The following is a 53,629-nucleotide window of genomic DNA, read 5'->3' as shown; positions in this document are numbered from 1 at the left end:
AGGATCCATTATATATCGACTATCACGATCACGAATGGGGAGTACCGGTATTTGACGACCGACTCCTGTTCGAGTACCTCAATCTTGAGGGGGCGCAGGCAGGGCTGAGCTGGTATACCATCCTGAAAAAACGAGATAACTACCGAATAGCATTTGATAACTTCGAGCCCGAGAAAATCATTCAGTACGATGAAAGCAAAATCGAGGAACTCCTGAACAACGAAGGAATCGTCCGCAACAGATTGAAGGTCAGAGCAGTCGTTACCAATGCGAAGGCATATTTCCGAGTCGTCGAGGAATTTGGCTCATTCCGCGACTATATTTGGTCATTCGTCGGTGGCCAACCGATCCAAAACCGCTTCACAGCGATGTCAGAAGTACCTGCCACCACAGAAGTGAGTGACAAGCTGAGCAAGGATTTGAAGAAACGCGGTTTCACTTTTGTGGGCTCTACGATCTGCTATGCGTTTATGCAGGCAGTAGGAATGGTCAATGATCATATCACGACTTGCGGATGCTATGCCAAGAAATAAAAAGTGACAAGTAACAGACAAGGAAAGGTTACAAAGCGTTTATAATGATTACCTTTCGATCGTTTTGCCCCTTTTGGCAGAGGAAATGAAGCTCTCCGTGATTCAAGTACTGAGTGGCTGACAGATATTAGTGCCACACGTGGACAAAACGGGATGGATGATGGTTTGGACAAGGCTACGCAGTATAGCAGGACAGAAAAGAAACAGCCACATCTTCTGAGAAATAACAGAGGATGTGGCTCTTTTGTTTTAGATCCGATGATACTAATTGGTCTTTTTGCATGTCACTTGCTTCGATCAAGGAGAGGTTTTTCGTCTAGCTAGCAATCCTTTTGCTCACAAGGACCATACATATCGCCAACAGAAGAAAATACATAGGCATCGTTACTAGTGAATCATTGTGAAGATAGCTCATCCCACTGGTAATAAGGCTGACAACAACATAGTAGCCTAGCCCAAAAAAGGCACCTGCTGTACCCAGTACATCGCTGTAATGGATGAGCGCCAAACTCAGGCAGTTAGGTATAGCCATTCCAATTCCTAGCAGGAGGATAAAGATGGAAGCTACCATAAAAAGCAACGATTGTACGGAAGGGCTCATCCCATACAGAGCAAGGCCAGTGAGAAATACTGCTCCCAAAGTCGTTACGGCGGAGCCTATAAAAATAATTCGTTCTGCTGGGAATCTAGCTAGCAGTCTTTTCGATAGCATGGCACCGAAAATGGAAGACAACGCCACGAGTATCCCCAAAAAACCATACATACCAGGTCCCATTTGGAAAAATTCGATGAAAATAAATGGAGCTTCGGCGTAGTAACTAAACAATATCCCATTTGTCGTTCCGATGAGAAAACCAAACGCCCATACTCTACTGTCAGTAGCCAGTCGCCTAGCAACAGAAAGCGTGTTGATCTTTGTGGGCGTGGCCACTCTTGTCTCTGGGAGAGAAACGAGCGTGTAAATAAAAATAGCAATGCTCATCACAATCAGAGTGAAGAAAACAGCCCGAAAACCAAGAGATTGATCTACCCATCCTCCAAGTAGTGGACCAATAGCCGGAGTAAAGGCCAGAGCTGCAGAAATCTGAGCAAATACAGCATGACGTTTGTTTCCAGCGATACTCTCGCGCAGAATGGTTTGCGTCACCACAGAACCGGTACTAGCGCCAAAAGCCTGAATGAATCGGCTCACCAATAACCATTCCGCTGAATCAGAGAGGTAGCATCCCAAGCTTCCTAGTCCATAAATCAAAATCCCCCAAAGTAATGCGGGACGCCGTCCTATAGAATCAGAAAGCCTTCCCCAGCAAAAAACACCAAAGGCAAAACCCAGAAAGTAAATGCTAAGTGTCAATTGAATCGCATTACTGCTTGCATGCAGATGATCGGCAATATCAGGTAAGGAAGGTGTATAGATCGTTTCGCTAATTTGTGGGAAACCCACAAGAATGACTAACAGCAACAAGGATGGTGTTGAGATTTTTCTTTCCACAGCTAATTCCCCCTATATTCAAAAATCTCAATTAGGTGGAAAGAAATTACGGAATTGGGGGTTTACACTTGGTCAATCTAGCAAATGAGAGCATCGTTAATCACCTTTATTCATATAGGGGGAGGAATATATAGACGACTATATCACGATCGTTGGAGTCGTACCATGTATATTGAAAAAGGCTGACCTGTTGATATTATCCCTCAAAGTAAACTGCAGTGCGCTTTTTACACACTGTCTACTAAAAGGGGATAATATCAATAATCCGGCAGCCTTTGCTACACGAAACGGGCAGGATCGTTAAGAAACAAAGTTATTTTATATTTTCAACCCTATATAGCTTAGATCTCTTTCACAAAAACAACCCGATCATTTCCTCTACCATCGTAGTTGGATGAAACAGAAATCCCATCCACCATTTTATCGCCCTGTTCAATAGCAAATCCTAGTTTGGTGTGGAACGAAATGGAGGTTCTATTGACTGGAGAGGTGATACAGCGAATGGTATGGCAACCCTGTTGTTTCACTGTTTCAAAAAAATGCTGATACAATTGGCGCCCAACTCCATCCTTTCGTTTGTCAGGATGTACCCCAACGAAATGAATATAGGCTTCACCGGGAAAAGTTTGGGACAAGAAGCCTACAAGAAAAGCAGTCATTTCTCCATTCTCTTCGGCGATAAAACTAGTAGGCTGGAAATGGATAAAAAACAGTTTTGGCAGCATATCAGCCATTGGCCGTCCACCCCACCAATCATTGATGACAGCAATAATGCTAGTGTAGTCGTGCTCTTGGACATTCCGGATTTGAAGCATTGTATACCTCCCGTAAAAGAGCAAAGTTAAGTGCTATTCATCCAAATTATACCTTCTGGTAATGATTCACAAAACATTATGTGTATGGTGAACTCTGTGCCGGCTACTTTGGACGCTGTTCCGCTTTTGGAAAGGAGCTGTCAGTGAATCCCCCAAGCAGTCCCTATAGTCGCAGCGCTTTCTCCTTTTTCCGTCCCGACCACTATGCCCAATCAAGCGCTTAAAAGGAAAAACAAAGAATAATAAAAAAATACAGAATTAATCATATGCAAACAAAAACCAAAGCTGTATAATCAAACATATAAAAACAAACAGGTGCAAACAAAAAGACCAAAGGTACGTTTCCAACTGGAATAGGAGGACGTTCATGTCAGATTACGTTCTTGAATTGAGAGGAATTACGAAAACGTTTCCAGGAGTAAAAGCGTTGGATCAAGTGCACTTTCAGCTAAAGCCCGGAGAAATCCACGCGCTCATGGGAGAAAACGGAGCGGGCAAATCCACCTTTATCAAAATCATTACGGGTGTCCATCTCCCAGACGAAGGCGAAATCTTTATAAACGGGCAGAAAACGGAAATCAAAAATCCAAAGGACGCCCAAAAGTTGGGGATCGCCGCCATTTATCAGCATGTGACTTGCTTTCCCGACCTGAGTGTCACGGAAAATATCTTTATGGGGCATGAGAAAATTACGAAACGAACAAAGCGCATCTTGTGGGGGGACATGCACGCCGAAGCAAAGCGGCTGTTGGAAGAGCTAGGGGCCACTTTTGATCCGAGAACGAAAATGGGGGCGTTGAGCGTCGCCCAGCAACAAATCGTCGAAATTGCGAAAGCGCTTTCAATGGAAGCACGTATCATCATCATGGATGAGCCCACGGCAGCACTCACGGCGAGAGAAAGTGAAGAGCTCTACAGGATCGCGGAAAAGCTGCGCGATACCGGGGCGTCGATCATCTTCATTTCCCACCGCTTTGAAGACATGTACCGTCTTGCGAGCAAGGTCACGGTATTCCGGGATGCCAAATACATCGGCTCATGGGGCATCTCTGACATATCTAACGACGACTTGATCGTCGCTATGGTCGGACGGGAGATCACCCAGCTGTTTCCGAAAAAGGAAGCCAAGCAGGGGGAAGAGCTGCTGCGCGTAGAGGGTCTCGGTAAAACCGGATTTTTTGCGGATGTGTCTTTTTCCGTTCGCAGGGGCGAGATTGTCAGCCTGACCGGCTTGGTCGGAGCGGGAAGGACCGAAGTGTGCCAAGCTATCTTTGGCATCACCTCTTACGATACGGGGCAGGTGTTCCTAAAGGGCCAATCCATCAAAGTCAAAAATCCGTTGCAGGCAATGGATCTTGGTATCGGGTATTTGCCCGAAGACAGGCAAAAGCAAGGTCTCGTCCTAGAGTGGGGAATCGAGTGGAATATCACACTATCTGCGCTCGGGAAGCTGTCACGCAAAGGCTGGATTCAGGAGAAAAAGGAAGCGGAGCTGGCACTGGCTCTGGCGGAAAAAGTCCAAGTGAAAGCGCGCAGTATCTTTGACCTCGCGAGCTCCTTATCCGGCGGAAATCAGCAAAAGGTCGTCGTCGCCAAACTTCTGACGGCAGATCTAGATGTCATCATTCTGGATGAGCCTACGAAAGGCGTAGACGTCGGAGCCAAATCGGCAATTTACGAGATTATCAGTGACCTCGCTTCCCAAGGCTATGGTGTCATCATGATTTCGTCTGAGATGCCCGAGGTGATCGGGATGAGCGATCGTGTCGTCGTCATGCGGGAAGGTAGAGTAACGGCCAAGCTAGATGGCTCGACTGTGACACAAGAGGAGATTCTGGAGGCTGCCATGGCGAGCGGCGTACCAGAAACAGTGTCGTTACCAAATAGCGCGACAGAGACGTTTAGCTCGTAAAGGACAAGGAAAAAGGTGGTGAGAGAAGTGCCAGAATATTCGCTGCAAAGGACTTCTGCAGGAGCCAGCATCGCCAAGTTTCGTGAGCTGGGCCTGCTCGTATTCATTCTGCTTTTATGCGTTGGGGTGCAGCTGCGCAACCCTAGCTTTTTGACGCTGGAAAATATCAATGACATGGTCACGAATACGGCCATTCTGAGCATTTTGGCTGTCGGCATGATGCTGGTTATCGTGACGAGAGGGATTGACCTGTCGATCGGTGCGACGCTCGCATTGTCGGGAATGATCTCGGCCATGACAGTAAGCGCCTATCCAGACACACACCCGCTACTCGCGCTGCTTCTGGGAACAGTCGTTGGCGTCGTCAGCGGAATGATCATCGGCCTGCTCGTATCCAAAGCAGGTATTCTTCCCATCATCGCCACACTTGGGATGATGAATGCCTTTCGCGGGATGACTTTCATGGTCAGCGGAGGCAAATGGGTCAGTGCGCATCAGATGCCGGATTCATTCAAGGCGATTGCCACCAGCTCCGTTTTTGGACTCAATACCTTGATTGCAATCGCGATTGTGATCTACCTCGTCTTTTACTATTTCATTACATATACCAGAACGGGCAGACAGATCTACGCAGTCGGCAGCAACCCGGATTCCGCGAAAATCAGCGGGATCAACAACGACAAGATCTTGTGGCTGGTCTATACGATAATGGGTGGACTGTCCGGACTGGCAGGCGTCCTGTGGGTCTCCAAATTCGCATCAGCGCAAGGCGACACGGCTTCGGGCTATGAGCTCAGCGTCATTGCTGCGTGTGTACTGGGAGGCGTCAGCATCGCGGGAGGTTCCGGTAAAATTTCCGGCATTATTTTGGGCTCGATCCTGCTGGGGATTTTAAACAACGCCTTGCCGCTGATCAACGTCTCTCCGTTTTGGCAAATGGGCATCCAAGGCTCCATTATCCTCATCGCTGTCGTCATCAATGCGTTGGTCAAACGAGGCGTCGATCGCAACAATCTGGTGAGGAGGAGAATTTAGGGATGGAAAAAAGAGTGATCATTGGGAGAAAGGAATTTTCGTGGAAAACCTTTTTTCTGCAGTGGGAATGGATGCTCGTCCTCATTTTCATTCTGGTCAATGTGATCAATGCCAATCTTTCACCGTACTATTTGAACGCTGACAACCTACGGGATGCGACGATGACCTTCCTCGACAAGGCGTTTATCGTTCTGCCGATGGTCTTCGTCATCATTCTCGGAGACATCGATATTTCCGTCGCTTCCATCGTAGCTCTATCCTCGGTAGTGATGGCAGACCTCTACACAATGGGTGTCCCCATGGGGCTCGCCGTGGTGATCTGCTTGGCAGTCGGGACGCTGTGCGGGTACATCAATGGTATGTTGATCACCCGGTTCAAGGAGCTGTCAGCGGTCATTGTGACATTGGCGACCATGATCATTTACCGTGGGATCGCGTACATTCTTCTGGAAGATCAGGCTGCAGGTAAATTCCCCGAATGGTTCAAGTTTCTCGGGTGGGGTTATGTGGGAACGGTTCCGTTTATCTTGATTGTTTTTGCGGTTTTTGCTTTGAATTTTGGCCTGTTGCTACACAAAACCACATTTGGCAGACGCGTGTACGCAATGGGGAGCAACCTGACGGCCAGTCAGTTCTCCGGGATTCAGGTCGACAGAATCAAAATCCTCGTGTTCACGCTCGCGGGACTCATGTCTTCAGTTACCGCGCTGTTTCTCACTTCGCGGATGGGTAGTACCCGACCCAATATCGCGACGGGCTACGAGCTTGATGTGATCGCGATGGTCGTGTTGGGCGGGATCAGCACGTCAGGTGGCAAAGGAAGAATGATCGGTGCGATTCTCGCCATCTTCCTGATTGGTTTCTTGCGTTACGGATTGGGTCTCGTCAACGTACCGGCGCAGATGCTATTGATCATCATCGGACTTTTGCTGATCGTAGCGGTCATGGTCCCCAATCTCAAAGGGTATTTGCGAAAATGGGTCAAAATTTGACCTTCCAATAGGACAGTCCATCAATCAGAAAAACGTGGAGGTACGACATGATACAGAGCTTATGGAATCGTGAACAGGCTGCACAATGTCAAAACGGACTGGATGAGCTGGTCTATCGTTCCAACCTGATCGGTACGGACCGGCGGGTATGCAACTGGGGCGGAGGGAACACCTCTACGAAGACAAAGACAACCGATTTTCGCGGCAGAGAAATAGATATCATGTGGGTAAAGGGCAGTGGATCTGATCTGGCGACGATGAAAGCGGGGAATTTCACAGGGCTAAAGCTCGAAGACATCCAGCCTTTGCTGGAACGAGAGGAAATGTCCGACGAGGAAATGGTCGCTTACCTGGCTCACTGCATGGTGGATAGCAAGCACCCGCGCGCTTCTATCGAGACGCTCTTGCACGCATTCCTACCGTTCCCTCATGTGGATCATACCCATCCTGATGCGATCATCAGTATTTGCTGCGCGGACAACGGAAAAGAAGTGGCACGTGAGATCTTCGGCGATCGATTCGTCTGGGTTCCCTATGTACGTCCGGGCTTTACCTTGTCCACAATGATTGCAAAAGGTGTACAGGAAAACCCGCATGCTGAGCTGGTGCTGATGGAAAAACACGGACTCGTAACGTGGGGAGATACGTCCGAGGCGTGCTACGCGAAAACAATCGCGATCATACAGGAGGCTGCTACTTACATCGAGGCAAAGGTGAGGGAAGAGTCTTTGTTTGGCGGATCGCGCTACGAAAGCATTCCAGAGGATGAACGCAAGCAGATCCTCGCGCAAGTCATGCCTGTCATTCGAGGTGCAGTCAGTGATACCAGGCGGATGCTTTTGACCTACGACGACGGAGAAAATGTGCTCCAATTCGTCAACAGCAAGGATGCTCGTGAGCTGTCACAGGTAGGAGCGGCATGCCCGGATCATCTGGTGCATACGAAAATGGTTCCGCTGTACGTGGAGTGGGATCCAGCCACGAGAGATATAGAAGGCTTAAAACAAAGCTTGCTCGCAGGCATCGCACGATTCAAGGAAGAATACACGCTCTATTTTGACCGGAATAAAAACGACGGAGACCAGATGTCGGAAGCAGCGCCACGTGTCATCCTGATTCCTGGCGTAGGGATGGTCAATACCGGGAAGAGCTGGTCGAATGCACAAGTCAGTGGCGCTCTCTACCATAGGGCGATTGCAGTCATGCGCGGAGCGACGGCATTAGGCAGCTTTGTCTCCTTGAGCGAAAACGAATCGTTCAATGTGGAATATTGGCCGTTGGAGCTCTATAAACTGTCTTTGGCTCCAGTAGAAGCGGAGTTTTCCCGAAAAGTGGTGTTCGTAACCGGTGGAGCTGGCGGGATCGGCAGTGAGACATGCCGTCGCTTTGTCGTAGAAGGTGCCCATGTCGTGCTAGCAGACTTGAATCTCGAAGGCGCAGAGAAGGTCGCTCAGGAGATCAATGATCGTTTCGGAGAAGGCCGCGCGATCGCGGTAAAGATGGACGTCACTCGCGAAGAGGATGTGCAAGCTGCCCTGGCGCAAGCAGCGCTCGCATACGGTGGAGTCGACACCGTCGTGAACAATGCGGGATTAGCGACCTCCAGTCCATTTGACGAGACGACCTTGAAGGAATGGAATCTGAATATAGCCGTACTGGGGACCGGGTATTTCCTCGTCGCTCGCGAAGCATTCAAGCAGATGAAGGCACAGGGAATCGGAGGGAACATGGTGTTCGTCGGCTCGAAGAACTCCGTCTATGCCGGGAAAAACGTGACGGCGTACAGCTCGGCAAAAGCGCTGGAGGTTCATCTCGCCCGTTGCATCGCCGCAGAGGGGGGAGAGCACGGCATTCGTGTGAATACGATTTTGCCTGATGCCATCCTGCAAGGCTCGGCGATCTGGAATTCCAACTGGCGCAATGAACGTGCCGCTGCGTACGGCATTGCTCCTGATCAATTAGAAGACTACTACCGCAAACGCACGACCTTGCTTGTCAACATTTACCCCAGAGATATTGCAGAAGGCATTCTCTTTTTCGCCTCTTCCAAATCAGAAAAGACGACTGGCTGTATGCTGACGATCGACGGCGGAGTGCCTGCTGCATTTACGAGATAAGCAGTCAAAGGAGGAATGAGGATGATACGCAAAGCATTTGTCATGAATGTGTTCGGAGATTGTCACGAGGAGTACCAGAGGCGCCATGACGAAATCTGGCCGGAAATGATAGAGATGCTGAAATCGTACGGAGCGCATGATTATTCGATCTTTCTGGATCCGACGACTAATCGCCTGTTTGCCTATCTGGTTATCGAAGACGAGGAGCGCTGGAGCAAGACAGCAGAGACGGAAATCTGCCAAAAATGGTGGGCGTACATGAAGGACGTCATGGAGACCAACGAAGATCATAGCCCTGTGTCTGTCGAACTGAAAGAAGTCTTTCATCTGAAATAAATCGTCAAGGAATAGACGCTGTGAGAAAGAGGTGTATGGCGTGGGAAACCATATCGCCGTAGATATTGGGGCTTCGAGCGGTCGTCTGGTCTGGGGTATCATCCAGGACGGGCAGATCTCACTGCAAGAGATTCATCGTTTCAAGAACGGCTTTGAAGAAAAGGATGGTCATTGCTACTGGGATATTGATTACTTGTTTCAGGAAGTGATCACGGGCTTGCAAAAGGCAAAGCAACTGGGGATTGCGGATTGTACCTTGGGCATCGACACGTGGGCGGTCGACTACGTACTGATCGATAGCGAAGGGCAGAGATTGCATGAGGTGTACGCGTACCGCGACGAACGGACGAAAGATGCCGTCGAGAAAGTAACCCGACAGCTACCCGCTCATGAAATCTATGAAAAGACGGGTATCCAGTTTCAGCCTTTCAACACCTTGTTTCAGCTAGCCGTGCACGATCCGGAGCAGTTGAAGAGGGCGGAGCAAATCCTGCTGGTGCCTGATTATTTCTACTACCTGCTGACAGGAAAACGAATCAACGAGGTGACGAACGCCTCGACGACACAGCTGCTTCACTTGCAGACGTGCGATTACGATACCGATTTGCTAGAGCTCCTGAGTCTGGGCCGCTCCCAATTTGCGGAGCTGGTTCAGCCAGGTGTCTCGCTCGGACCAATCAGACAGGAATTGCGTGAACAGCATGATTTGCCGGACTGCGAAGTGATTTGCGTCGCTACTCATGATACAGCATCGGCAGTGCTTGGTGTCCCTGCTGACCCTCAGCAATCGTATGCCTATTTGAGCAGCGGAACATGGTCGTTGATGGGAGTGGAGCTGGTTCGTCCCATCCACGATGAACAGGCGCGGAAGCGTAATTTTACAAACGAATGGGGCGCCTATCAGACCTATCGATTTTTGAAAAATATTATGGGGATGTGGCTTATCCAAGAGGTGCATCGCCATTACGAGGGAGCCATCTCGTTCGCAGACTTTGCTACGCTGGCCAAAGAGGAGCCAGCCTTTACGACCTTCATCGATTTTACGGACGTCAGGTTTTTACATCCGAAAAGCATGGTAGGTGAAATCCAAAGCTACTGCAAGGAGACCGGACAACTCGTTCCGCAGACGCCAGGAGAAATCGCGCGCTGTATCTATGACAATCTGGCGATCCTGTATACCCTGTGCGTAGAAGAAATGGAAGCGATTACGGGCCGTGCTATCGAAGTAGTCCACATTGTTGGCGGGGGCTCCAACAACGAGCTTCTGTGTCAGCTGACGGCTACGGTATCGGGGAAAAAGGTAACGGCAGGACCAATCGAGTCGACGGCACTCGGAAATCTCGCCGTACAGATGATCGCAAAAGGCGAAGTGAGCGATATACACGAGGCGAGAAGCCTCATTCGACACACGTTTGCGAGTGTCGCCTATGTACCCGAAGACTTTGGGGATCGGATGGAATGGATCAGGGAGTTCAAGCAAGTGACAACGGGCAAAAAGAAAGGAGTGGATGCGGTGAGTGCAAACGTAGAAGCGAGCTATCAAGAGGCGAAAAAGCTGTACGAAAAGCATGGGATCGACGTGGAAGCCGTCCTGGAAAAGCTGGAAAAGATCAAGGTATCGATGCATTGCTGGCAAGGAGATGACGTACGCGGATTCCTCAACCGTGATCAGGAGCTGACAGGGGGAATCGCTGTTACGGGGAATTACCCGGGAGCGGCACGCACACCTGGCGAGCTGCGGCAGGATCTGGAGAAGGCGTTTTCGCTCATTCCAGGCAAGCACAAAGTCAATTTGCATGCCATTTACGCCGATACGGACGAGCAGGTGGAGATCGACAAGCTGGCGCCCAAGCATTTTGAAAAGTGGGTCAGCTGGGCACAAGAGCAAGGCTTGGGGCTGGACTTCAATCCGACCTGCTTCTCCCACGAAAAATCTGCAGATGGCTTTACGCTGAGTCACCCTGACCCGGACATTCGCCAGTTTTGGATTGATCACTGCAAAGCATCCCGCAAGATCGGAGCCTACTTTGGCGAGCAGCTTGGTCAGACATGCGTCACGAACGTGTGGATTCCGGATGGCTACAAGGACATTCCGGTTGATCGGATGGCTCCACGCCAGCGGCTGAAGGACTCGTTGAACGAAATATTCCGAGAAGAACTGAATCCCGCCTATAATCTGGACGCGGTGGAGAGCAAAGTATTCGGGATCGGTTCAGAGAGCTATGTCGTAGGTTCTCATGAATTTTACATGGGCTATGGCGTTCAGAATGGGAAAATCATCTGTCTGGATGCGGGACATTTCCATCCGACCGAGACAATTTCAAACAAGCTCTCGTCACTTGCTCTCTTTTCCAAAGGCATTCTGCTGCACGTTAGCCGTCCGGTGCGGTGGGACAGCGATCACGTCGTCATTATGGACGATGAATTGCTGGACATCGCCCGTGAGCTGGTTCGTCACGACTTACTCGGCATGACTCACATCGGTCTGGACTTTTTTGATGGCAGTATCAATCGCATCGCGGCTTGGGTAATCGGGATGCGCAATACGCTCAAGGCTTTGCTGCGGGCGATGCTGGAGCCGACGGACTACTTGCGTCAGGCAGAGCTGCAGGGAGATTACACTACGCGGCTCGCGCTCATGGAAGAGTTCAAATCCTATCCGTTTGGTGCTGTCTGGGATATGTTTTGCGCTCGCCACAACGTTCCCGTGCGTGAAGAATGGTTGGCTGAGGTCAAGCAGTACGAACAGGATGTACTCACCTTGCGGGGGCAGCAAGCTGCGGTCATCCCTTCCTAAACTTTTTCCCGCAAACAGCACGGTCTTTCGGGATCGTGCTGTTATTGTTGCGGAAGAGATAGGGAATCATGCTTTGAGAGGATTACTCATTCGGTGGAATGGAGTAATCCTTTTTTTGATGGAACGAACGAATCAAGATTCAGTAGAGGGAGTGAGACGTAATGAACCCTGGACATACCTCATAGCCTCGATATATTCGCTTTGCCCTGCGCGTTTTGCCATTTCCTCAGGAGTGAGATCCTCGATCCGTGTTTGAATCCACCAGATGTTTCCCAAAGGATCACGCACACGTCCGACCCGATCACCAAAGAACAGAGTCGTCATCTCAGTAACGGGAGTTGCTCCAGCCTGTAATGCTTGCTGATAAACTGCATCGCCATCTTCGAAGTAGAGACGCAGAAAGCTCGGTGTGTCTGGCCATTCCTCTTTTGCATCGAACATCATGACCACCGAATCACCGATCCGTACCTCGGCATGTCCGATCGTACCATCTTCGTTATATACGCGATTGTCATCATACGCGTGAAATGCTTCTTTCACGAACGCAATGAGCCGAGTAGTGTCTCGTGAAATGATCCATGGCGTAACGGTGCGATAGCCCTCAGGAATGTCTTTCATGTAGAAAGTTGTCCACAGACTATTCACAGGCATACGTAAATTACAAACAGGTTATGCACAGAGAGAATTTATAGATTGTGGATAAGTGGTGTGAGTCGTAGGTTATCACGGCCTCATAAAAAAATGTCGTGTTTTTTTGTTGTTTTTCCAGTTGGGAAATCTTGAACATTTTAGGATAGTATGAGATACTTGTACATAAATAAGAACAAACGTTCCTGTTTTATCGAACGAAAAAGATCTATATTCACATAGAACCGATTAGGAGGAATTAGAATGGCTACCCGGACATGTATCAGTAAAGATGAGCTGCGTGAACAAGTTTGCGAAGGATGCCCGGCGACTGGGTGGGGGAAAAAGGCTCATTGTCAGGTGCACGACAGACATGTGGGGAAAATCGAGTCTTGCCCGGAATGGGACAAGTTCTTGGAGGAGCAGCAGTCTCCAGGGCAAATGAATCGACAAATGGCAGTTTCCTTGGCAGAGATGGAGCCTGCGTTAGAACTGGTGCAGCGAACAGAAGAAGAGATCCGCGACTACAATTACATGCAGCTGGAATTGATTCGCATCCAGCGCTTTTTGCGGGACCTGGGAGAAGGCATGGTGGGGCAGTATGGTCTGGAAGCTGGCTTGCCAAAGGCTCTCGGTGGTCATGGAGACAAGACGCATGCTGAAGTGGCGCGTCGGGAGCGCAAGTGGAAGAGGTTGCAGAATTTGCAAGACAAGATTATGCGAATTGACGAAGCCGTGGAGACCATTCCTGACGAACAGGAAAGGCTCATTCTGGAGGCGCTGCTGGATGGCGACAAAAACAACCAGATCGCAAAAGAAATCGGTGTTTCGCGGCAGAGGTATTACGAGATCAAACGCAGCGCGGTGATGAAGATGGCGTGGGCGATGTATGGAAAGCAGATTCAATCGACGGGGTGATGGGAGGTAATGAAGTGACTGCTATTCAAGGGTGGTCCATGAACAAAATAATCGGTCTAAGGTCCAATGAAACATCCGACAAAGGTCTCGAAAATAATCCGACGCTCGTTCGTTTTGGGATAGATGGTGATGTTTGATAATAAGGACATGGAGATTATCCAAAAATGATGCGGGTGAATGAAATGGTTGACAAGGAGAATCATATTTATATAGTCTTGTCAGATACGGGTACATGGTTTACAAAGATAATACAGCTTTATACGAAGGCTCCACTTAATCACGCTTCGATCGCATTTGATCCGGAACTGAATGAGGTATACAGCTTCGGCAGAAAAAATCCCATGAATCCGTTTGTCGGCGGCTTTGTTAAGGAAGATATGCGCGGAGGATTGTTCAAGGATGCCACTTTTGCTGTATATCGTTGTTCCATGAGTGAGTCTCAATTCCTGACAATTCGTAATATTGTTCAGCATATTGAGAGAGAATCGCATTTATATAAATATAACTTACCTGGTTTGCTAGGTGTAATGATGAACATTCCTGTCGCTCCTGAGCGAGCCTATTTCTGTTCGCAATTTGTAGCATCCGTGTTCGAACAGGCTGGAGCAAGACTGGTGCCTAAATGCGCAGCGCTTACTACACCATCCGATCTGGAACGATCCGGTGCTCTTGAGCTGATGTTTCGTGGAAGAAGCAATTTGCCTGTTTCGGCATGACTCGGTAATCTCGTCGCACCGAAAAATAGAATCGCCACAAGTTATGGGTACAGTTTTTGAAATCGGATAGTCGAATGGAGAAAAAGATGGTTCAGAGCATATTGGATTTTTTAACGGAGTTTGGCATTTGGGGCTTGATGATCCATTCGTTTGCCGACGCAATCATCTTTCCCATACCCGCTTTCTTTCTACAAGTCTCATTAAGTATGATCGATCCATCCTCGGCTTTGTGGCTTGCTACCGCAGGATATTTCGCCTGCTTGCTTGGGACGCCTATCGGATATTTCCTTGGCAAATCAGTAGGTAACTCAGTGCTCTATAAAATGCTTAAAAAAGAATGGGTTGATTCTGCAAAGGCGATGTTTCAAAAAAATGGTGAAGCAGCAATTCTCATAGGCTCTTTTACGCCAATCCCATTTAAAGTATTTACGATCATGTCGGGGTGCATGAATTTTCCCCTATGGAAGCTGATTGGCTACGCTGCAATCGGGCGAGCCGTCAAGTTTTACGCAGTAGGTTTTCTGTTTTATTTTTATGGGCGAATGGCAGATGGTATGGTACACAACGTTTCCCTCTATATTTTTCTAATCGCCGTTCCAATCTTACTGATTGCCTTTCTAGTGAAAAACAAACTTCGAAAAAATAGAGAAATGAAGCAGGAGTTCGGATACGAAAAAAACGGTGAATAAAGAATAAAGATCCCTCGGGTGTATCAAAAGGTCCCCGGGGGATTTTTCTATTCCATGTACTTTCATGCAAATCAGTACGTATCAAATCGAATCAAAGTTAATAAAAATGAATCAGAGTAAATCAACGACCTTTCATGTCTGGCTGGTTTCAGAGGAGGAGTTTGCTATCCTGCAAGCGGAACGCTACGAAAAGATCACACAGTACGTGAATCAAAAAGGGTTTGCTTCTATTGCTGAATTGACGGAGCTATTGGAGGTATCGAAACCGACCGTGCTGCGAGACCTGCTGAAGCTGGAAGAGCAGCATCTGATCATTCGCACCTACGGCGGAGCGGCCAGTCTGCACAAAGGAACGAATTTTGAGCCTCGTCACTCCGAAAAGGAAAGGCAGGCAGCGCAAAACAAGGAAATAATCGCTCAACTGGCGCTCACCTTTATCCATCCGGGGGAGACGATTCTGCTCGACAGTGGTTCGACGGCGCTGATGCTGGCAAAGCAGTTGGTCAAGGCGAAAAACATCACGGTCATCACCAATGACATCAAAAGCGCGATGTGCCTGTGTGAAAACGAAGCGATTGATCTGGTCGTGCTGGGTGGACAGCGGCGTAAAGGTGTCTACAGTCTCGTCGGTCCGTTCACGGAAATGCTACTGCAAAACTTGAATGTGGATAAAGTGTTTCTGGGAGCAGACGCCGTCGACATTCATAAGGGAATTACAAACTCCAATATCGATGAGCTCAACATCAAGAAAGGGATGATCGCCATAGCCAAAGAGGTAATATTGCTGGCGGACAGCAGCAAGTTTGAACAGGTGGCTTTTTCTCACATTGCCGATCTAGACGTGCTGGATGCAATCATCACGGACAGACATATCGAGCAAAAGGGCGCTCTAAAAGCGCTGCTGGAGAAGGGAATTCAGGTTCACATAGCGGGAAAAGCCCAGAAAGGAGGGAACGGACAAGTCAAATGAACGAGAGGGAAAAGCATTACGAAATCTTTTGAGAGGGTGAAAGAGATGAAAACGGTGATTGTCGCCTGCGGGGCCGGCATTGCTACATCTACGTTGATTTGCGATAGAGTAAAACATTTGTTGAGCGACAACGGGATTGCTGCGGACATCATTCAGTGCACGGTGGCAGATATTGCCGGACATGCGGGAAGGGCAGATCTGATCATTACCTCCATGAAACTAGAAAACAGATACGACAAGCCGATCGTCACGGCGATCTCTTTTCTGACAGGTATCGGACGTGAGCAGACAGAGCAGGAGATTTTGGCGCATCTCAAATAGCGAGCTGACGAAAAGGGGGAGGTAGAATGGAAGCCATCCTGCAAGCTTTTACCTATCTTAGCGATCTTGGCTCCATGGTGATGATTCCGATCATCATCGCGATTGTCGGTCTCTGCTTTCGACTCCGTTTTTTGCGGGCGATCCGTGCGGGTGTCACGGTAGGGATCGGCTTCGTAGGATTGAACCTGGTGCTCGGCATTATTTGGACGTATATCGGCCCCATCACCACCATTTTCGTAGAGAAATTTCATCTGCAATTAACGGTGATCGACGCTGGATGGGCGGCAGCGGCAGGCGTCGCCTTTGCTACCAAGGTGGGTGCTGTGATTATCCCCTTTACTCTTCTCGTCAATGTCATCATGCTGATATCCAAACAGACACGTACGGTCAATATCGATATCTGGAACTATTGGCATTTTGCTTTTACGGGCGCAGTCGTCATGACTGTCACTAGCAGTATGGTCTATGGTTTGTTGGCAGCGGCAGCGCACTGTATCGTCGCCCTGAAAATGGCCGACCTATCCGCTGAGCGTGTACAAAAGGAAATCGGCATCCCCGGCATCTCTGTCGCGCAAGGATATGCGATCTCTTCTGTCCCTGTCTACATGCTGTTGGAAAAGCTGTATGACAAGATTCCTGGGCTACAAAACCGCAAGACGGACACGTCGTCGATCCAAACCAAACTCGGTGTGATGGGCGAGCCGATGATGATCGGTCTGGTCTTGGGGATCTTGATTGGTATCGTTGTCGGCTACGATCTAAAGAAAGTTCTGGAGCTGGGCATCGCGATGGGCTCGTTGATGCTGTTATTGCCGCGGATGGTAAAGGTCATCATGGAAGGCTTGGTCCCGATATCGGAGGCGGCTCGTACGTTTATGGAAAAACGTTTTAAAGGCTCGGAGTTTTACATCGGTCTTGATTCCGCCGTGACTCTCGGACACCCGACGACCATTACAGTGGGCATTTTGCTCATCCCGATTACACTCGTATTGGCCATGATTCTTCCTCTTAATTCCACGCTTCCTCTGGGTGATTTGGCAGCGACAGCCTTCTTTATCTCCATGGCAACCCCCATCCATCGGGGTGATTTTGTCCGCACACTGATCAGCGGCACGATCATGATGGCGATTGTCCTCCTTTTCGCCAGCTATTTTGCCCCCATCATCACGGATACGGCAAAAAATACAGGCTTTACGTTTCCAGAAGGGGCAACGCAAATTACGGCTTTGTCCGCAGGCAACTGGGTGGCGTTTGTGATCAGCAAGCTGATGTCACTTCAAGCGCTTGGGGTGGCGATTGTCGTTGTCCTGGTGGGGGCTTTGCTGGCATTCAGCAAAAAGCTCGTGTTGGCGAAATAAAGATGGTGGAGGATGGGCCACATGATCATTTCCCCCTCAATTGCGTCCGCAAACCCGTTGCGTCTGGAGGAAGAAGTCAAACGACTGGATCCGATCCTGTACACAGACCTGCATGTTGACATAGAAGACGGTCACTTTGTACCCAACATCACATTTGGCATGAAAACAGTGAAAAGGCTACGCGCCGTGACCGACCTCCCGTTTTCGTTTCACTTGATGGTATCCCATCCATTCGAATATCTCGAGGAAATCTGCTGCTGCCAACCAAGCGTCATTTTCGCTCATGTCGAGGCTCTCGATTACCCTAGCTCGTTTGTTGAGGCCGTGCAACGCCGAGGGGGAAAGGCAGGGCTGGCGTTTAACCCTAAGACATCGATTGAGCCTTTTCACTATGTGCTCAGCCGCGCCGATGCAGTCCTGATCATGACTGCTGAACCGGATGGACAGGGACAGCAATTTATTCCTGCTATGGTGGAAAAAGCGCAGCAAGTCCGAAATATGTTTTCCACGGTCGAACTGTGGGTAGATGGCGCAGTCACAGTGGAGCGAGTGGAGGAGCTGGAACGTGCAGGCGTTACCCACGCGGTGATGGGCAGAGCGGTGTTTGGGAACTAAGTCTGCAAGTGAGAAGCTCGGCCCCGTCAAAACCAGGCGGGGCTAGACTTTTTTATAGGCCTGTGGACGTCTAGCTTTTGCGGAACAAAAAAGGTGAATGAGCATCCGTTAGCAAATACTTTATACACGACACGCATACATATCGTAGTTCATGCAGGCATGATTGGGGGAATAAACGGTGAGTGAGCTGAACACTCTGTTTCGCAAGAGAATCGGAATGCCGGAAGACGAGACGATCACCTTTGCAACGTTAGGCAACGTGCTTGAAAAAACAGCAAAGGCGATCCCATTTGAAAACCTATGTATGATTGCCAATGAAACAAACGAGATCACGCGCGAGAATCTACTGAACAAATTGCTCGTCAAAAACGAAGGTGGTCTTTGTTATGAGCTCAATTCCATTCTGTATTTCTTTTTGCTCGAAAATGGCTTTCAGGTAGCTCTGGCACGTGGGATTGTATACAAACAAGCTACGCAAGAGTATCAGTCCATAGGAAGGACGCATGTCACGATTCTGCTAACACACGAGGGACGCAAGTATTTGGTGGATACGGGATTTGGGGGGAATCTGCCACTAAAGCCTGTACCTTTAACGGGAGAGACCGTCACCTCTTCGAATGGGGAATTTCGGGTCAAAGAAGTGAACAGCGACCATGGAGACTACGTGCTTGAAATGAAGCTGAAGTATAAGGATACGGAGTGGCGAATCGGGTATGCCTTTGATTCTACCAAGCTGATTTCGGATGTAACGGAGTTTAATGAGATTCAGACGGTTATTGGGGAGCATCCAGATTCTCCTTTTAACAAGAGCCCTTTGGTGACCAGGCTTACGGAGAGCGGGAATGTGACGCTGACGAATAGCACGTTTACGAAGTGGGAAAATGGGGTCGTTACGAAAGAGGGAATTGATGAGGTGAGGTATCGGGAGTTGTTGAGAGAGTGGTTTGGGAAGTAGTCTCCCTGACAAATCTTTACACAACCTTACACTACCATTCATTTTCCCCTTCTGAAAGCCATCTGGTTTATACTTAAGCCAAGCGAAACAAGTAAACGAAGACAAGGAACGCATGGAGCCACCTGAGCCAATCGGGTGGCTCTTTCTATTAAACTCGTCAGCACCTGGCGAGCGGGGACCATGGCGAAAAAGCCACATACATTGCGAGTTCCAGGCACAAGTCCACTCGCTCCCTGCTCGGCGGGCGTTGATCCATCCGTCAATTCAAGCGTCTCAGTGAAAGGAGGTGATACCTGTGACCACTGCAACGGTCATAGACCGAGAAAGCTCTATCATAACGGATACGGAGATGCGTTCGGTTGATTCACATTCATGTTTACGCGGATTTCAAAATCAGCTGCTCGATAACATGGAGGCGACAGCCTTGCTCTACGAAGAACTGCAAGCACTAAAAGGAGGAAGCTCTGAATGATTACGATTTACTACAACCTCGTAAAAGCGGGTCGCCGAACGATTGACCAGGTACCAGCCAATCTTCAGGAGGAAGTGAGGGCGATGATCAATGCTGAAAACACTCCTGCTTAATTTCGGCATCTGGCTCATTTCCTTGAAGGGAGATGATATCATGGCAGCTATCTACGTGGCACTCATCATTGCGGGCCGCAGAACTTATGAAAGTGTACCGGCTAACCTCAAACCAGCTGTAAAAGTAGATCTGGAAGCTCTCGGACTGAGCTCTGAAGGATTACCTCTAGCATAACGTCTTTTCCCAAATGGGAGGGGCGTTTAGATAGCAGACAATAGGATCGAGCTTGTCTACCATAAAACTGCCCGTTGTAAATCTTCACTTTCTTCTTCTCCGTTGATGGAACGCAGTGTGCGATGAAAGTCGCCTGCACGGTGTAGGCTCGAACGAAAACCCTCAAGAAGAGAAGGGGGATAAGTCGAGAATAGCGATACCTCTCCAGCAGTTGGATCCATCGCTGATGAGAGTACCCTATCTAAAATTATCATCCGCTTTGACAAAGCATTATCCAACGAAACCATTGCGAAAGAAGATCCCAAAAAAGTGGTGTCTTCATTGGGGAATAATGGAGCTGGGTGGAGTTACGGGCAACTTTGGACCAGGTAAATACGTATACTTTGTTAATGGAGCCATTAAAGATCGTCATGGAAATGTGATCACTCGGACAACACCCTAATACGCACAACCCATCAACGGCCCTCGGGAACTCCCGGGGGATTTTTTTATCAGCATAGCCTCGTTCCTAGCGAGGCTTTTTCATTTTAGCCCCAAGGGGGTGAGGAGGGAGATGAGCACATGCAGTTTCTACAGACCCTGGTTAATGCAGCGACCCCGGCAAATGGTTGGGCAGCAACAGCAGGAGCGATTGTGTCACCCGTATTCCACTACCTCTACGGATCAGGCCGAATGGATATCCTAGTAGTATTGCTGTTTTGTATCTCCTTGGATTGGGTGACGGGCATTCAGGCTGCCAAGAAGGAGGACAAGACCTGTTCTTCCGAATACGGACTGAGCCGCATACCGCGGACGTTTTTCTTTCTGGCCCTGCCAGCACTTGCTAATCTGCTAGATAGAGTCATGGCGACACCGGGGTTTCTCTTCTATGGAGTGACCTTTGGGCTGATTTACCACACGTGGAACAGCCTGACAGCGAATGCTCATCGCGCAGGATGGCCGGTCCCCAAAGCGATTGCCAATCTGGTAGAGTCGGAGATCAAAGCCAAGACAGAACGCGCAATGAAACAGAAAGAAGGGAAATAGACCTTGCCAATCACAGAAATGCTCCTGACCAATAAGACGGCACGACCTGGAATGAAAATCACGCCAAAAGCTCTCGTCATCCACTGGACCGCCAACGAAAGCAAGGGAGCAAACGCCGTAGCCAACCGCAATTACTTTAACAACCCGACAACAGAAGCAAGTGCCCACTACATCGTTGACGACAAGCAGATTGTCCGTTGCTTACCGGAAACCGAGATGGGCTACCACATCGGAGCGAAGTCTTACAAGCCGGAAGCGCTCCAACTGCTCAGCAGCTACCCCAATAACTGCACGATTGGCATCGAGATGTGTGTAAACGCCGACGGCAATTTCCAAGCCATGTACCAAAACACGGTGGAGCTGGCGGCAGGGATCTTGAAGCGGTATGGCTGGGGCATCCAAAACTTATGGCGTCATTTCGACATTACGGGCAAAAACTGCCCGGCCTTTTTTGTTTCTGATGCTTTTTCACTCCGCTTTTTCGGACGAAAGGCAGCAGAGGCGTGGGAGAAGTTTAAGAGCGATGTCCACATCTTACTCACAGGTTATACACAAAAATCACGGGAGTATGTGGATAACTGTAATATTCAGATAAGGCTCACTGTAAAAGGGCGCTTGCGTGAGGGTGTTTCCTATCTACCTGTACGAGCGGTAGCAGAAGCGATAGGTGGTGTGGTAGGGTGGGATGCCGAGACGGAAAGGGTAACGGTGGACGGACGTGAGCTGGCTGTCACGATCGAGGATGGGACGGCGTATGCATCAGCGAGGAATCTGGCGGTGGCGCTGGGCATGCAGGCTACGTGGGATCAGGCGAGTCGGACGGTCACTTTAGAAAATTTTCCGCAGAACCACGAATAAATCTGAAAAGTAAGATCCACAACTTATTCACAGTTTATTGAAGTGATACCCACAAAAAGGACTGACTTATGCACATTTTCCTCAGGTGTATGTGGATAACTTCTCTTTAGCGATAATTGCTGAAGGGTTTTGTCGCACCCGCTGCCTTCGCTCCTGCCCCGCTTACCTTCCTCTACGTTCTTGAATCCTCTTCAGCTTAATAGGCGGATGTCACGGAAAGGGCGCCACAGCATCAGGAGCGTCAGCCGGGGCTTGAGCATCTCATGGTACCTCTGCCGATATCGGAAAATCCTTCTGAAGGTGCGGACGTGGTTAGCGTGTATCTGTATGAATGCGAGGATGCAGAAGTGACCCGTCAATGGGAAAATTGGGTCCTAGGCACATAATGTGACAGAGTATGAAATAGGATGATACTAAAAGAGTACGGGAAGATGTCTGCCTGCGCGAAAAAAATGATCCATTCCATTGGATCTCCCCCTCTAGGCTAAGTGAGCTGAACGGCAAATTCGTACTTTTTCAAGAGATGGAGGTTGTCGCACATGTCTTTACCCAATATACCGGATGTAACGCCTCGCATAACTCTCAAACGGGAAGAAGTCATTCATCTGCTTTTGACCTCCGTAGCGATGGAGGAGATGAGTATGTCCCACATAATGAATACAGAGGTCGAAAAAATTCAGCAACTGCTGGAGAGAGAGGATATAAGCCTAGATGATATGCTTCGTTTGAACCAGAGTATGGAGCGAATGCTTCGCAATATCATCAGTAAACAGATCCTTCTGCAATTTAAGCTGGATCATATTTTGGAACTGGAAGGAAAAAGCAGCGTAGGTGATGGAGGAAACACAATTGAAGAAGGCAGCGTCAGCATAGCCGATGATGATTGATCTTTCGAGTGAGCGACTATTCGAGGAGATGATAAAACGGGCAAACCGAATGAGGGGAGATGAGCAACCTCATGGATTTGCCCTCTTAGTGGATTCGACTGTAGCAATGGAAAAAGCACTGGCAGGCTTAACGAGATGCCAGGCCCTGCAAACCAAAACCTGTCTGTTTTTGCTCATGAATCAAACAGCACCAATTCCGGCTATGCTGCTAGCAAACTGGTTGGAGGTATCAAATCGTTGGTTGGAAGCGATGGCCATGTTTCATTGGGTGGAGATTACCAGGTTGAAGAGGGTACTTCCTTACTGGCTGATGAGAGGTCATTCAAAGAAAAACGAGCGAATTCCTTCTGCAATTTTGGAGGCACAATTGCTAACAGTGTCGGCTTCTGGTTCCTTGGCAGAAGCACAAATTCAGCTATTAGACCAGATCATACGCAATCTGCAACAGTCTCCATCCAATGCGCAACGTCTGGACAAGTTGGAGAAGGAGGCTCTACTGATTCTGGATAGTATTGGGGAAATGCTACGCATACTGGTTCGGAAGCACGATCCATTTATGACGTTTGATAATGAAAAGGCTGAAAAGATAGGTAGCTCGGTCCAAGAAATAAGTGCCTCACTGCTTAGCTCCATGAAAAAACTGGAGTCACAAGCTGCTCTGTCCCCACTATTTTCGCGAGAATTTATCTATAAGCTTAGGGAAAGCCTCAAACGATTGATAGAGCACTACAGCTCATCCAAAAACTTCGCCCCAATGATTTTTCACTCAGATTCCCCTTTACCAAAGCCATGGTTAAACGAGGAAGTTTTCGGCCCTTTTTCCAAAAGGAATAGCAGGAAATAATAGGGAAAATGTTATGGTAGTCTTATTTTTGCCCATCAGGTGCAGGTGCATTAGTAAAAATATTTAGTTAACGGAGAGGATTAATAGTATAATATTTACAACAATATTATACGTGTACATTCAGAGTGAGGACAGATGCAGATGGATGAACTGACAACATTTTTGGACGAGCATGAGGCAACCATTGTTGAAGCGTTCAGAGCACAAATAGTTGTTTCCGAAGACGACCAGTTTAAAGATTTTATTCATCTAAACGGACAAGCGATGTACAGGATGGTAGTCGGTTATTTTCGTGAGCAGATTACGCAGGAAGATATCAAACAGTTGGCTTACAAAGTCGCGAACGAACGCAATCAGGCCGATATCAACATCGGTGATTTTGTCTTCAACGTTTGTTTGGGCAGACAGCTGATCGTGGATTTGCTGCAATCGGGTTCCTTTCCACCAGCTATTCTCGTTTCCGCCTTGACCAAGATGAACGAGTGCTTTGACGTCTTTCTAGTGCATGCCGTATCCAAATATACGGATCTGAAAAACAACGATTTGGCCGAAATGAACTTGTTTATCGAACGTTCCCACAAAGATCGCCTCACCATTTTAGGTCAGTTAGCATCGAGCTTTGTGCATGAATTCCGGAATCCGTTGACTTCGATTATTGGTTTCTCCAAGCTCCTCAAGGAAGATTATCCCGATCTTCCGTACGTCGATATCATCGTAAATGAACTGTTCCAGTTGAATTATCGGGTGTCGCAATTTTTGCTGGTGTCCAAAAAAGGGGTCATCCAGCGAAAAAGTGAAGTATTCAATTTCCAGCAACTATTCGAGGAAATACTCGCCTTCCTTTATCCCAATATTGTCGATGTCAATGCGGATATCCAGTGTCGCATCGATCCTTCGTGCGAGCTGACAGGCTATCGCGATGAAATCAAGCAGGTCTTTATTAATATCATCTCAAATGCTCTGGATGCCTTGCATCGAAAGGCGAGCAACAAAATCATTGCCATCGATGTTTTGCAAGCCGACGGCGCGACTCACGTATCGATCTCGAATAACGGGGCATGCATTCCCCCTGATCTTTTGAATGTCATTTTCGAACCCTTCTTCACGACAAAGGAGCTCGGGACAGGGATTGGGCTATTCGTCTGCAAAGAAATCATCGAGCGGCACGCAGGCACCATTACCTGCGAATCCACGGACGAGAACACGACATTTATCATGCAGTTCAGCCCAGCCACAGGACGAACGAACGAAAAAAAGGCACTCTCATGATTTTATTAAATGGATAGAGTTCTTAGAAAACATCTGATTCTCTATCCATTTTTCTTTGTTATTTACAGCGACATTATCACTCGAAAAACGAAATGATATTTAGTAAACGATCGATCTCCGTTAGTTCTGTCTCTATTAAAATTGTATTTGAATGAGCGAATGGAAATAACAGCCTTTTCTAAAGACGGAGTTCTCCTCTGGTCTAATCAGACCTTTGAGAAAGCTCCGTCTTTCTCATTACACCCAAACGAAAAAGCACTTTCGGGTTTCCTTCATTCTTCTCAGTTACCGCTAGTTGGAATTACATCTAGGAAAGTAACACAATCCTTCACATAAATGCTGGCATCGGAAGCGGATTGTAGGCCTGTGTCGTAGACAACCACACTGAGGGCGTTGCGGAGGATGAGGCGGAAGGTATCAAATGCGCACGGAAGTTCGCTTAGCGTAAGCTCGGCGCTGAGAGTCTCGTTCGTTCCTGTCGCAGTGAACGTCCGGATACCGGTAGCGGTGACCATGAGCTGTAGGCCGCCCGTAGGTGGAGCTGAGCAAGTAGGTGAGCTAATTTGAACAGGCGTATAGACAAAACTGAAATCGCCGAGAATTACGTCTGTCGGCGACGGCGTAGGTGGCGCCGTATCGACAAACGTATAAGAGAACGTGCTGCTTCCCGGATCGCAACTCGGGCAGATATCGGCAAGCAATTGTTCTGTCCCCGTTTCAGCCACACCTTCGAAGAAGACAGTGGAGTTGGTCAAGAGAGCGTTGGCTGTTCCCTGGCAGTCGCAGTTTCTGCGCGGGAAGATAATATCTGGGCACTGAGGCGGGAACGTGATCGGCGGACAGATGAACGAAGGAGTCGGAGGCGGTACTGGAATGATCGGGCGCGGACGACAGAACTTCGCCAATACTTCCAGCTTCAATTCCGCTTCCACCTGGATCTCTTTGCAGATGATGACTTCCAAATCTATCATACCGCCCAGGAGCACATTGCCGATCGGCGTGCACTCGACGGCAGTGATGCGGCAGAGGATGTTGGATTCATCCAATGGTTCCGGCAAACACAGTACGATATCGTCATCGAATTGTATGGTAGCGGGGAATTCGCACAACAGTGTGCCATTAGCAAATACACGGATCAGGAGCGTGGCGCCAAACAGGAAGCGGACGATCCCGACACGTACGATGTTTCCGTTTACAATGAGGTTTTCACGCCGGATACCAATGACGGTGCAAGAAAAGTCCAAAGAGTGTGTGGGCTGCGGTTTGGGGATCAGTGGGAATGTTGGTGGAACGATCGGCTCCACGCATTGGATCGTGATGTTCTGACCGGCACGGATCGCTGCATCTACCAGTGGTCGGCAATCGTCTGGGATAGGTACCTTGTTCCTGTCCCTATTGGCGGCAATCACCCAGTCGTATACCTTTTGGACGCGGATGCAATCCAATGGAAGAGAAAGCGCAACGGGAATAGGCATCGGAGTTGGAGGGGGAGTTGGAGGCAGTTGCAAGATAATTGCGATGCCAGCCGGCATGGTTCCCGATATGGTTATTAAATCAATTTCGGTATTGAAGGTGGGACTGGCGGGATTCGTATCGATCACGGAGACATTATTGGAGAGTTGGTCGCTAACATACGCGCGAGTACCATCTGGAGTGATCGCGACACCGGCAGGATCAGATCCTGATACCAGGATCAAATCGATTTCGGTGTTGAAGGTAGGACTAGCGGGATTCGTATCTATCACGGAGACATTATTGGAATTACTATCAGCTACATAGGCACGCGTACCGTCCGGGGTGATCTTTATTACGATTGGATTGGTCCCGCTCAACGGGATTAAAGCGATCTCGGTGTTGAAGGTGGGACTTACGGGGTTCGTATCGATCACAGAGACATCGTTGGTGGTTTCATTGGTTACATACGTACGGGTGCCATCAGAAGTGATGGCTGCCACAGTTGCAGTTAAACCGGTCAAAGGGATGAGTGCAATCTCTGTGTTGAAGGTGGGACTGGCGGGATTTGTATCAATCACGGAGACGTCATTGGACCCGGAATTCGGTACATATGCGCGTGTAGCGTCAGGTGTAATTTGAAGACCAATGGGACCAAGCCCTGTCAACGTGATCAAGTCGATCTCGGTGTTGAATGTGGGACTGAGGGGATTGGTATCAATTACCGAGACGTTGTCAGAGCTTCTATTCGCTACATAAGCACGAGTACCGTCTGGAGTGATGGCAATTCCCGTGGGAGTCGTCCCCGACAGCAGGATGAGATCAATCTCGGTGTTGAATGTCGGACTAGTGGGATTTGTATCAATCACGGAGACATTATTGGAAATTCTATTCGTAACGTAAGCACGGAAGTTATCCGGCGTAACCGCAATCAAAAGATGGCCAGACCCGCTCAAGGGTATAAGGTCGATCTCGGTATTGAAGGTGGGGCTGAAAGGATCCGTATCGATCACCGAAACATTAGCAGACATAGTATTGGCTACATAGGCAAGTTGTGACATATTTTCCACCCCTTTCTCTTGAACTTCCCTCTTGATGATCGAAGGTGGTATTCATTTTATGGGGATATGAACATTTCTGTATAGGCAAACAGCGAGTTATAAAAAAATTCAGGAAGGCTGTTTCTCCTTTTCGCAAAGCGTGAATAACCCCCACCCTGATAAAAAAGAGGATAAGCAATGCGTCAAGGGGATATCCCCTATGCATTACTCATCCTTCAATAGAATGACTGACATTGAATTCAATTGCTTGCTCTTACAGAGTGGGTGCCTTTTTTGTTTGTGTCGATGCTACTGCAGACGTTCCTTCCTGATTCTCCCCATGCTTGCCCAAGCGTTCTCCAAACGTTTGACGAGGCGGACCAGCAAGATGGCGAAGACCGCACTGCAGACAAAGATTGCGGCCAGGTAGAGGAGTGAGTACCAGGTATTTTGGAAAATCCAGGACACCTCACCGAAGACCTGATAAAGCAAATCTTTGAACAGAATGAGAAAAGCAGAGTGAAACAGAAAGATGAAATAGGTCAAGCCTTTTCGAAACTTGATGTGCAGATGGTCGACCAGCTCCAGGAAGAAGACCATGAGCACGAGAAAAGACAGCAACGTAGCAAAGACAAACGTCAGATGAACAGCCACATAAAGCTTGTTTGAGAAGACAAAATAGATCGCAGCCGCTGTGGAAACACCCGTAACCAGCATGAGGATCGAACGGTTGTTTCGCAGAAAAGAAAGGATCCACTCGCGATACCAATAAATCAGATGGCCCATGTACAGGGTGAAAATCCAGGTCGGAAGCATATGGCGGGTGGTCAGACCCAGCCAGCCTTGGTGAATGTAATGGATGTAAACGTATTGCACCGCGAGCAATATCCAGATGACGTAGAGAATATTGCGTTTGGTGATGATATTCCGTAAAAAGTAGGCTGCCACGTAGTACTGGCAAATCATGAACACGAAATAGAGATGGTCGCCTGTTTTGCCTAGAACGATATTAGCGTAATCACGAAAAGAATGAGGCATGCCGTTCTTCAGCAAGTAATGGTAGAGCACCCCGGATACGAGAAACGGGATGACGATGTAGATGATTTTGCCCGTGAAGAACTCGCGAAAAGCTGGTTGCTTTTTATCAAACGAGTAAGCAGTCAAGTAGCCCGTCGCAATGGTCAGAAGTACGGTACCATAGCGGCTAATCTGGTTGAGGGCAACAATCCAAAAAGGATCGTTAAAGTAAAGCACAGATGCAGTAAAGTGTCCGACTACGACCAAAAAGCTAGAAAACAGCTGAATGTAAAACAGAGACTTCAAGATTTTTGAATCCGTATACATAGCATTCTCCATTTATGTTTTAGTCGACGTGCGATCGGTCTCAAACAATAAACTACGAATGGCTGTCATTACGAGTGGTCTTCATCATAAAAAATGTTTCTTAGAATTATATTTGATTAGGGACTTCTTGTAGTATGTAAACATTAGACGTATTTCCTGTACATGGAAGTTGCAAGAATGGCAAAGAAAAAAGCCACACGGTATGGTGTGACTTCGCTCCTTTACCCTCTATGCTTTTTTAGCCGTTCCATTTCTTCGCTGACCACAAACGCCAAGTCGTCATTTCCGAAGAGGGACAAGACTCCAAGCAAGGTGGCATCGGGTATCTCTTCCGCTTCCTCTTTTGGAACCGTATTGTCCATCATCTGTGCTAGCAAAGGGTTTGTGACCTGATTCGGATAGGCACGCTGATAGATTTCTTGTGCATCCAGACCATGGTTGACACACCATTGAGCGAATACGAGAATCATCATACCCTCGTCGCGTTGGTATGCTTGGATCATTTGTTCTTCCATCTCTTTTCGGTTCATGGGCATGCTCCTCTAACAATCGTACGTCATGAGCTTATTGTAGGCCCGCAACGCAAAAAAGAGAAGAGGTACTCACTCAGGGAGTGCGTTTATTGCTGTGGTTCGTCAAAACGGGAAGCATTTTCGTGTCTTTTACCATCTGAGACTGGCAGAATGGGCAGCTAGGGCTTTCGTCAAAGGAAAAGTTATCTCTCATCCAGCACGTACAGCCGTCATTGCTACACATCCACACATTTGTTTCCTCTTCTTCGACCGGAACCATTGCTTTCTTAGAGAAATACAAATGAACTCCTCCTTTGCGGGGCATGGTGCGGACTTTAACCTCTATTAATGTGTGATGGAATGCCCCTGAATATACCAAGATTTTCTGAGCTACTACAATTCATAACCATACAGAAAAATCATAGTTTAGATTGACATAAATTCAAATTTTCAGTAAAGTTGAGCAAAATTCAAGGAGTTTATGTGAATGCCACTTCTCAACTATAGCCTAAATGTGTTTGATCCGCAGCTGGAGCCGTACCTGACAGAACTTTACAGACAGCATCGAGAACGAGCAAACGGTATCGACTGGAGCTACCATGAATACATACCGTGGGAAAAGGGACGGAGCTTTAAAACGGAACCATGGTCCCCAGAACAGCGAACGCTTCCCACCGCTATCTATACAGCAGTGGAAACATCGCTCTTAACAGAAGTGAACCTACCCTTCTTTTATCACCATCTCGCTGTCACGTTTAAAGGCTCTCTCGAGGTCTTGCAAGAATTCGTACACACGTGGGTAGCGGAAGAAGATCAGCACTCTTCCTTGCTGGAAACGTACCTGATCATCACTCGGAATGCCAATCCACATGAACTGCACCGTCTGCGCAAACAGGTGGTGGAAGGCGGCTTTGCTCCAGACTTTGACACGGCGATGGAGACGATGGTGTACACGACCGTTCAAGAGCTGGCCACGATGGTCTTTTACAACAACGTGGCAAAGGCTGCGACCGATTACGACAAAGATTTGTCCCGATTGCTACGCCGCATAGCCAAAGATGAGACGCTGCATTTTGCATTTTATCGCGACGCTGTAAAAGGGTATTTGGGTGTCGATCACAACTTCGTCTATTACATTCATAAAGCAATGACATCCTTTGCCATGCCAGGGATAGAAATGCCGTCCTTCAAAGAGAGAATGGACCTAATCGCAAAAGAAGCCAACTATGGTCCGGTATCTTATTTTAATCAAGTATTTGATTATTTGATCCAATTTTGGGGAATTGAAAAGCTGCAGCCAAGCCGAGCGGAGGCTGAGGCAGCCAAACAGGACCTCCTCGCCTACCATGTGAAATTAAGAAGAATCAGCGAGCGTTTGGCTGCCAAAGGATTAAGCTAGAAACGAAACGAAAAGAGGCAACGGATAAAAACCGCTGCCTCTTTTTCTACTCTTTGATTTGATCGGGAATGAAGATCTGCCCGTCCGCGTCGTTGCTGGTGACGGCAAGGAGTATGGCTTTGGATAGTGTATCGGGATGATACGGCTTGATCAAGTACCCTTTGGCACCCAGGTCAAAGGCTTTTTTCTTCTCCTCAAAGGCACTTGAGATGACGATCGGAATCGAACGCAGCTTCGGATTTTCCCGCATGGTTTCGATTACCTTCCACCCGTCTTCTCCGTCTTGTAGGACGAGATCCAAGACGACAGCATCAGGAGTGATCTCTTCGATGGCAGTCAGCGCCTGAGCAGCATGAGAAAAGGCATACACTGTAAATCCAGAGCCGATTAATTCATCTCGCAACAACTCGGAGAGGTTCACATCGTCTTCGATAATCACGACATTTCCGTTTGAATGAAGGGAATGGGGATACGTCTCTAGACTGTCCGGTTCATTGAACGCAGCGGGCTGCTGTTCCGGCAGGGGAAGTGCGACAGTAAAGGTACTGCCATGGCCGGACTCGGACGCCACAGCGATTTCCCCGTTGTGAATATGAACAATCTCCTGAACAATGGCAAGGCCAAGACCAGTGCCTCCGATTTCTCTACGATCCGAATTATCGACACGGTAAAACTTGGTGAAAAGGTGGGGGATGGCTTCAGGAGGAATACCCAAACCCTCATCATGGACCTCCACTAGAAGTTGATTCCCCTCATTTCGGCATACCACACGCACGCACCCACCTGCCGGAGAGTATTTCACAGCGTTGCTCACCAAGTTCATGATTACTTGACGGAGCTTGTCCCGGTCTCCTTCAATCACGGTTTTCTCCGTTTGCAGATCTAGCTCAAACGAATGAAGAGGAGATTGGACGTGATACAGCCCGAAAATTTCTCGGACTACCTGTTCAATAGGTACCAATTCTCTTTCATAGGTCTGTCGCCCTGATTCCATGCGTTGCAGGTCGAGGAAATCATTGATCAGCGCAGTGAGTCGCCTCGCTTCCTGATAAATGGCCGTCGTATAGCGATTCTGACGTTCCGGTTTTAATTCCTTGTTCAACAATAGCTCGGCAAAACCAAGCACGCTGGCGAGTGGAGTCCTCAGCTCATGACTGACCGTACTCACGAATTCGGACTTCATCTGGTCAATTTCGTATTCTTTTGTAATATCACGGTAGACGAGCAAGGTGCCCCATTTTTTCTGATCCCGATACAAAGGCTCCGCATACAGCTGGATGTAGCGGACTTGTGGATAGGTGAGTTCGATCAGATGGGTCTTATCCTCACTGTGACCGGAAAGAGTCGCGTTCACGCACGAGACGAGCTGCTCGTGGTCTTTGGTGAGTCCTTCCATGTGCTTGAAGTAATCGGCAAGACCAATGCCTTGCGCAGACACACGATCAGGGAAGCTGAGCAGTTCTTGGAAGGTGCGATTCACCTGCAGCGTCACGCCGTTGATGCCGATCAGTTGCACGCCTTCCTGGATGGTATCGAGCATGTCCTGCGTCATTTGGCGTTGTTTTTCGGTTTCTTCGTGCATGGCGAGCTTGTCCAGAGACAACGAGATTTGTTTGGCTAGTCCTATAGCCATCTGTTTTTCCAGTTCGGAAAGGGTGCGACCAATGCGAGAGAGGACAATGCATGCCACCACTGCCTGATCCGCCTGCAAGACCGGCAAATACAGCTCGTAGGTCTGAGAAGCCGCTTCCTGATAGCCGCGCTCCGCTTCTGTGCTTTCCCGAGTCAATACATAAGGCTGCCTGGTTTCCCGGATTCGTACGAGCGGTCCGTCTTCCAACCCGTTTAAAAACTGATTCACTCCCAGAGGAGAGACCCCAAAGCTGGAGATGTCCTTGTCCGCATTCAACAAGACGATGATACCTTTGTCCGCATCCATCACCTCGACGATATTGCGAACGATGCTTTGCAGCAATTCTTGCTTGTCCAGCGTATTCGCGAGGGATTGAATGAGTCGGTTTCTCTTTTGTAGATATCGCTCATTGTCCTCCATTTTGGCGAGTGCTTCCTGCAGTTCTTCCTGTTGCATCATCAGCTCATCCTGCTGGGCTTGGAGCTCTTCATTTTGCGCCATCAGCGTTTCTTCCTTGATCTGAATTTGCCGGATCAAAAAGTCGAGGGATCGGGCGAGATTGCCGATTTCATCGACGCGATGCAGGTCTTGGAAGTGGGGGAGCTCGCCATGCGAAAAACGATTGGCTTCGACAGACAAGCGTTCGAGTGGAGCGCCGATGTCACGGGTGGTCCGTTTGGTGACCCAGAGAGAAAGGATCAGCACCACCAGAATGTACAAGATGAACCATAGACTCTGTCGCGTCACATCTTCAAACAAGGCACGGTTTTCTTGCAACAGCAGCTGTTCGTTCTTTTTCTTGTAGGTAGAGGCATAGGTAATCAAATTATTGACTTCCTGATTCACTCCGCTGGAAGAAAAGTTTCGTAATGATTCGTACTGACCAGCTTTGGCGTAACCAGAAGCGGTCGGGAATACGTTTGCAAAGAAATTGGAAATGAACGACTCGATCGAGGTAACGACGACCTGCTCCTCAGAGGTGAGCGGGAGCCTTTTAAAAGACGAGATTGCTTGCTTGAGCTTTTCTTTCTCTACAAACAGTTCATTGTACTCGTATGGGCTCAAAAAGGCGTAGTAGCCGCGAGCTCGGAAAAAGATTTGATTGGTGTGATCGGCGATCTGCTCGACGAGTACTTGCTTTTCCTTGGAAGCCTTCAGTGTCGTCTGGTACTGGGAAAAGGCCGTGTAATTCGTGTATAGAACGATGGCTGCTCCAGCAATCAGGAGCGATAAAAACATAAGCATCATAGCGGTAAAACGCCTAGTGATGCTTTTTTTCAACACCTGTCTGAGTTCACTCATGCAAGCATGTCCTCCACGACCCGTACCAATTCCATGGGGCTAAAGGGCTTGGGCATGAATGCATCCGCGCCTGCAGCACGCATCTTTTCCTGTTCGGCATGCTGGCTTTTTGCCGAGAGGATCATGACTTTGCAATTCTTTTTTTCAGGGATCTGTTTCATGTGCACTAATACTTCGTAGCCAGTCAGCTTGGGCATCATGTAATCCAGAACGATCAGGTCATACTGACGCTGCTCGATTTTTTGCAAGGCTTCCTCACCATCGCAAGCGATATCAAGCTGGTGCCCTTCATCCTCTAACGTATCGCTGATCAGCATGCGCAGGACAGGTTCGTCTTCTGCAAGTAAAATGTGTGCCATTGTTATTCACTCCAACTATTTCATCTAAACCATTCGTTTCACCAGGCGCTTGATTCTCGCTTCCAATTCTTTGGTACTGAAGGGCTTGGTCATGTAATCATCCGCCCCCAATTGGAGGGCACGCACAATATCGTGCTCTTCGGTACGGCCTGTCAGCATGATGACGGTATAGCGCTTGGTATTAGGCAGAGCTCGAATTCGCTGCAGGACCTCCAGCCCGTCCATGATCGGCATGATGCCGTCCAAGATGACAAGGTATGGCTCAGGACCGCGATGCCAGTCACTTTGGAAGAAGGCCTCGCCATCACGAAATTCGTGAATGTCGGCGTGAATCCATCCGTCAAAGCCTGTTTTCACAGACTCCGCCAGCATCGTCCGGATCATCGCATCGTCATCGATAATGGCGACCTTGAGCTTGATTTGCGGAGAGTCTACCGTTTCTGACAGAACGGCTTCCTCAATTCTGCATCGGCCCGAATTTTTGGCTCTATATAAAGAGTTATCGGCTACTTCCAGCCAATAAGGAAGTGGTTTTTCAGCGTCTGTGATCTGTACGACACCTGCGGAAAAGCTCAAGGAAAAGGGACCGTTTGCAGAGTCAAATGTCAGTGCACAAAAGGCATCCAGCATCTGCTGCATACGATGCTTGGCTTCCTTCACGGTAGTTTGAGGCATCAAAAGGATAAACTCTTCTCCGCCGTAACGGAACAGGATGTCATTCTTGGCCGCACTGCTCTGGAGAAAGGAAGCGAATCTGCTCAGGACATCATCTCCGACCAGATGGCCGTATGTATCGTTCACTTTTTTGAAATGATCGATATCCAGGAAGGCGAGTGACAGGGGAGAATCTGCCCGCTGCGCATCTCCGAACAGCCGTTGATACGTGTCCAGAAGGGAGTTGCGATTGTAGGCACCCGTTAGCTCGTCCAGAAACAGGATCCGATTCATCCAGCGTTTGCGGTATAATTGACGTTCCAGCCGAACAGCCAGCTCTTCCATATCGAGTGGCTTGCACATGACGTCATCCGCCCCCAGGCGGTAGGCACGCAAACGCGTTTCCCGCGCACAGTCCACGCTTATTACGGTTGTAGGTACGTACTGTTTTTTGATTTTTTCACTGAGCGTCTGCATGACCTGAAAGCCACCCGTTTCCGGAATATTTAAATCCAGTATCAGACAGTCGGGATTCATGTCATGAAAGTAATCCAGTGCCTTGTGAGGGTGAACAGTAGCAATGACCGACCAGTTGCGCTTCTCTAAATATTCTTTTACATACATCAACAAAGTGACGTCATCATCCAAAATCAGGACGAGAGGCTGGTTCTCATAGCTGTTTTCCCGTGCCTGCTCCGCATCGTCCAGTAGCAGCTCTTGTTCCGACCGGTGTTCGTAGCAAAGTGCGATAAACTCGAGCAAAAATTCGCGCCAATCAGCAGGTTGCCAATCTTTTGGCGGCATTGCTTCCAGTTGGTCCAATAGGCTCTGGGACAAATTCGACAAATCGGTGAGACCGATCGTTCCCGAGGTTCCTTTTAAGGAATGAAGAAAGCGGTATAATTCATCATGGGGGAGTGGTCCGCGAAGATCGAACCACGCCTCCAGCTGCTTGTGAATATGGGTCAAAAGTGCATCTCTATACTTCATCATGCCGTAAGATCCCCCTGTTAGTCGGTTGGACGCAAGCAGTCCGGTCAGACTGCTTGGCCAATTGTTTCAAGGTTTACGATTTGGTATTGTACATCTAGCTAGGTGGAATGTGGGTACCCGATTAGGAGAGTCTATCCAATGCAGGGGGAAGGTCAGGAAGTGGGAATTGGACACAAGCGTGAAGAACTCTATTGACGGGTGAAGCCTTCTTCTTTCAAGTACTGCTCGGCTTCCACATACGATTCAAAAGAAGCTTCCAGATTCATGCCGTGGTAGACGTTCCACAGAGAATCTTCCTGTTGCAGCAGCAAGGTGTTGTCTTTGTTGTCGATCCATGTTTCTTCCAGTTCCTGTGCCGCGGAATTCACTTGAGGAGCGACCTCGCGTTTATAAGAAAGCATCTGAATGGACGCTTCAATGACGGAGCGCAGTTCGTCGGCCGAAAAGTCACGGATGTTGATGAAGCCTTTGTCATCCTTGCGAAAGCCTTTCAAATACGCGCCATATACGAAGCCGTTACCGTTTGGATGGAGATGGTACACGACTGTTTTTTTCTCGTGCAAACTGCCTTCAAAATGAAAGTTCACCCGCTTGAGGGAGACGTCGTTGCGCGTCAATTCCGGGAAAGATTCAATGATAGCCAGTTTCTCTTCAAATGTAAGCATGGATTCCTCCGATGAGATAGTTTTGTTTGTAGATTATATCATAGGTAAGACAAAGAGCGAAAAAGATCGATGATTGTAGAAAAAGGAGAGCGAAAAAGATGAACGGAAAAAATCGAAAAGATATCGTAGCTGGGCTGGAAGTCGATATCGTATTGAAGCAAAATCAACGCACAGGGAAGCGAACGCGTGGTATCGTCAAAGATATTTTAACCAATTCCAGTACGCACCCGCACGGCATCAAAGTCCGTCTGACCGATGGACAGGTGGGAAGAGTGCAGGAGATTATCAAAAAAGGCGAATAAGCAAGGGGATGACAAATGATATCAAACCAGTAAAAAACGGGCTAAAGACCATAGCGGTCTGCCCGTTTTTTATTTCCTTATTAAACAGCTTATCGATACGAGTCGTGGCTGGGAACAAGCACATCTTCCTCTGATGGGCGCACCAAGATAAATGGATCGAGATTGCCCAAGCCGTGAAGGCAAGTGTTGTGATGAGCGATGATCTGCTCGGCATGCAATGCGGCATTGTCTGTCGTCGAGTGAGCGTCCCGTACCAGCGTAACATCATAGCCGAGAGTCGTGGCTTTGCGGCAGGCGCTATCCACGCAATATTCCGTTTTGCAGCCGACGATCACGAGATGCTTGACGCCAAGCGCTTGCAGCTGCTCGTGCAGATCGGTGCCGTGAAAGGAATCAGTCGCTCGTTTGTAAATGACGGGCTCGTGGGGAGCGGGAGACAGCGCTGGATGGATCGCAAAGGCTTCTTCTCCTGCGTCTTTGACATCCAAATCCTGCACGTACAAGACCGGAATCGATCTTGTGCGGGCGTGGTCGATCAAGGTTTGAATCGTTTGGACCAGCGATTCTTTGGCATATACCGGATTTGGATGGTCGGGTGTGCCCTCAACAATACCTACCTGTACATCGATAACGAGCAGAGCGGTTGTGTGATTCATGTACTTCCTCCTCAAATAGGGGGACTAGCTATGCAGTTTCCCCTTTTTCTTGATTTTCAAAGCCGAATATTTATGAGTATTCCGAAGATTGTATGTGCTCATCTACGCCAACTCCTTTCACTAGTGAGAATGCAGGCCACTCCTTTCCAGAAGGCAGCCTGTAAAGAAAGTGTAGCACAGATAAAATGGCATTAACATACAAAAGAGGACATCATTCCTATGAAATGCGATAGGAGATGAGGTCCTCTTTTTGTTTCGGCAAAGCTTATGACTTAATTTCCTTTTTCGGTACAAACTGAAAGATATCGTGCGACTCAAAAGAATCGATCAATCGGGACAGCCAATGGTAATACTCCAGTCCATTCTCGATACGCTCGATGCTTAGCTCGACACGTTCTTTGTCTTCATCAGTGAGCTCTTCGGTTTCTTGAAGGGCACGGAGCTCCTGCAGCGACTTTTTCAGGCTCATGCCGTTTTGCTCACAGGCGTGTCTCCATTTCACGGAAAAGAGATCAATGAAGTTCTGATACCAGTCCAGATTGATCTCGTAGTGATCTTTACGCGTCCCTTTTTTCCATATCTTTTCTACCATATTTAAGTCCATCAACGTGCGAACGCCGGTACTCATGCTGGTCTTGCTCATTCCCAGCGCTTCTCCCATTTCATCGAGCGTCATTGACTTGTCCTGAAACAGCAACGTGCCGTACAACAGCCCCGTGGACATGGTAATGCCGTACAAATCCATGTTTCGGGCAAGGGTCTCGATCACGCGTTCCTGAGCTTTTTCGAGGATTCTTTCCTGTTTGGTATCCATTTTGAAAAAAGCAGCTCCTCTAGTCTTTCATATTACCTGACTAAGATTGTACGTTTCTAACCGGAAAAAGTAAATGGAGATGTTGTACAGTATATACGAGGTATTCTGCGAATACGGTAAGAAAAGTACGTAAAGTTTTTTCTGAACGCTGAAAACGCCCGATTATCACGCCCTACCCAATTTGAGGGAAAAATGCAGCCCCGATACAATAGTAGGGGTAGTGATCGTCCGGAATCGGGCAGAAAGTTGGAGGTGACCATATGCCCAAAATTAAAGTAGAAAACTTGACGAAGGTCTTTGGACGCCAGCCTCATCGCGCTTTACCTTTTGTGAAGCAGGGGAAGACCAAGACAGAGATTTTAAAGGAAACTGGTCTGACTCTCGGGGTGAACCAAGCAAGCTTTGAGGTGAACGCAGGCGAGATTTTTGTCATCATGGGTCTCTCAGGTAGCGGTAAATCCACGTTGGTTCGATTGCTGAACCGATTGATCGAGCCGACGGAAGGTCAAATTCTCATTGACGGTACGGATATCGTCAGTATGAATACCGAGCAGCTGCAACAAGTGAGAAGAAAAAAATTAGGAATGGTCTTTCAGAAGTTCGCGCTTTTTCCACACAGAACGGTGCTGGATAACGCTGCGTACGGCTTGGAAATACAAAATATACCGAAGAGCGAACGCGAGCAGCGAGCCAAGGAAGCGTTGGCCCTGGTCGGACTCAGCGGATGGGAACAGAGCTATCCTGATCAGTTGAGCGGTGGGATGCAGCAGCGTGTCGGTCTGGCCCGCGCGATGGCGAACGACCCCGATGTGCTGTTGATGGATGAGGCCTTTAGCGCACTCGATCCGCTGATTCGCAAAGACATGCAGGATGAGCTTTTGGAATTACAGAGCACGATGCAGCGAACCATCATCTTTATTACGCATGACCTGGACGAAGCGCTGAAGATCGGGGATCGGATCGCTTTGATGAAAGATGGGGCGATTGTGCAGATCGGCACCCCTGAAGAAATCATGACGAATCCGGCCAATGAATATGTAGAACGATTCGTGGAAGATGTCGACCGCTCGAAAGTCTTGGCGGCTGAGCACGTCATGAAGCGGGCAGAGACGGTTACGCTGGATCGAGGTCCGCGCGTCGCCTTGCAATTGATGCGAGATCGTGGTGTGTCCAGCTTGTATGTCGTTGACAGGAAAAAGACACTACTCGGAGTACTGACCGCCGATGCAGTCAATGACGCCAAACAAAATGGCAAGACGCTGGAAGAAGTGCTGCGGACAGAAGTGCCAAAGGTAGGGCCAAATACGCTGCTAAACGAGCTGTTTGATCTCGTGGCGTTTTCAGATATTCCGGTAGCGGTCACGGGTGAGCATGATCGGTTGCTGGGCGTACTCGTAAAAGGTGCCGTGTTAGGTGGTCTGGCAGGAAAAGTGAATCAGGAAAGTGCGCTGCCGACTGAAGAGGAAGGGCAGGTGAATGCGTAATGAGTCAACTTTTTCCAAAGCTGCCCCTCGATGAGTGGGTAGAGGTCATCGTAGATGGACTGGATAAGAATTTAGGTTTTGTGTTTGATCTCATTTCCACAGCTATCGGTGGAACCGTTGATCTGTTTAATGCGATCTTGACCGGATTGCCGTTTTGGCTGGTCATTATTTTGTTCACGCTGATTGCTTATCGAGCAGGAAGATGGACGATGGCTCTTTTTACCTTCATTGGATTATTGCTGATTCAGAATCTGGGTTATTGGGAGCATTCTATGGAGACCCTTGCGCTGGTGTTGACCGCAGCCTTGATTTCCATCGTCGTCGGGATTCCGGTTGGGATCTGGTGTGCCAAGAATGAATCAGTACAAAAAGTCGTCACACCGCTGCTCGACTTTATGCAGACCATGCCTGCCTTTGTGTACTTGATTCCGGCGATCTTTTTCTTTGGACTGGGGAAGGTGCCCGGTGTGATCGCCTCTGTCATTTTTGCGATGCCGCCGACGATTCGTTTGACCAATCTGGGGATTCGCCAAGTCCCTGCTGATTTGATTGAGGCTTCCGATGCTTTCGGATCGACCTACTGGCAAAAGCTGACCAAAGTACAGCTGCCGATTGCGAAAACTACGATGATGGCGGGGATCAACCAGAGTATCATGCTGGCACTGTCCATGGTCGTCATCGCCTCGATGATTGGGGCAAAAGGATTGGGTGCAGACGTCTATCGTGCCGTTACCCAGATCAATATCGGGCAAGGCTTTGAGGCAGGTCTCGCGATTGTGATCATGGCGATTTTGCTGGACCGCATCACGCAGGGTGTAGGAAAGAGAAAAAACGCGTAGGAGGGGTTTTCATGAAAAAAGGAACTACGATCAAGGGGTTAGCAGTCGCATTGGGTCTTAGCATGCTGATGGCAGGGTGCGGAAGTAATAATGCACCACAGGAGGGCAATCAACCTCCTGGTGGCACCGAGTCTGCACAAGGTAGCGTAGGTGCGCAGGTCGACCACAAGATCATCGGGATTGACCCCGGTGCCGGATTGATGAAAGCAACCGACAAAGCGATGAAAGATTATGGTCTAAGTGATTGGGAGCTGGTCGAAGGCTCCAGTGCAGCCATGACAGCCGCTCTGACCCAAGCCTACAAAGACAAGAAGCCAATTATCGTAACAGGATGGACACCACACTGGATGTTTTCCAAATTTGAAATGAAGTACCTCGAAGATCCAAAAGGCTCTTACGGTAAAGATGAACAGATTCATACCATCGTGCGCAAAGGCTTGAAAGAGGATCAGCCGAGTGCGTATGCTTTCCTCGATAAGTTCGAGTGGAAGCCAGCTGACATGGAAAAAGTCATGCTAGAGATCGCAGATGGCAAAAAGCCAGAAGATGCAGCTGCGGACTGGGTGAAAAACAATGAAGAAACGGTCAACAAGTGGGTCGAAGGTATTCAGCCTGCAGAAGGCAAAAAATTGACGCTCGCTTATGTAGCTTGGGATTCTGAGATTGCTAGCACAAACGTCGTGAAAACTGTCCTGGAGCAAAAGCTGAAATATAAAGTGGAACTGAGCCAAGTGGAAGCAGGCCCGATGTGGGTGGGTGTCTCCAATGGTGACGTGGACGGCATGGTAGCGGCTTGGTTGCCGACGACGCATGCAGACTACTTCAAAAAATTGGGTTCGAATGTAGAAGACCTCGGTCCAAACCTGACAGGTACCAAGCTGGGACTGGCGGTTCCTTCTTATATGGACATCAAGTCCATTGAAGACCTGAAGAAGTAAGCTTCCTTGAAATAACTCCAATCTCCACCTCTAGTTATGTAGCCTTAGCTCGATTTTTATCGGGCTAAGGTTTTTCTTTTTTGTGTGCCTCGGGACAGACTTTCTTTTGTCACAAAAAATCGCTCCACGTCGTTATAAGGGCAAACTCGCAAAGAGGAGCGATCATTATGGAAGTGATTACGTGTGTCGTCGTGGGTGCAGGCTACGCGGGAATTCATGCGGTCGATGAGATCCGCAAGACCTTGAGCGATCGACCGGTTCGCATGATTGTCATCGATCATAGGCCCCATCACCTTCGCAAAGTATTGTTATTCAAACCAGCTGTGACCCAAACGGATGTGACCATACCTTTGAATAAAATCTTTCCGGAAGGTGTGGAATTTGTGCAAGGTACAGTCACGACGGTAAACGGGAACGAAAGGATCGTTGAATATAAGGACAAGGAAGGAAACGAGCAGGTCCTGGGTTACGACATTTTGGTTCTGGCTGTGGGGAGTGAGATTCGCCAAGCCCAACCGGAGCAAGGGGGTATCGCCCTGACAGATGTAAAGGCCGCCGAGACTGTTCGCGAGCAATGGTTGGCAAATATGCGACAAGCGATGCGGGAAAAGAATCAGCAGGAGCGGCAACGGTTGCTGACGCTGGTTGTGGCAGGTGCAGGCATCAGCGGCATCGAGATGTCTGCCGAATTCGCCTATGCGATGCGAGTTGAAGCGACGAAGCTAGGGATCGATCCGAATGAGATCAAAGTCTACTTGGTAAATGCAGCAAATCGCCTGTTTATGGAAGGGCCTGTCAAGATGGCGCAAAAGCTCGAACAAAAGCTAAGCGAGGGAGGTGTGAGTGTGCTGCATGGACAAAAAGTACTTCATGAGGAAGCAGGGACGGTGACTCTTTCTACGGGTCGCACCTTGCCAGTCGGGCTATGCGTGTGGTCGCTCGGACTTACCCCCAATCCACTCCTGCGCAAGATGGGCTTGCCAGTCACGACCAAAGGACAGGTGGAGGTGGATTCGTCTTATCGTGTCATCGGGACTACGGGAGTTTACAGTATTGGAGATTGTGCCCGTGTCGTGGACGCTACAACCGGGAGGCAGGATCACATGACATGCAAAGAGGCGACCGGACAGGCGGCTCGATTGGGTCAGATTGTGCGAGCTGATTTGGATGGCACACCTGCTCCTGCCCATAAGAGCTATATAGACTTTTATTGTATAGGTCTCGGACCAGAGAAGGGGATCGTTTGGACGCGAAAGTGGGGGCTGGACATCATTTTGACCGGAAAGCTGGGATGGAAGCTCCGGGAGTTTACCTGGAATATTGCCAGTATGATAAAATGAGGGAAATTTTAGGCGATTATCGACCGGAGGAAGTGAGTCAGCGGTGGAGGCTTTGTACCAAACCTATAAAGGACTGCTTTTCCGACTTGCTTATCAAATGACAGGCTCGGCTGTAGACGCGGAAGATATTGTTCAGGATGTTTTCCTGAAGGTGCACGATCTGGCTTGGGAGGAAATCGAAGAACCCAAAGCCTATCTGTGCAAAATGACCACCAACCGCTGCCTCGATTTGTTAAAATCCGCACGCAAAAAGCGGGAGCTCTACACGGGACCGTGGCTCCCTGAGCCCATCTCGGAAGTTTACACAGACAGCTATGAATCGGTTGTTCAGAAAGACCAGCTCTCCTATGCCATGCTCGTATTGCTGGAGCGACTCACTCCGGGAGAACGAGCGGTGTTTGTTCTGCGTGAAGCTTTTGCTTTTGATTATCACGATATCGCTGGTCTGGTCGGAAAAAGTGAAGCGAATTGCCGCAAGATCATCAGCCGGGCCAAAGGCAAAATGGGGCTTTCGCCAGATGAACCGATCGTCGCCGACGAAAAAGAAATCAGCCACGAATGGATTAGCCGATTTCTGGCTGCGATGGAGCAGGGCAACATTGATATATTGCTTACCTTGCTGGCAAAAGATGCTGTTCTCATCTCCGACGGCGGAGGCAAAGTTTCTGCTGCTCTTCGTCCGATCGTTTCTGGAGAGCGAGTGGCACAGTTCCTATTCGGCTTGATGCGCAAATTCTCAGCAAATCAGGAGTTGGGTATCGAACTCGCTGCAGTAAATGGCCAGACTGCACTTGTCCTCCGAATCGATGGAAAATTGGATACCGTGGTATTTCTGGAGATCGAGCAAGATGCCATCCGTTATCTCTACTTCGTCAGAAACCCGGAGAAGCTGCAGTATCTATAAAGCAAGAATCCCCTTTAAGCGTGAGGCTAAGGGGATTTTTTGCGTCGGAGTCTAGTGGATTTCCCGAACAGCGGGCCAAGTATGCTGAGGTCCCAGCGATCCGGGGGCAGGCGCAAAGACTCGCAGAACGAGATTAAATGGTCCAGCCGGAACCGGGAGCCAGTTGACGTCCTTGTTTGACGGAGGTGACTTTTGAATCGCGATGTCGAGGGAGCCGTCTGGATTGAGTCGCAAGGTGCCATTGTTGCTGCGGACTGATGAGCGATTGGACTCGGTCTGTGCCAGGTACAGTTGATTGTTGTACACATTGATAGACCAGAAGGCTGACGTCTTGGGGAGCTGGTCGCGATCAAAATGAAGCGTGTACGTCTTTTCCCCTGTCAGCCATCGATTGTGATTGTCTGTGTAGGCACGATAGTAAGCTTCCTCTTCAGGTACGTTTGCGGCCAGTCCGGAGTAGGCGACGAATGCACGGGCTAGAAATTGGTCCCCGTACGTGCCGATTGGCGAGAAAGAGGCCCAGCCGTTTTTAACGGTAGTATACGGAAGGAAACCGTTTTTCACGATGCTTGGGGCATCTCGCAACGTGCGCTCCAGTCCTGCCAGACTCGCTGGATTGACTCGTGATGAATCAAAGCCAGATTGCACGTCAATGCCCGCCAAAGCAAGTTGATTGAGCAGGACAAAATCACAGGCTGGAGGAGGATTTTTGCGAATCATGTCTGTCATCACACGAAAGAAAGTCAGGGAAGTCAACGCATCCGCTGGCACGGCAGGTGAAGTGTCAGCAGAGCTTGTCTTCTTTTGTTGTGGCCACGGTTTGATTTGGATCTGCTTTTCAAAATCGACCGCTTGCGTGAGGTCCTGCTCGCCCTTCACTTCGACTCGGCCCACGAGCCAGACCGTATTGGTTGGTGCGTAGATTTTCGAGACATTGGCAGGAAGAGGTCCCTTCCAGCTGGGGCCGACGATGAGGCTTTGCCGCGCCTGTTGTTTCGTAGAACGGTTGGATTCATTGTGAAACGTATTTGTGTAGGCGTCCAGCATTTGCACGGTATAGTAACGGTTCTGTGGATTTTCAGGCACCTGGAGCAGAACGGGTGATTGAGATAAATCGAGCCAAGCGTTCAAGTAGAGAGTGTCAGAGTTAGGCGTGACGATGTCGTGAAAGGCGGGTGATGCCAGTGATTCGCTGTAGGCAAACTGATTGAGCGGCGCCAGGCTGCGAGTCATGTCTCCCATCGTTTTGGCTACGACGACGAGCGGATAGCCGTATAGGTACGCTTGAATCCCCAGCGAGTACGCGAGGTTTTCTTGGGATTGGGAGAGCTGCTGAATAGGAATGACAGCCCTTTTTCGATCCGAAGCCGCAAGCATGCTGTGAGTGGGAAGCAAGCTTAGCGAGAAAATGGACGAGACTAGGACAGCTAGCATGGCGTTGCGGATATACCTTTTCATAAAATCCTCCCGAAAAAAAGGAAAAATGGTGGTGCACCTGTATTTTCCGCGGAGGATTTGCTTTTATACCCAATGAAAAAACACAAGGAAGCAGCGAGCGAAATACACAACGTCAGCGTAATTGTGCTCAGAAGCGTGGAGATCAGCTCTGGATGGTTCGGAATCTTCCGTCGGAATGAACGTAGGTCATAAGTCACGAGTGTCTGATTCTGAAAGAGAAATATTCAGTTAAATAATACTATTTTTCCTTATTTTTCTAAATTTATTTTGAACTAGGTAACTAATAAATGTAAGATAAGGTGGTTCTTGAAAAAATAGGGATTGAGGGGTAACAAATGAGTAAAAGATCGTGGCTATCATTCTTTACTGTACTGATGATTTCTTTCGGCATGTTACTGCCGGTTGCAGCAGAGCAAACATTCAATTGGGTCAAAAGTGGAACAAAGGTGGAGCTGGAAAATAAGTTTTCCTTCACAGTGCCGGAAAAAATGGTCTATCTCAATAAAGAGGATACGATCAAGATGGAGCAGCAGGTAGGCGACATTCCTACGATGAGAGAAATCGGGAGCGTCTTGCCGCAAGAAGAAGCAGATCAATGGCTCTTATATATGGAGTATGAAGAAACCGGACACATCAGTGATGACGAGCAAAATGACATTGATGCAGAGGAACTGTTGCAGAGTTACAAGGATGGGACAGAGGAGGCAAACAAGCAGCGGAAGCCGGAGGATCAATTTCATGTTGTCGGCTGGAATGTAGAACCGACCTATGACGCTAAAACCCATGAGTTGGAGTATTCAATGTTGCTGGAATCGGCACAAAAAGAGAAATTCCTGAACTACAAGCTGCAGGTGTTGACGAGAACAGGGTACGTGTCCTTTATTCTGGTGACGGATCAGGAACACTTACAAGCGGACAAGCAGACGCTGAGAGCGAGCATCCTCAAAAACTTTACGGTCAAGGAAGGCCATCGTTACAGCGACTTTGACGAGAAAACAGACCAAGTAGCCGAGTATGGACTGACAGGATTGATCTTGGGTGGGCTAGGTCTGGCCGCCGCCAAGAAGCTCGGGTTGATGGCTCTGATTCTGGCATTTGCCAAAAAAGGCTGGATTCTGATTGTCGTCTTGATTGGAGCAATCGCCAAGTTTGGAAAAAGACTGTTCGGCAAAAAGCAAACGACAGAGAACATTGAAGCGGACGAAGATAAGCCGTCAGCTTAAGCATCATAATCAAACAGCCTTCCTGTGGTGGTTTACCGAGGGAAGGTTGTTTTTTCTTATACAGATAAGAATTTATAAGATTCTTATCCAGTATAAGTGCAACTAAGGCCACGCCAAAGGCTTGGCGTAGCCAAGTTTTCTAAAAAAGCAAGAAAAAAGCCAGCATGTCAGAGAATGTGGGAAGAATAGGATGTAAGAGGACAAGGTGAAGGAGGTAACTGTGGAACAGCATTTGGATCTATTTCTGATGAAATTCGGATATGTGGGGATCTTTTTTGCGTTGGCGTTGGGTGTCCTGGGTGTTCCGATTCCAGATGAAGTGTTGATGACGTATGCGGGCTACGCGGTTTCCCGTGGAGTGCTGCACATGCCATACACGATTCTCAGTGCATTTCTGGGGGCCTCGGCGGGTATCTCGATTAGTTACTTCATCGGTCTGAAATGGGGATTGCCTCTTCTTCTCAAGGTGGGTCCGTACCTGCACATCTCACCGAAAAAAATTGAGTCCACCCAAAAGCTGTTTGCGCGCTATGGCTCGTACCTGTTGCTCGTCGGTTATTTTTTGCCAGGCGTTCGTCATATTACCGCTTATTTGGCCGGGATCGCAACGATGGATTTTCGTCGTTTTGCAATCTTTTCTTATTCCGGAGCGCTCATCTGGAGCATGACTTTTTTGCTGCTGGGCAGAGCCTTGGAGCGTGAGTGGTACAAAGTGGTTGTCTACATCCGTCACTATGGAATTACGTTTCTGTTGATTGCGGCAGCACTCGCTCTCGCAACATACCTCATCGTAAAATGGCGTCAAAACATCCGGTCAGGCTGAAAGGAATAGATCCCTCTTATGAACCAGACGAAGCTGCCTTCGCTCTCCAGAAAAACTAGACAATATGTATGGTTCTGCGTCCTCTTCATCGTCGCATTTGTATATGCGTTTGCCAAATTGGGTAGTGAGATGCTCGAGCAAGAGCTGAGTTTATTTGATTCCGCTGTGATCGGGTGGGTCCAATCTGGGATATCACCTGCTCTGACGTCCTTTATGCTCTTTATTACGTTTCTCGGCTCTACGTCGGCACTTTTGATGGTCATCACTGTCGCAGCAGGATTGATGTGGTGGCAAAAAAAGCGCTGGGAGGCGTTATTTCTTGTGATTGCATTAGGGGGAGGCGTGCTGTTTAATCTGGTGCTCAAATGGAGCTATCACCGGGAGAGACCTAGTATTTTGCGGTTAGTGGAGGAAGAGGGCTTCAGCTTTCCGAGTGGACATTCTATGGCTTCCTTTATCCTGTATGGAATGATCGGTATTCTGCTCTACTTGTTCGTCGTTTCCCGAGCGGCCAAGGTGGCGATTGTGGTGATCGTAGTCGCTCTCATTCTTCTCATCGGGACGAGCCGCATCTATTTGGGGGTGCATTACCCGAGTGATGTCTTGGCTGGCTATACGGCTGGAGGGGCATGGCTAGCCATCTGTTTACTGGGGCTGAGACTAGTTGTAGAAAAAAGAAAGGGGAAAATGGAAAAATAGCCCTTTACAAACCGTCGGTCGGTTTGTAAAATAAACAGCATAACGAACGATCTGTTGAAGAGGAGTGCTAAGACATGATTCAAACCTTGTTCTGGATTTTTGTTGATTTGATTCCGTTTTTTGTTGCATTTTCGGTAGAGCCGCCGACCCTCGGATTTGCCATCGGTTTTGTACTCGCGGTACTGATCTACTTGTTTCAAAAGAAGAGGTTTGGGGAAGTCACGACGATCATTACGATCAAAGTCTTCTACTTTTTCTGTGGCTTCTGGATTGCACTATTGCTCCCTTCCTTCCATCTGTTCGACTTTACGCAGCTGTTTATGTACGGCATCCTAACATTGGCGTCAGTGGTATCCTTGGTCACCAAAAAACCGTTTACGCTTCAATACGCCAAGAAAGTAGTGCCCGTTGAATTTACGACCAATCGCCTGTTCTTTGTCTCGAATTTCTGGTTGACGGTGATCTGGGCCGCCGCTTTCGCATTATCCTTGATCTGCTCCGTCCTGTATGCGATGAAGCTCGTTTCTGGAGACATCGGAGTCACATTGGTGCATGTTTGGAATTTGATCGGATTGGCAGCGACGATCCTGGTGCGTCCGATTGCAAAACGTATTTACTTGAATAAGCAAGGCTAACAAAGGAGCTAGGGTAGAGAGCTCCCCATTTTTTGAACCGTTACAAACCGCTGGTCGGTATGTAAAGATGACACAAGGAAAAGAGAGGCAGGTTAGCAGCGATGGAAAAAAAGAAACCGAATCGGAAGGTCATTTTGCTGTCAGTCGTGATGATGATTGCAGCAGTCGTCGGATATTACGGTTATCAAGGCTACTTCTACGTGAAGACAGAGGATGCGATGGTGACAGGAGACATTTACAAAATCGCACCGAAAGTCGCTGGAAAGCTCAAGACTGTGCGGATCGATGAAGGCAGCGAGGTAGAGAGTGGGCAGATCATTGCCGAACAAGAGCAAGTGAATGTCGCGAGTAATGTCCAATTGGAGAACATCACCATCCGTTCTCCTATAAGTGGGGTCATCTTGCAGCGGGCAGCCAAGGAAGGTGAAGTGGTCGGTGCTGGCAATACCGTCGCTTTGGTCGTCGACAAACGACAGCTGTACGTTCAGGCGAATGTGGAAGAGACAGAGGCGGGCTACATTCAGATCGGGCAAGAGGTGGAGATCTCGTTGGATATGTATCCCGGTCGCACGTTCACAGGTAGCGTAACAAAAATCGGGCAGGCGACCCAATCGACCTTTTCTTTGTTGCCGCCGACCAATGCAGGTGGCAACTTTACCAAAGTGACGCAGCGGATTCCGATCAAGATTGCCTTTACCGAAGGACCTTACGACTTTCAGCCCGGTTTGAATGCCAAGGTCACCATTCACGTGAGATAAGGATGTGGAGGAATGAATCCGCAGGAAAATTTTTGGCCCGGTGTTTTTGCCATCGTGTTGGGGACGTTCATGGCCGTTTTAGATACGAGTATCGTCAATGTCGCCATTCCCGAGATGATGCATGTCTTTGGAGCTTCGACTGAGGAAATTCAGTGGGTCGTCACTAGCTACACGTTGACGATGGCGGCAGTCATTCCTCTCGCGGGGTACGTCGGCATCCGGTTCGGGATCAAGAAAAGCTATCTCGCCAGTCTGCTTTTGTTTACGGTAGGTTCCCTTCTCTGTGGATTGGCATGGAGCAACGGCAGCATGATCGTAGCGAGGATCATCCAGGCGGCAGGGGGAGGGCTGATGATGACGATCGGTCAGTCCATGATTCAGCTCGTAGTGCCTCGAGAAAAGATGGGGCCAGCGATGGGGGTATTCGGGATTTCGGTATTTGTCGCTCCTGCGGTAGGTCCGACACTGAGTGGTTATTTCGTGCAGCATATGGATTGGCGGTTCATTTTTACGGTCAATATTCCCTTTGGGATCGTGGCGATGCTGTTGGTCTGGCGGTTTTTGCGCGAGGGGGAAGTGAAAAAGGAGCATCCCTTTGACCTCGCTGGCTTCATCTGGTCGGCCACGGCGCTCGTCAGTCTCTTGCTCGCAGTTACCAAAGGGGAGGAAAAAGGCTGGGATTCCTTTTTTATCGTCTCCCTGTTTCTCACGGCACTGATCAGTGGGGCGATGTTCGTAGCTCGTGAGCTATCGACGGGCCAGCCTTTGGTAGACATCCGACTGCTCGCCAATCGAGACTTTACCCTGGGGCTTTTGGTGAACAGCATGATCATGGTCGGTAATTTTGGAGTCATTTATCTGCTGCCGATCTATTCGGAAAACATGCTGGGCAAAACGGCGATGGACACAGGGCTGCTGATGCTGCCGCAGGCGATCGCGTCGGGTATCGTGACACCAATCAGTGGGATGCTGGCTGCGCGGGTCGGATTGAAGCCGATGATTGTGGTGGGACTGATCTTTTGCCTTGTACCGGGATTCTTGATTTCTCATGTAGATTTGGACACGGACGTATCCACACTTCACTGGCTTCTCGCTGTACGCGGCATTGGGCTCGGTATGTGCCTGATGACTTCGATGCAGATTCCATTGCTGGCCGTCTCAGATCCGGCACGCGTTCCGGCAGCATCGGTTATAACGAATATTTCGCGCCAGGTCGCGACTTCCATTGGTATTGCCAGTCTGATCAGTCTGTTTTCGCGGCGTAGCATCGAACATGCGGTGCATGCCAGTGAACAGGTGACAGCGACCCAACCGTCCGTGATGACTGCCTTGGAGCAGTGGCAGCAAATGTATCTAGCAAAAGGGCTTTCTGTGCAGGAAGCGGCTACTTCGGCCCTGCAGCTCATGGGACAATTGGTCAAAAAATACGCTGCCATTCAGGCATTGCAGGACAGTCTGCTCATGGCGGCATTGATCCTAGTTGTGGCATTACTCATCATGTTGATCGTGAAAGAGAACAAAGCAGCATTACAACCATCAAAAGAACAACCATCCCAGCCTGCGATGCTGGATTAAAGGATGAAGAAAGGGTGGAACAAAAATGGGAATGCGTAAATGGAGTTACACAATGGCTGGGATTGCTCTGATGGTCGTAATGGCTGGCTGTGGCACGGTGCAGCCTGTAGCGTTGACTGCCGATGCGAATCAAGGTCAGCAGGCCACGCAAGCCAGCGATCAGCTTCGCGCCTTTACTGGTAAGGTGGAGGGAATCGAGGAAGTGACCATCTACGCCAAGTCATCAGGGAGAGTAGCCAATGTGTTTCGTGATACCGGGGATGAGATCCAGGCAGGTGCTCCACTTTTTGGCTTGGAGCAGGAAGAGCTCGCGGCGAGCTTGCGAATCGCAAAGGCTGATTTGGCCTTAGCAAAAGCCAAATGGGAGGAAGCAAAAAAAGGGACACGAACGGAGGAAGTGCTCTACGCCCAAGCAGGATGGCAGCAGGCGAATCAGAAGTACCTGGATTTGAAAAACGGCAAACGACCGGAAGAAATGGCACAGCTCGAAGCGTCGTATCAGTCGGCAAAAACAAACGTGGAGCTGACTGCAGCGAAAAGAGATCGCACGCAAGCTCTTTTTGCCCAAGGGGCGGTCTCCAAGCAGGCGTGGGAAGATGCCCAATCTGCCTATTCCCAGGCAGAGGCCCAGTATCGTCGGAGTGAGGAAGATCTGGCGATGGCAAAGCAAGGGGCGACGCAGCCGACCTTGCAGGCGATGCAAGCCAATGTAGAGCAGATGAAGGCGATGTATGACAAGGCGAAAAAAGGAGCTACCCCAGAACAAATCGCCCAGTACGCCGCCGGAGTGGAGCGGGCGCAGGCAGCTGTGGACAACGCGGAGTACCAGCTGAAAAATGCGACCATCACGAGCCCGATCAAAGGGTACTTGAGCGCCAAAAGTATCCACGCAGGTGAAATGATCAGCCCGAGTTTCGCTGCCATGACGGTGGTCAATACGGAAAAGGTCTATGTCGTGATGGGGGTAGCAGAGAAAGACTTGGAACGTTTTGCATTAGGAAAAGAAGTCGATGTGGCAATAGATGCACTGCACAAGAGCATGCGCGGGAATGTAGAAAGAATCAGTCCCAAAGCAGATGCGGGAACGGACACGTTTACCGTCAAAATCGTCATCGAGAACAAGGACGGAGCCCTGCGCTCCGGAATGACGGGGATCGTCAGCCTGTGAGCCACCTTTTGATCACTGAAAACAGAACCTCCCAACGATCGTGTCGGGAGGTTCCTTCTATTTTTATTGTCAAAGTCCCCTTACTTGCCTCGAATGGCGAGGCTATCCTTGACCATCCGGACAAATTCCAGCTGCTGCTCGCCTGTAGCCGACGATTCGGCCAGCTTCAATACATTGCGCAGGGAGCCGTCCTCCCTTGCCCAGTAGCTCTCCCGCAAGATTTCCGCAAATTCGGCTACAGAGGCCAAAAATTGCAGCTCGGTGGAGAGCTTTGATTGGATCTGCAGAGGGTGGCTCACTTCCTCTACCTGTTTGGTAGAGACGTTGTGGTAGCGAATGCGGACGTCGCCTAGCTTGCCAGCCTCTTCATTCTTTACTTTCACTTCATAGAGAGCGGTCACCGTGTGCCCCGAGCCGACTTCTCCCGCATCTGTCCTGTCGTTGCGGAAGTCCTCGTCACGCACATCCCGATTTTCATATCCGAGGAGGCGATAGCGATCCACTGCCTTCGGGTCAAACTCGACTTGAATTTTCACATCGCGGGCAATAGTTTGCAGCGTCCCGGTCAACGCTTCGGTAAAGACGCGGCGAGCTTCGGAAAAGGAATCAATGTAGGCATACTGTCCCTCACCCTTGTCTGCCAGCTGTTCCATCAACACGTCATTGTAGTTGTCCATGCCGAATCCGAATGTGCTGAGGTTGATTTCCTTGCGGGCGTAGTCCTCGATCGAGCGCAATATTCCATTGGCTCCTGTCTCGCCCACGTTTGCGACCCCATCCGAGCAGAGAATGACGCGATTAATCGCACCGCGTTCAAAGGATCTGGCTGCCATTTCGTAGCCTAGCTGCAAGCCTTCTTCTGCATTGGTAGATCCTTCGGGCTGGAGCTCGTCAATTGCAGAGAGGATCGCACGCCTGTTTTCAGCGGAGGTGGGGTCGAGAACGACACGGCCTTGCGATCCGTAGACGACGATTCCCACTGTATCGGTTGGCGAAAGCTGATCGACCAGGACGCGCAAGCTCTTTTTGACCAGCTCTAGTCGGTTCTCCTGATCCATTGATCCGGAGACGTCGATGACAAAAACGAGGTGTGCCGCTTTTCTGTTTTCAAGGGCGATCTCTTTTCCTTTAATTCCGACGCGTACCAATTGATAGCCCGAGCCAAAAGGAGAAGGGCCTCCATCTACTTGAATGCCAAACGTTTGCTGCTTGGGAGCTGGGTAGTTCGCAGGAAAATAGTTGATAAATTCTTCTACGCGGACGGCATCTGGAGGTGGAAGTGAACCTTCCTGGATATAACTGCGGGTGACGGTGTAGGAGCCGGTATCAACATCGGCGGCAAATGTGGAAAGGTTGTCTTCATCCGTGGAGATAAAGGGATTGGTGCCATAGTTTTTAAAGTACATGGAGTCAGTTCTTGACGGAGGAGGTACAGACTGCCTTTTCATGTGGGCGGTGTCTGCCATGCTACTACGTGGGGCAGCCTGACTCATGGAGCTTTCTGTCCGTGCAGCCAACTGATTTTGTCCTCCACCGGCTTGCGCTGTTGCTGCTGACTGTGGGGAGCTCTGCCCGCCAAAGCTGCACCCGGCCATGGAAGCGACCAAAATCGTGATCGTGCTAACTTTCATTATTTTTCTCATCTCTATAAACCCCCTTTGCCTATCCGACGTGGAAAAAAAAGGAATGTTTCAAAGTGAGGTGCGAAAATTTTCACTATTTAGACGAAGGTTCTGGAATGGCTACTCTATCACTTGTATGATGGAAGGAAAGTGGGGAGGAGATTCTATGAAAGCATACAGCTATTTTTGCTCGACT

General features: G+C 49.0%; 53 protein-coding genes and 1 pseudogene (2 of these 54 running past the window's edge). 39 read left to right on the top strand and 15 right to left on the bottom strand.

Annotation, left to right across the window (positions count from 1 at the left end):
• Positions 1-533, top strand: the 3' portion of a protein-coding gene (locus AN963_RS15575; RefSeq protein WP_055745466.1) for a DNA-3-methyladenine glycosylase I. The gene continues 25 nt to the left of window position 1, outside the view; the window shows 533 of its 558 coding nt (coding positions 26-558); its start codon lies beyond the left edge, outside the window; it ends in the stop codon at positions 531-533.
• 316 nt (positions 534-849) lie between these two features.
• On the opposite strand, the gene AN963_RS15570 is transcribed toward AN963_RS15575, so the two are convergent.
• Entirely contained in the window at positions 850-2,025 is a 1,176-nt protein-coding gene (locus AN963_RS15570) for a multidrug effflux MFS transporter (protein WP_055745465.1), read from the bottom strand.
• Positions 2,026-2,366: 341 nt separating this feature from the next.
• Positions 2,367-2,840, bottom strand: coding sequence for a GNAT family N-acetyltransferase (locus AN963_RS15565; RefSeq protein WP_055745464.1), 474 nt, complete (start codon positions 2,838-2,840; stop codon positions 2,367-2,369).
• Positions 2,841-3,207: 367 nt separating this feature from the next.
• Between AN963_RS15565 and AN963_RS15560 the strand changes: the two genes are divergently transcribed.
• The 7 genes and pseudogenes from AN963_RS15560 to rhaA all read left to right on the top strand — a co-directional run bounded on the left by AN963_RS15560 (position 3,208) and on the right by rhaA (position 12,029).
• Complete coding sequence (locus AN963_RS15560) at positions 3,208-4,752, top strand: sugar ABC transporter ATP-binding protein (RefSeq protein WP_055745463.1); 1,545 nt, start codon at positions 3,208-3,210, stop codon at positions 4,750-4,752.
• A 27-nt stretch (positions 4,753-4,779) separates the two neighbouring features.
• Positions 4,780-5,787, top strand: a complete 1,008-nt coding sequence (locus tag AN963_RS15555; protein ID WP_055745462.1) for an ABC transporter permease — start codon at positions 4,780-4,782, stop codon at positions 5,785-5,787.
• Between the two features lie 2 nt (positions 5,788-5,789).
• Positions 5,790-6,779, top strand: a complete 990-nt coding sequence (locus AN963_RS15550; protein WP_055745461.1) for an ABC transporter permease — start codon at positions 5,790-5,792, stop codon at positions 6,777-6,779.
• A gap of 47 nt (positions 6,780-6,826) precedes the next feature.
• Complete coding sequence (locus tag AN963_RS15545; protein ID WP_055745460.1) at positions 6,827-8,896, top strand: bifunctional rhamnulose-1-phosphate aldolase/short-chain dehydrogenase; 2,070 nt, start codon at positions 6,827-6,829, stop codon at positions 8,894-8,896.
• 21 nt (positions 8,897-8,917) lie between these two features.
• Complete coding sequence (gene rhaM / locus AN963_RS15540; protein ID WP_055745459.1) at positions 8,918-9,232, top strand: L-rhamnose mutarotase; 315 nt, start codon at positions 8,918-8,920, stop codon at positions 9,230-9,232.
• A gap of 31 nt (positions 9,233-9,263) precedes the next feature.
• A pseudogene (rhaB, locus tag AN963_RS31520) lies at positions 9,264-10,634 on the top strand (rhamnulokinase); the annotation flags it as partial.
• Between the two features lie 111 nt (positions 10,635-10,745).
• Positions 10,746-12,029, top strand: coding sequence for an L-rhamnose isomerase (gene rhaA, locus AN963_RS31955; protein WP_055746332.1), 1,284 nt, complete (start codon positions 10,746-10,748; stop codon positions 12,027-12,029).
• 132 nt (positions 12,030-12,161) lie between these two features.
• Here the strand turns inward: rhaA and AN963_RS15530 are convergent, their stop codons facing one another.
• Positions 12,162-12,647, bottom strand: a complete 486-nt coding sequence (locus AN963_RS15530) for a VOC family protein (protein WP_055745458.1) — start codon at positions 12,645-12,647, stop codon at positions 12,162-12,164.
• A gap of 273 nt (positions 12,648-12,920) precedes the next feature.
• Here AN963_RS15530 and AN963_RS15525 point away from each other — a divergent pair, with 273 nt between their 5' ends.
• From AN963_RS15525 to AN963_RS15460, 16 genes are all read left to right on the top strand, one after another.
• Positions 12,921-13,574, top strand: a complete 654-nt coding sequence (locus AN963_RS15525; protein WP_055745457.1) for a hypothetical protein — start codon at positions 12,921-12,923, stop codon at positions 13,572-13,574.
• Between the two features lie 164 nt (positions 13,575-13,738).
• Positions 13,739-14,290: a hypothetical protein gene (locus AN963_RS15520; RefSeq protein WP_236707992.1), complete on the top strand. Its 552-nt coding sequence runs from the start codon at positions 13,739-13,741 to the stop codon at positions 14,288-14,290.
• Positions 14,291-14,376: 86 nt separating this feature from the next.
• Positions 14,377-14,979 carry a YqaA family protein gene (locus AN963_RS15515; RefSeq protein WP_055745456.1) on the top strand — a complete coding sequence of 201 codons (603 nt, stop codon included), beginning with the start codon at positions 14,377-14,379 and terminating at the stop codon, positions 14,977-14,979.
• A gap of 106 nt (positions 14,980-15,085) precedes the next feature.
• Positions 15,086-15,949 (top strand): DeoR/GlpR family DNA-binding transcription regulator, encoded by an 864-nt coding sequence (locus tag AN963_RS15510; protein WP_161827287.1) that lies wholly within the window; start codon positions 15,086-15,088, stop codon positions 15,947-15,949.
• A gap of 45 nt (positions 15,950-15,994) precedes the next feature.
• A complete protein-coding gene (locus AN963_RS15505) occupies positions 15,995-16,270 on the top strand; it encodes a PTS sugar transporter subunit IIB (protein WP_055745454.1) in 276 nt (91 codons plus the stop codon).
• A gap of 26 nt (positions 16,271-16,296) precedes the next feature.
• On the top strand, positions 16,297-17,628 hold the full coding sequence (locus tag AN963_RS15500; protein ID WP_055745453.1) for a PTS galactitol transporter subunit IIC: 1,332 nt from the start codon (positions 16,297-16,299) through the stop codon (positions 17,626-17,628).
• Between the two features lie 21 nt (positions 17,629-17,649).
• Positions 17,650-18,243 (top strand): ribulose-phosphate 3-epimerase, encoded by a 594-nt coding sequence (locus tag AN963_RS15495; RefSeq protein WP_055745452.1) that lies wholly within the window; start codon positions 17,650-17,652, stop codon positions 18,241-18,243.
• Positions 18,244-18,421: 178 nt separating this feature from the next.
• Entirely contained in the window at positions 18,422-19,198 is a 777-nt protein-coding gene (locus tag AN963_RS15490) for an arylamine N-acetyltransferase family protein (protein ID WP_055745451.1), read from the top strand.
• Between the two features lie 295 nt (positions 19,199-19,493).
• Positions 19,494-19,670, top strand: coding sequence for a hypothetical protein (locus AN963_RS31200; protein ID WP_161827286.1), 177 nt, complete (start codon positions 19,494-19,496; stop codon positions 19,668-19,670).
• Positions 19,667-19,783, top strand: a complete 117-nt coding sequence (locus AN963_RS31715) for a CD1375 family protein (RefSeq protein WP_201783756.1) — start codon at positions 19,667-19,669, stop codon at positions 19,781-19,783. Before AN963_RS31200 ends, AN963_RS31715 begins: the two co-directional genes overlap by 4 nt.
• 40 nt (positions 19,784-19,823) lie before the next feature.
• On the top strand, positions 19,824-19,958 hold the full coding sequence (locus AN963_RS32285) for a CD1375 family protein (protein WP_269084399.1): 135 nt from the start codon (positions 19,824-19,826) through the stop codon (positions 19,956-19,958).
• A gap of 561 nt (positions 19,959-20,519) precedes the next feature.
• Positions 20,520-20,984, top strand: a complete 465-nt coding sequence (locus tag AN963_RS15480; protein WP_055745449.1) for a phage holin family protein — start codon at positions 20,520-20,522, stop codon at positions 20,982-20,984.
• Positions 20,985-20,987: 3 nt separating this feature from the next.
• A complete protein-coding gene (locus AN963_RS15475; protein ID WP_055745448.1) occupies positions 20,988-21,842 on the top strand; it encodes an N-acetylmuramoyl-L-alanine amidase in 855 nt (284 codons plus the stop codon).
• Between the two features lie 539 nt (positions 21,843-22,381).
• On the top strand, positions 22,382-22,729 hold the full coding sequence (locus tag AN963_RS15470; RefSeq protein ID WP_055745447.1) for a hypothetical protein: 348 nt from the start codon (positions 22,382-22,384) through the stop codon (positions 22,727-22,729).
• Between the two features lie 106 nt (positions 22,730-22,835).
• Positions 22,836-23,573 (top strand): hypothetical protein, encoded by a 738-nt coding sequence (locus AN963_RS15465; RefSeq protein WP_152985673.1) that lies wholly within the window; start codon positions 22,836-22,838, stop codon positions 23,571-23,573.
• 141 nt (positions 23,574-23,714) lie between these two features.
• Entirely contained in the window at positions 23,715-24,842 is a 1,128-nt protein-coding gene (locus AN963_RS15460) for a histidine kinase N-terminal domain-containing protein (protein WP_236707991.1), read from the top strand.
• A 281-nt stretch (positions 24,843-25,123) separates the two neighbouring features.
• Here the strand turns inward: AN963_RS15460 and AN963_RS30365 are convergent, their stop codons facing one another.
• The 4 genes from AN963_RS30365 to AN963_RS15440 form a co-directional block, all read right to left on the bottom strand.
• On the bottom strand, positions 25,124-27,355 hold the full coding sequence (locus tag AN963_RS30365) for a BMQ_0737 family morphogenetic spore coat protein (RefSeq protein WP_083496951.1): 2,232 nt from the start codon (positions 27,353-27,355) through the stop codon (positions 25,124-25,126).
• Between the two features lie 288 nt (positions 27,356-27,643).
• Positions 27,644-28,678, bottom strand: a complete 1,035-nt coding sequence (locus AN963_RS15450) for an acyltransferase family protein (protein ID WP_055745444.1) — start codon at positions 28,676-28,678, stop codon at positions 27,644-27,646.
• Between the two features lie 221 nt (positions 28,679-28,899).
• Positions 28,900-29,208: a hypothetical protein gene (locus tag AN963_RS15445; RefSeq protein WP_055745443.1), complete on the bottom strand. Its 309-nt coding sequence runs from the start codon at positions 29,206-29,208 to the stop codon at positions 28,900-28,902.
• A gap of 76 nt (positions 29,209-29,284) precedes the next feature.
• On the bottom strand, positions 29,285-29,491 hold the full coding sequence (locus AN963_RS15440) for a cold-shock protein (protein ID WP_055745442.1): 207 nt from the start codon (positions 29,489-29,491) through the stop codon (positions 29,285-29,287).
• Positions 29,492-29,677: 186 nt separating this feature from the next.
• Between AN963_RS15440 and AN963_RS15435 the strand changes: the two genes are divergently transcribed.
• Positions 29,678-30,589 carry an acyl-ACP desaturase gene (locus AN963_RS15435; protein WP_055745441.1) on the top strand — a complete coding sequence of 304 codons (912 nt, stop codon included), beginning with the start codon at positions 29,678-29,680 and terminating at the stop codon, positions 30,587-30,589.
• Positions 30,590-30,635: 46 nt separating this feature from the next.
• Here AN963_RS15435 and AN963_RS15430 read toward each other — a convergent pair whose 3' ends face one another.
• The 4 genes from AN963_RS15430 to AN963_RS15415 all read right to left on the bottom strand — a co-directional run bounded on the left by AN963_RS15430 (position 30,636) and on the right by AN963_RS15415 (position 36,195).
• Positions 30,636-33,524, bottom strand: a complete 2,889-nt coding sequence (locus AN963_RS15430) for an ATP-binding protein (RefSeq protein WP_055745440.1) — start codon at positions 33,522-33,524, stop codon at positions 30,636-30,638.
• Positions 33,521-33,883 (bottom strand): response regulator transcription factor, encoded by a 363-nt coding sequence (locus AN963_RS15425; protein WP_055745439.1) that lies wholly within the window; start codon positions 33,881-33,883, stop codon positions 33,521-33,523. The genes AN963_RS15430 and AN963_RS15425 overlap by 4 nt, the downstream gene beginning before the upstream one ends.
• 24 nt (positions 33,884-33,907) lie before the next feature.
• A complete protein-coding gene (locus AN963_RS15420; protein WP_055745438.1) occupies positions 33,908-35,530 on the bottom strand; it encodes a diguanylate cyclase in 1,623 nt (540 codons plus the stop codon).
• Between the two features lie 188 nt (positions 35,531-35,718).
• Complete coding sequence (locus AN963_RS15415) at positions 35,719-36,195, bottom strand: hypothetical protein (RefSeq protein WP_055745437.1); 477 nt, start codon at positions 36,193-36,195, stop codon at positions 35,719-35,721.
• 98 nt (positions 36,196-36,293) lie between these two features.
• On the opposite strand from AN963_RS15415, the gene AN963_RS15410 reads away from it, so the two are divergent.
• On the top strand, positions 36,294-36,497 hold the full coding sequence (locus tag AN963_RS15410; protein ID WP_055745436.1) for a YwbE family protein: 204 nt from the start codon (positions 36,294-36,296) through the stop codon (positions 36,495-36,497).
• An 89-nt stretch (positions 36,498-36,586) separates the two neighbouring features.
• Here the strand turns inward: AN963_RS15410 and AN963_RS15405 are convergent, their stop codons facing one another.
• Positions 36,587-37,153: a cysteine hydrolase family protein gene (locus AN963_RS15405; protein WP_055745435.1), complete on the bottom strand. Its 567-nt coding sequence runs from the start codon at positions 37,151-37,153 to the stop codon at positions 36,587-36,589.
• Between the two features lie 265 nt (positions 37,154-37,418).
• On the bottom strand, positions 37,419-37,967 hold the full coding sequence (locus AN963_RS15400) for a GbsR/MarR family transcriptional regulator (protein ID WP_055745434.1): 549 nt from the start codon (positions 37,965-37,967) through the stop codon (positions 37,419-37,421).
• A gap of 260 nt (positions 37,968-38,227) precedes the next feature.
• On the opposite strand from AN963_RS15400, the gene AN963_RS15395 reads away from it, so the two are divergent.
• The 5 genes from AN963_RS15395 to AN963_RS15375 all read left to right on the top strand — a co-directional run bounded on the left by AN963_RS15395 (position 38,228) and on the right by AN963_RS15375 (position 43,472).
• Positions 38,228-39,451, top strand: a complete 1,224-nt coding sequence (locus tag AN963_RS15395) for a quaternary amine ABC transporter ATP-binding protein (RefSeq protein WP_055745433.1) — start codon at positions 38,228-38,230, stop codon at positions 39,449-39,451.
• A complete protein-coding gene (locus tag AN963_RS15390; RefSeq protein WP_055745432.1) occupies positions 39,451-40,290 on the top strand; it encodes an ABC transporter permease in 840 nt (279 codons plus the stop codon). Before AN963_RS15395 ends, AN963_RS15390 begins: the two co-directional genes overlap by 1 nt.
• An 11-nt stretch (positions 40,291-40,301) precedes the next feature.
• On the top strand, positions 40,302-41,228 hold the full coding sequence (locus tag AN963_RS15385; RefSeq protein WP_055745431.1) for a glycine betaine ABC transporter substrate-binding protein: 927 nt from the start codon (positions 40,302-40,304) through the stop codon (positions 41,226-41,228).
• 167 nt (positions 41,229-41,395) lie between these two features.
• Positions 41,396-42,568 (top strand): NAD(P)/FAD-dependent oxidoreductase, encoded by a 1,173-nt coding sequence (locus tag AN963_RS15380; RefSeq protein WP_055745430.1) that lies wholly within the window; start codon positions 41,396-41,398, stop codon positions 42,566-42,568.
• A gap of 43 nt (positions 42,569-42,611) precedes the next feature.
• Positions 42,612-43,472: an RNA polymerase sigma-70 factor gene (locus AN963_RS15375; protein ID WP_055745429.1), complete on the top strand. Its 861-nt coding sequence runs from the start codon at positions 42,612-42,614 to the stop codon at positions 43,470-43,472.
• A 51-nt stretch (positions 43,473-43,523) separates the two neighbouring features.
• Here the strand turns inward: AN963_RS15375 and AN963_RS15370 are convergent, their stop codons facing one another.
• The gene (locus AN963_RS15370; protein WP_055745428.1) at positions 43,524-44,930 is read right to left on the bottom strand and encodes a DUF1254 domain-containing protein; all 1,407 of its coding nucleotides are present in this window, start codon (positions 44,928-44,930) and stop codon (positions 43,524-43,526) included.
• A gap of 335 nt (positions 44,931-45,265) precedes the next feature.
• Between AN963_RS15370 and AN963_RS15365 the strand changes: the two genes are divergently transcribed.
• The 7 genes from AN963_RS15365 to AN963_RS15335 all read left to right on the top strand — a co-directional run bounded on the left by AN963_RS15365 (position 45,266) and on the right by AN963_RS15335 (position 51,811).
• Positions 45,266-46,153 carry a DUF2167 domain-containing protein gene (locus AN963_RS15365; protein WP_055745427.1) on the top strand — a complete coding sequence of 296 codons (888 nt, stop codon included), beginning with the start codon at positions 45,266-45,268 and terminating at the stop codon, positions 46,151-46,153.
• Positions 46,154-46,373: 220 nt separating this feature from the next.
• Positions 46,374-46,976, top strand: coding sequence for a DedA family protein (locus AN963_RS15360; RefSeq protein ID WP_236707990.1), 603 nt, complete (start codon positions 46,374-46,376; stop codon positions 46,974-46,976).
• A gap of 18 nt (positions 46,977-46,994) precedes the next feature.
• Complete coding sequence (locus AN963_RS15355; RefSeq protein WP_055745426.1) at positions 46,995-47,675, top strand: phosphatase PAP2 family protein; 681 nt, start codon at positions 46,995-46,997, stop codon at positions 47,673-47,675.
• A 74-nt stretch (positions 47,676-47,749) separates the two neighbouring features.
• Entirely contained in the window at positions 47,750-48,310 is a 561-nt protein-coding gene (locus tag AN963_RS15350) for a hypothetical protein (protein WP_055745425.1), read from the top strand.
• A 101-nt stretch (positions 48,311-48,411) separates the two neighbouring features.
• On the top strand, positions 48,412-49,068 hold the full coding sequence (locus AN963_RS15345; RefSeq protein WP_055745424.1) for an efflux RND transporter periplasmic adaptor subunit: 657 nt from the start codon (positions 48,412-48,414) through the stop codon (positions 49,066-49,068).
• A 12-nt stretch (positions 49,069-49,080) separates the two neighbouring features.
• Complete coding sequence (locus AN963_RS15340; protein WP_055745423.1) at positions 49,081-50,643, top strand: DHA2 family efflux MFS transporter permease subunit; 1,563 nt, start codon at positions 49,081-49,083, stop codon at positions 50,641-50,643.
• Positions 50,644-50,668: 25 nt separating this feature from the next.
• Complete coding sequence (locus tag AN963_RS15335) at positions 50,669-51,811, top strand: HlyD family secretion protein (RefSeq protein WP_055745422.1); 1,143 nt, start codon at positions 50,669-50,671, stop codon at positions 51,809-51,811.
• An 80-nt stretch (positions 51,812-51,891) separates the two neighbouring features.
• On the opposite strand, the gene AN963_RS15330 is transcribed toward AN963_RS15335, so the two are convergent.
• Positions 51,892-53,454, bottom strand: a complete 1,563-nt coding sequence (locus AN963_RS15330; RefSeq protein ID WP_055745421.1) for a vWA domain-containing protein — start codon at positions 53,452-53,454, stop codon at positions 51,892-51,894.
• Between the two features lie 145 nt (positions 53,455-53,599).
• Between AN963_RS15330 and AN963_RS15325 the strand changes: the two genes are divergently transcribed.
• A protein-coding gene (locus AN963_RS15325; protein WP_055745420.1) for an iron-containing alcohol dehydrogenase crosses the window boundary here: on the top strand, positions 53,600-53,629 show its beginning. The gene runs 1,131 nt beyond the window's last position; only the first 30 of its 1,161 coding nucleotides appear in the window; it begins with the start codon at positions 53,600-53,602; its stop codon lies off the right edge, out of view.

Source organism: Brevibacillus choshinensis (assembly GCF_001420695.1).
GTDB classification, from domain to species: Bacteria; Bacillota; Bacilli; order Brevibacillales; family Brevibacillaceae; genus Brevibacillus; species Brevibacillus choshinensis.
This window is presented reverse-complemented; position numbering and strand designations above follow the sequence as displayed.

Excerpts from the sequence above, each read along its gene's own strand:
- AN963_RS15565 (WP_055745464.1), bottom strand. The coding sequence starts at position 2,840 with ATGCTTCAAATCCGGAATGTCCAAGAGCACGACTACACTAGCATTATT.
- AN963_RS15560 (WP_055745463.1), top strand. The coding sequence starts at position 3,208 with ATGTCAGATTACGTTCTTGAATTGAGAGGAATTACGAAAACGTTTCCA.
- AN963_RS15550 (WP_055745461.1), top strand. The coding sequence starts at position 5,790 with ATGGAAAAAAGAGTGATCATTGGGAGAAAGGAATTTTCGTGGAAAACC.
- AN963_RS15545 (WP_055745460.1), top strand. The coding sequence starts at position 6,827 with ATGATACAGAGCTTATGGAATCGTGAACAGGCTGCACAATGTCAAAAC.
- rhaM (WP_055745459.1), top strand. The coding sequence starts at position 8,918 with ATGATACGCAAAGCATTTGTCATGAATGTGTTCGGAGATTGTCACGAG.
- AN963_RS15530 (WP_055745458.1), bottom strand. The coding sequence starts at position 12,647 with ATGAAAGACATTCCTGAGGGCTATCGCACCGTTACGCCATGGATCATT.
- AN963_RS15525 (WP_055745457.1), top strand. The coding sequence starts at position 12,921 with ATGGCTACCCGGACATGTATCAGTAAAGATGAGCTGCGTGAACAAGTT.
- AN963_RS15520 (WP_236707992.1), top strand. The coding sequence starts at position 13,739 with ATGATGCGGGTGAATGAAATGGTTGACAAGGAGAATCATATTTATATA.
- AN963_RS15515 (WP_055745456.1), top strand. The coding sequence starts at position 14,377 with ATGGTTCAGAGCATATTGGATTTTTTAACGGAGTTTGGCATTTGGGGC.
- AN963_RS15510 (WP_161827287.1), top strand. The coding sequence starts at position 15,086 with ATGAATCAGAGTAAATCAACGACCTTTCATGTCTGGCTGGTTTCAGAG.
- AN963_RS15505 (WP_055745454.1), top strand. The coding sequence starts at position 15,995 with ATGAAAACGGTGATTGTCGCCTGCGGGGCCGGCATTGCTACATCTACG.
- AN963_RS15500 (WP_055745453.1), top strand. The coding sequence starts at position 16,297 with ATGGAAGCCATCCTGCAAGCTTTTACCTATCTTAGCGATCTTGGCTCC.
- AN963_RS15495 (WP_055745452.1), top strand. The coding sequence starts at position 17,650 with ATGATCATTTCCCCCTCAATTGCGTCCGCAAACCCGTTGCGTCTGGAG.
- AN963_RS31715 (WP_201783756.1), top strand. The coding sequence starts at position 19,667 with ATGATTACGATTTACTACAACCTCGTAAAAGCGGGTCGCCGAACGATT.
- AN963_RS32285 (WP_269084399.1), top strand. The coding sequence starts at position 19,824 with ATGGCAGCTATCTACGTGGCACTCATCATTGCGGGCCGCAGAACTTAT.
- AN963_RS15480 (WP_055745449.1), top strand. The coding sequence starts at position 20,520 with ATGCAGTTTCTACAGACCCTGGTTAATGCAGCGACCCCGGCAAATGGT.
- AN963_RS15470 (WP_055745447.1), top strand. The coding sequence starts at position 22,382 with ATGTCTTTACCCAATATACCGGATGTAACGCCTCGCATAACTCTCAAA.
- AN963_RS15465 (WP_152985673.1), top strand. The coding sequence starts at position 22,836 with ATGGAAAAAGCACTGGCAGGCTTAACGAGATGCCAGGCCCTGCAAACC.
- AN963_RS15460 (WP_236707991.1), top strand. The coding sequence starts at position 23,715 with ATGGATGAACTGACAACATTTTTGGACGAGCATGAGGCAACCATTGTT.
- AN963_RS30365 (WP_083496951.1), bottom strand. The coding sequence starts at position 27,355 with ATGTCACAACTTGCCTATGTAGCCAATACTATGTCTGCTAATGTTTCG.
- AN963_RS15450 (WP_055745444.1), bottom strand. The coding sequence starts at position 28,678 with ATGTATACGGATTCAAAAATCTTGAAGTCTCTGTTTTACATTCAGCTG.
- AN963_RS15445 (WP_055745443.1), bottom strand. The coding sequence starts at position 29,208 with ATGAACCGAAAAGAGATGGAAGAACAAATGATCCAAGCATACCAACGC.
- AN963_RS15435 (WP_055745441.1), top strand. The coding sequence starts at position 29,678 with ATGCCACTTCTCAACTATAGCCTAAATGTGTTTGATCCGCAGCTGGAG.
- AN963_RS15430 (WP_055745440.1), bottom strand. The coding sequence starts at position 33,524 with ATGAGTGAACTCAGACAGGTGTTGAAAAAAAGCATCACTAGGCGTTTT.
- AN963_RS15425 (WP_055745439.1), bottom strand. The coding sequence starts at position 33,883 with ATGGCACACATTTTACTTGCAGAAGACGAACCTGTCCTGCGCATGCTG.
- AN963_RS15420 (WP_055745438.1), bottom strand. The coding sequence starts at position 35,530 with ATGATGAAGTATAGAGATGCACTTTTGACCCATATTCACAAGCAGCTG.
- AN963_RS15415 (WP_055745437.1), bottom strand. The coding sequence starts at position 36,195 with ATGCTTACATTTGAAGAGAAACTGGCTATCATTGAATCTTTCCCGGAA.
- AN963_RS15410 (WP_055745436.1), top strand. The coding sequence starts at position 36,294 with ATGAACGGAAAAAATCGAAAAGATATCGTAGCTGGGCTGGAAGTCGAT.
- AN963_RS15405 (WP_055745435.1), bottom strand. The coding sequence starts at position 37,153 with ATGAATCACACAACCGCTCTGCTCGTTATCGATGTACAGGTAGGTATT.
- AN963_RS15400 (WP_055745434.1), bottom strand. The coding sequence starts at position 37,967 with ATGGATACCAAACAGGAAAGAATCCTCGAAAAAGCTCAGGAACGCGTG.
- AN963_RS15395 (WP_055745433.1), top strand. The coding sequence starts at position 38,228 with ATGCCCAAAATTAAAGTAGAAAACTTGACGAAGGTCTTTGGACGCCAG.
- AN963_RS15390 (WP_055745432.1), top strand. The coding sequence starts at position 39,451 with ATGAGTCAACTTTTTCCAAAGCTGCCCCTCGATGAGTGGGTAGAGGTC.
- AN963_RS15385 (WP_055745431.1), top strand. The coding sequence starts at position 40,302 with ATGAAAAAAGGAACTACGATCAAGGGGTTAGCAGTCGCATTGGGTCTT.
- AN963_RS15380 (WP_055745430.1), top strand. The coding sequence starts at position 41,396 with ATGGAAGTGATTACGTGTGTCGTCGTGGGTGCAGGCTACGCGGGAATT.
- AN963_RS15370 (WP_055745428.1), bottom strand. The coding sequence starts at position 44,930 with ATGAAAAGGTATATCCGCAACGCCATGCTAGCTGTCCTAGTCTCGTCC.
- AN963_RS15365 (WP_055745427.1), top strand. The coding sequence starts at position 45,266 with ATGAGTAAAAGATCGTGGCTATCATTCTTTACTGTACTGATGATTTCT.
- AN963_RS15355 (WP_055745426.1), top strand. The coding sequence starts at position 46,995 with ATGAACCAGACGAAGCTGCCTTCGCTCTCCAGAAAAACTAGACAATAT.
- AN963_RS15350 (WP_055745425.1), top strand. The coding sequence starts at position 47,750 with ATGATTCAAACCTTGTTCTGGATTTTTGTTGATTTGATTCCGTTTTTT.
- AN963_RS15345 (WP_055745424.1), top strand. The coding sequence starts at position 48,412 with ATGGAAAAAAAGAAACCGAATCGGAAGGTCATTTTGCTGTCAGTCGTG.
- AN963_RS15340 (WP_055745423.1), top strand. The coding sequence starts at position 49,081 with ATGAATCCGCAGGAAAATTTTTGGCCCGGTGTTTTTGCCATCGTGTTG.
- AN963_RS15335 (WP_055745422.1), top strand. The coding sequence starts at position 50,669 with ATGGGAATGCGTAAATGGAGTTACACAATGGCTGGGATTGCTCTGATG.
- AN963_RS15330 (WP_055745421.1), bottom strand. The coding sequence starts at position 53,454 with ATGAGAAAAATAATGAAAGTTAGCACGATCACGATTTTGGTCGCTTCC.